General features: G+C 61.3%; 39 protein-coding genes and 2 riboswitches (2 of these 41 only partly in view). Of the genes, 21 read left to right on the top strand and 18 right to left on the bottom strand.

Features of this window, described 5'->3' with window-relative positions; all coding sequences use genetic code 11:
- Positions 1-996, top strand: partial view of a dermonecrotic toxin domain-containing protein gene (locus tag ACVHNU_RS12005; RefSeq protein WP_473019826.1) — the 3' end only. Its footprint begins 3834 nt before the window's first position; 996 of the gene's 4830 nt are visible here — the last part of the coding sequence; the start codon falls outside the window, past its left edge; it ends in the stop codon at positions 994-996.
- Between the two features lie 57 nt (positions 997-1053).
- Here ACVHNU_RS12005 and ACVHNU_RS12000 read toward each other — a convergent pair whose 3' ends face one another.
- Both ACVHNU_RS12000 and ACVHNU_RS11995 read right to left on the bottom strand, forming a co-directional pair.
- Positions 1054-1548: a DUF934 domain-containing protein gene (locus ACVHNU_RS12000; protein ID WP_003225515.1), complete on the bottom strand. Its 495-nt coding sequence runs from the start codon at positions 1546-1548 to the stop codon at positions 1054-1056.
- Positions 1532-3190: a nitrite/sulfite reductase gene (locus tag ACVHNU_RS11995; protein WP_003225514.1), complete on the bottom strand. Its 1659-nt coding sequence runs from the start codon at positions 3188-3190 to the stop codon at positions 1532-1534. The genes ACVHNU_RS12000 and ACVHNU_RS11995 overlap by 17 nt, the downstream gene beginning before the upstream one ends.
- 524 nt (positions 3191-3714) lie before the next feature.
- Here ACVHNU_RS11995 and ACVHNU_RS11990 point away from each other — a divergent pair.
- Positions 3715-4788 carry an ABC transporter substrate-binding protein gene (locus ACVHNU_RS11990; RefSeq protein ID WP_473019825.1) on the top strand — a complete coding sequence of 358 codons (1074 nt, stop codon included), beginning with the start codon at positions 3715-3717 and terminating at the stop codon, positions 4786-4788.
- A gap of 6 nt (positions 4789-4794) precedes the next feature.
- Here ACVHNU_RS11990 and ACVHNU_RS11985 read toward each other — a convergent pair whose 3' ends face one another.
- A complete protein-coding gene (locus tag ACVHNU_RS11985; RefSeq protein WP_003225504.1) occupies positions 4795-5013 on the bottom strand; it encodes a DUF2970 domain-containing protein in 219 nt (72 codons plus the stop codon).
- 165 nt (positions 5014-5178) lie between these two features.
- Here ACVHNU_RS11985 and ACVHNU_RS11980 point away from each other — a divergent pair, with 165 nt between their 5' ends.
- On the top strand, positions 5179-12234 hold the full coding sequence (locus ACVHNU_RS11980) for an NEL-type E3 ubiquitin ligase domain-containing protein (RefSeq protein WP_473019824.1): 7056 nt from the start codon (positions 5179-5181) through the stop codon (positions 12232-12234).
- Between the two features lie 48 nt (positions 12235-12282).
- Here ACVHNU_RS11980 and metH read toward each other — a convergent pair whose 3' ends face one another.
- Positions 12283-15993, bottom strand: coding sequence for a methionine synthase (metH, locus tag ACVHNU_RS11975; RefSeq protein ID WP_473019823.1), 3711 nt, complete (start codon positions 15991-15993; stop codon positions 12283-12285).
- Positions 15994-16148: 155 nt separating this feature from the next.
- Between metH and ACVHNU_RS11970 the strand changes: the two genes are divergently transcribed.
- The 3 genes from ACVHNU_RS11970 to nfuA all read left to right on the top strand — a co-directional run bounded on the left by ACVHNU_RS11970 (position 16149) and on the right by nfuA (position 20283).
- A complete protein-coding gene (locus ACVHNU_RS11970) occupies positions 16149-18431 on the top strand; it encodes a fatty acid cis/trans isomerase (protein WP_473019822.1) in 2283 nt (760 codons plus the stop codon).
- A gap of 184 nt (positions 18432-18615) precedes the next feature.
- Complete coding sequence (locus tag ACVHNU_RS11965) at positions 18616-19641, top strand: acyltransferase family protein (protein ID WP_473019821.1); 1026 nt, start codon at positions 18616-18618, stop codon at positions 19639-19641.
- Between the two features lie 57 nt (positions 19642-19698).
- Positions 19699-20283, top strand: coding sequence for a Fe-S biogenesis protein NfuA (gene nfuA / locus ACVHNU_RS11960; RefSeq protein ID WP_003225494.1), 585 nt, complete (start codon positions 19699-19701; stop codon positions 20281-20283).
- A gap of 188 nt (positions 20284-20471) precedes the next feature.
- Here the strand turns inward: nfuA and cobM are convergent, their stop codons facing one another.
- The 4 genes from cobM to ACVHNU_RS11940 all read right to left on the bottom strand — a co-directional run bounded on the left by cobM (position 20472) and on the right by ACVHNU_RS11940 (position 22617).
- Positions 20472-21218, bottom strand: a complete 747-nt coding sequence (gene cobM, locus ACVHNU_RS11955) for a precorrin-4 C(11)-methyltransferase (protein WP_473019820.1) — start codon at positions 21216-21218, stop codon at positions 20472-20474.
- Between the two features lie 81 nt (positions 21219-21299).
- Positions 21300-21713, bottom strand: coding sequence for a cobalamin biosynthesis protein (locus ACVHNU_RS11950; RefSeq protein ID WP_003225490.1), 414 nt, complete (start codon positions 21711-21713; stop codon positions 21300-21302).
- On the bottom strand, positions 21710-22408 hold the full coding sequence (locus tag ACVHNU_RS11945) for a CbtA family protein (RefSeq protein ID WP_003225489.1): 699 nt from the start codon (positions 22406-22408) through the stop codon (positions 21710-21712). Before ACVHNU_RS11945 ends, ACVHNU_RS11950 begins: the two co-directional genes overlap by 4 nt.
- 11 nt (positions 22409-22419) lie before the next feature.
- Entirely contained in the window at positions 22420-22617 is a 198-nt protein-coding gene (locus ACVHNU_RS11940) for a CbtB domain-containing protein (RefSeq protein WP_003225486.1), read from the bottom strand.
- Positions 22618-22739: 122 nt separating this feature from the next.
- A riboswitch (cobalamin riboswitch) is annotated at positions 22740-22960 on the bottom strand.
- 1051 nt (positions 22961-24011) lie between these two features.
- Positions 24012-24224: riboswitch (cobalamin riboswitch) on the top strand.
- 98 nt (positions 24225-24322) lie between these two features.
- On the opposite strand from ACVHNU_RS11940, the gene cobW reads away from it, so the two are divergent.
- From cobW to ACVHNU_RS11910, 6 genes are all read left to right on the top strand, one after another.
- Positions 24323-25393, top strand: a complete 1071-nt coding sequence (gene cobW, locus ACVHNU_RS11935) for a cobalamin biosynthesis protein CobW (RefSeq protein WP_473019819.1) — start codon at positions 24323-24325, stop codon at positions 25391-25393.
- 3 nt (positions 25394-25396) lie between these two features.
- Positions 25397-29245 (top strand): cobaltochelatase subunit CobN, encoded by a 3849-nt coding sequence (cobN, locus tag ACVHNU_RS11930; protein ID WP_473019818.1) that lies wholly within the window; start codon positions 25397-25399, stop codon positions 29243-29245.
- 143 nt (positions 29246-29388) lie between these two features.
- Entirely contained in the window at positions 29389-30387 is a 999-nt protein-coding gene (locus tag ACVHNU_RS11925; RefSeq protein ID WP_473019817.1) for a magnesium chelatase ATPase subunit I, read from the top strand.
- 104 nt (positions 30388-30491) lie between these two features.
- Positions 30492-31046 (top strand): vWA domain-containing protein, encoded by a 555-nt coding sequence (locus ACVHNU_RS11920; RefSeq protein WP_473019816.1) that lies wholly within the window; start codon positions 30492-30494, stop codon positions 31044-31046.
- A 171-nt stretch (positions 31047-31217) separates the two neighbouring features.
- Positions 31218-32864, top strand: coding sequence for a phospholipase D-like domain-containing protein (locus tag ACVHNU_RS11915; RefSeq protein WP_473019815.1), 1647 nt, complete (start codon positions 31218-31220; stop codon positions 32862-32864).
- 415 nt (positions 32865-33279) lie between these two features.
- Positions 33280-34839, top strand: a complete 1560-nt coding sequence (locus ACVHNU_RS11910; protein ID WP_473019814.1) for a TerC family protein — start codon at positions 33280-33282, stop codon at positions 34837-34839.
- Positions 34840-34942: 103 nt separating this feature from the next.
- Here the strand turns inward: ACVHNU_RS11910 and ACVHNU_RS11905 are convergent, their stop codons facing one another.
- From ACVHNU_RS11905 to ACVHNU_RS11875, 7 genes are all read right to left on the bottom strand, one after another.
- A complete protein-coding gene (locus tag ACVHNU_RS11905) occupies positions 34943-36019 on the bottom strand; it encodes a GGDEF domain-containing protein (protein WP_473019813.1) in 1077 nt (358 codons plus the stop codon).
- Positions 36003-36881 (bottom strand): DUF4434 family protein, encoded by an 879-nt coding sequence (locus ACVHNU_RS11900; protein WP_103485153.1) that lies wholly within the window; start codon positions 36879-36881, stop codon positions 36003-36005. The genes ACVHNU_RS11905 and ACVHNU_RS11900 overlap by 17 nt, the downstream gene beginning before the upstream one ends.
- Positions 36881-40042 (bottom strand): NfrA family protein, encoded by a 3162-nt coding sequence (locus ACVHNU_RS11895; protein ID WP_473019812.1) that lies wholly within the window; start codon positions 40040-40042, stop codon positions 36881-36883. The genes ACVHNU_RS11900 and ACVHNU_RS11895 overlap by 1 nt, the downstream gene beginning before the upstream one ends.
- Positions 40039-42213, bottom strand: coding sequence for a cyclic di-3',5'-guanylate-activated glycosyltransferase NfrB (gene nfrB / locus ACVHNU_RS11890; RefSeq protein WP_473019811.1), 2175 nt, complete (start codon positions 42211-42213; stop codon positions 40039-40041). The genes ACVHNU_RS11895 and nfrB overlap by 4 nt, the downstream gene beginning before the upstream one ends.
- Complete coding sequence (gene wecB, locus ACVHNU_RS11885) at positions 42210-43364, bottom strand: non-hydrolyzing UDP-N-acetylglucosamine 2-epimerase (RefSeq protein WP_045122482.1); 1155 nt, start codon at positions 43362-43364, stop codon at positions 42210-42212. The genes nfrB and wecB overlap by 4 nt, the downstream gene beginning before the upstream one ends.
- Positions 43365-43540: 176 nt before the next feature.
- Entirely contained in the window at positions 43541-43972 is a 432-nt protein-coding gene (locus ACVHNU_RS11880; RefSeq protein WP_473019810.1) for a thioredoxin family protein, read from the bottom strand.
- A gap of 98 nt (positions 43973-44070) precedes the next feature.
- A complete protein-coding gene (locus tag ACVHNU_RS11875) occupies positions 44071-44475 on the bottom strand; it encodes a hypothetical protein (protein ID WP_262143417.1) in 405 nt (134 codons plus the stop codon).
- A 394-nt stretch (positions 44476-44869) separates the two neighbouring features.
- On the opposite strand from ACVHNU_RS11875, the gene ACVHNU_RS11870 reads away from it, so the two are divergent.
- The 8 genes from ACVHNU_RS11870 (at position 44870) to kdgK (ending at position 51550) form a co-directional block, all read left to right on the top strand.
- On the top strand, positions 44870-45718 hold the full coding sequence (locus ACVHNU_RS11870) for a transporter substrate-binding domain-containing protein (protein WP_003225457.1): 849 nt from the start codon (positions 44870-44872) through the stop codon (positions 45716-45718).
- A gap of 50 nt (positions 45719-45768) precedes the next feature.
- Entirely contained in the window at positions 45769-46431 is a 663-nt protein-coding gene (locus ACVHNU_RS11865; RefSeq protein WP_003225455.1) for an amino acid ABC transporter permease, read from the top strand.
- A 9-nt stretch (positions 46432-46440) separates the two neighbouring features.
- Complete coding sequence (locus ACVHNU_RS11860; protein ID WP_083368959.1) at positions 46441-47103, top strand: amino acid ABC transporter permease; 663 nt, start codon at positions 46441-46443, stop codon at positions 47101-47103.
- Complete coding sequence (locus tag ACVHNU_RS11855) at positions 47100-47897, top strand: amino acid ABC transporter ATP-binding protein (protein ID WP_473019809.1); 798 nt, start codon at positions 47100-47102, stop codon at positions 47895-47897. Before ACVHNU_RS11860 ends, ACVHNU_RS11855 begins: the two co-directional genes overlap by 4 nt.
- A 30-nt stretch (positions 47898-47927) precedes the next feature.
- Positions 47928-48317 (top strand): RidA family protein, encoded by a 390-nt coding sequence (locus ACVHNU_RS11850; protein ID WP_003225452.1) that lies wholly within the window; start codon positions 47928-47930, stop codon positions 48315-48317.
- A gap of 144 nt (positions 48318-48461) precedes the next feature.
- Entirely contained in the window at positions 48462-49226 is a 765-nt protein-coding gene (locus tag ACVHNU_RS11845; protein ID WP_473019808.1) for an IclR family transcriptional regulator, read from the top strand.
- 43 nt (positions 49227-49269) lie between these two features.
- Complete coding sequence (locus tag ACVHNU_RS11840) at positions 49270-50484, top strand: amino acid deaminase (protein WP_473019807.1); 1215 nt, start codon at positions 49270-49272, stop codon at positions 50482-50484.
- 130 nt (positions 50485-50614) lie between these two features.
- A complete protein-coding gene (kdgK, locus tag ACVHNU_RS11835) occupies positions 50615-51550 on the top strand; it encodes a 2-dehydro-3-deoxygluconokinase (protein ID WP_262143758.1) in 936 nt (311 codons plus the stop codon).
- A gap of 123 nt (positions 51551-51673) precedes the next feature.
- Here the strand turns inward: kdgK and ACVHNU_RS11830 are convergent, their stop codons facing one another.
- The gene (locus ACVHNU_RS11830; protein ID WP_003225447.1) at positions 51674-51949 is read right to left on the bottom strand and encodes a peptidylprolyl isomerase; all 276 of its coding nucleotides are present in this window, start codon (positions 51947-51949) and stop codon (positions 51674-51676) included.
- Between the two features lie 39 nt (positions 51950-51988).
- Complete coding sequence (locus ACVHNU_RS11825) at positions 51989-54538, bottom strand: PAS domain-containing hybrid sensor histidine kinase/response regulator (protein WP_473019806.1); 2550 nt, start codon at positions 54536-54538, stop codon at positions 51989-51991.
- Between the two features lie 133 nt (positions 54539-54671).
- Here ACVHNU_RS11825 and ACVHNU_RS11820 point away from each other — a divergent pair, with 133 nt between their 5' ends.
- On the top strand, positions 54672-55784 hold the full coding sequence (locus tag ACVHNU_RS11820; protein WP_473019804.1) for a PilT/PilU family type 4a pilus ATPase: 1113 nt from the start codon (positions 54672-54674) through the stop codon (positions 55782-55784).
- Positions 55785-56089: 305 nt separating this feature from the next.
- On the opposite strand, the gene ACVHNU_RS11815 is transcribed toward ACVHNU_RS11820, so the two are convergent.
- Positions 56090-57671, bottom strand: the 3' portion of a protein-coding gene (locus ACVHNU_RS11815) for an acetoacetate--CoA ligase (protein ID WP_473019803.1). The gene runs 374 nt beyond the window's last position; the window shows 1582 of its 1956 coding nt (coding positions 375-1956); its start codon lies off the right edge, out of view — the gene reads right to left on this strand; the stop codon is at positions 56090-56092.

Here is a 57671-nt window from a genome sequence, read left to right as displayed (position 1 = left end):
CAGATTGCGACGTATCAGCAGGCGAACGGCGTCAGTTTCGGCGTGACGATTCCGACCTATCAGCGCTTGTCGCAACTGAGCGTGGCGTTTGATGGCCAGAGCGCGCGCTGGCTGGTGGGCAGCCCCGAGGCCGAAGCGGCACCGCGCCGCACCACTTGGGACGCGGTGCGGGCGGCGCCCGGCTCGCGGGATTTTTTCAATGTACTGGCGCACTTGGTTCATACGGCCGATTACACGCAGATTTACCCCTACTTCAGCCAGCGGGTGTGGAATGTGGTAGAGGCGGCAGCCGAGGATGCGCGCTTGCGTACGGAGTTGTTTCGTACCGCGCGGGCCGGGGCCATCAGTGTCGATGGCTATTCGGCGGTGTTCAGCGAGATGGAGGTTCAGGTCTTGTGTTTTCGGGCCAGGCTGGCGGCAGGACTGGGCGGCGCGCCGCTGGAGTGGCAACTGACGCATCTGCTCAGGGGGTTGTTTCGCCTGCAGGAGCTGGAGGAGCGAGTCCTGGCCGATATCAACAGTCGCCACCAACCGGGGGTTCACGAACAGGCGCTGGAGTACAGCCTGGCCTACCGCGTGGGGTTGGCCGAGCGCCTGAATCTGCCGGGCCAGCCACACATGCTGAGCCGTCCCTTGCAGGTCGAAGTGTCGCCGGCGGATCTGGATGAGGTGTATCAGGCCGTCATGCGCGTCGAGCGCACTCGTGCATTCTCCGACTGGTGCAGCGGCCAGCGGTTCTGGATCGAGTTTCTCGAATCCACCCAGGCGCAGTCCTTCGCTGTCGTCAGGGAGCGCAGTGCGCAGGCATTGGCGCAACTGGAGGGGCAGGCAGGGCTTTCCCGTGAAGCGGCGGCGGTGCAGATGAATGCAATCCACGACAACTTCCGCAACGAACGTCAGGCGTTGCTTCGTCGGCTCACCGAGGAGGCCCTGGCGCGCAACCCGGTCAATGAAGTTGCAGGGAGCCGCGATGTTGATGAAGAGGCGTCAGTCTGACTGAGCTTCGAAGGGCAGGGGAAGAACGCCTTGAGCAACGGCTCAAGGCGTTTTCGATCAGCGGCGACGGAACAGCGGCAGCGGTTCGTCAGTGGCGGCCTGGTAGGTCACCGAGAAGTCTTTCAGGCTTTCCAGTGCATCGTACGGGTCCTTGTCGGCGCGCAGGGCGAACGCATCGAAACCGCAACGGCGCATGTAGAACAGCTGATCGCGCAGCACATCGCCAATCGCCCGCAGTTCACCTTTGAAACCGTAGCGGTCACGCAGCAGGCGGGCGTTGGAGTAGTTGCGGCCGTCGGTGAAGGCCGGGAAGTTCAGGGCAATCACCTGGAACTGCGAGACGTCGGCACCGATTTCCTCGGCTTCTTCATCGGCATCCAGCCATACGCCCAGCCCGCCATCGCGGGCCTTGAGCGCGTGAGCATGATCACGCCACAGGGCCAGCGGCACGATCAGGTCGTCGCAGTTGGAGATACCGTCAAGGGTCGCGTCCTTGGGCAGCAAGTGCCAGGTTTCGTCGACCACCTCGTTGTTCTTAATGATTCGCTGCATAGACGCGTTCCTTGAAGAGGTCGATGCCAATACGCTGGTAGGTGTCGATGAAGCGCTCGTCTTCGGTGCGTTGTTCAACGTACACGTCGATCAGCTTCGAGATCACGTCCGGCATGTCGTCCTGGGCGAAGGACGGGCCGAGGATCTTGCCCAGGCTCGCGTCACGGCTGGCGCTGCCGCCGAGGGACACCTGGTAGAACTCTTCACCTTTCTTGTCCACCCCGAGGATGCCGATGTGGCCGACGTGGTGGTGACCGCAGGCGTTCATGCAACCGGAGATGTTCAGGTCTAGCTCACCGATGTCGAACAGGTAGTCCAGGTCGTCGAAACGGCGCTGGATCGATTCGGCGATCGGGATCGACTTGGCGTTGGCCAGGGAGCAGAAATCGCCGCCCGGGCAGCAGATGATGTCGGTCAGCAGACCGATGTTCGGCGTGGCGAAACCGCCTTCACGCAGCTCGCCCCACAGGGTGAACAATTGGCTCTGCTCGACGTCGGCCAGAATGATGTTCTGCTCGTGGGAAGTACGCAGTTGACCGAAGCTGTAGCGCTCGGCCAGATCGGCGACGGCGTCCAGTTGCTTGTCGGTGATGTCGCCCGGAGCAACGCCGGTCGGTTTCAGCGACAGGGTCACGGCCACATAGCCCGGCTTCTTGTGCGCCAGGGTGTTGCGCGAGCGCCAGCGGGCGAAGCCCGGGTGTTCCTTGTCGAGTTCGGCCAGTTGGGCAGTCTGATTGTCCAGAGCCTTGTAGTCCGGGTCGACGAAGTGCTTGGCAACGCGATGCAGTTCGGCTTCGGTCAGTGTGGTCTGACCACCGCGCAGATGTTCCATCTCGGCATCGACTTTCTGCGCGAACACTTCAGGGGTCAGCGCCTTGACGAGGATCTTGATCCGCGCCTTGTATTTGTTGTCGCGACGGCCATAGCGGTTGTACACACGCAGGATGGCGTCGAGGTAGCTCAACAGGTCCTGCCACGGCAGGAACTCGTTGATGAACGCGCCGACCACCGGGGTACGGCCCAGACCACCGCCGACCAGTACGCGGAAGCCCAGCTCGCCGGCGGCGTTGTGTACCGGCTCAAGACCGATGTCGTGGACTTCGATGGCCGCACGGTCAGCGGTCGAGCCGTTGACGGCGATCTTGAATTTGCGCGGCAGGTAGGCGAATTCCGGATGGAACGTGGTCCACTGACGGACGATCTCGCACCACGGACGCGGGTCGATCAGTTCGTCTGCAGCGACACCGGCGAACTGGTCGGTGGTGACGTTGCGCAGGCAGTTGCCGCTGGTCTGGATCGCGTGCATCTGCACGGTGGCAAGTTCGGCGAGGATGTCCGGGATGTCTTCCACCGCCGGCCAGTTGAACTGCACGTTCTGCCGGGTACTGATGTGGGCGTAGCCCTTGTCGTAGTCACGGGCAATCTTGGCCATCATGCGCACCTGACGCGAGGTCAGCTGGCCGTAAGGCACTGCCACGCGCAACATCGGCGCGAAACGCTGGATGTACAGGCCATTTTGCAGGCGCAGGGGGCGGAATTCTTCTTCGCTCAGCTCACCTGCCAGATAGCGTCGGGTCTGATCACGGAACTGCTTGACGCGGTCCTCGATGATCCGCTGATCGTACTCGTCGTATACGTACATATAAGTCCTGTTCTCAGGCTTTGGGCTACTCGGAAAACGCTGCGTTTTCGCTTGCTGGAGTCCGATGGTGCCTCTGCAATTACGCGCGCACGGCCGCGCACTCCCTAACGGAGCCGGGGCAATATACCCGTTTGCAGTTATGCGCAAAAGTGATGTTTGAGTATATGTAAAGAACCAAATCGCCTAACGAGAATGGTTGTTGATTAACCCACATTTGTCGCGGGGACAATCATCGTCTTAACTGTGATCGAGTCTTTCTGCAATCACCGATAAAACCGACAAGAGGCGATGCAATGAGCAATCCGACCAAGGCAAAAAAAAGCGATAGCAGTGTCGATGCGTGGGCCATTCTGTTCCTGATCATTCTCGTAGTAGGGACGGCGGTATTCTGGGTCAGTCATCAGTAAACGACCGATTCGGGCCTGCTTCCGACGATTGTCGGACAAAAAACGGGATCAGGCGTCAGTAGCCGCTGATTCGGGGGCTATAATGCGCGGCCATTTTTCCCCGGGCCCGAATCATTCATGTTGAAGTTTTTCCACCTCAGTCTCCTGCTGCTCGGTGCGGTTTTCGGACCCGCGGCCCGGGCTGAGTCGGTGCTGTTCCTCAATCCGGGTACCACCCAGGAAGCGTTCTGGGTCAGCTATTCGCAATTCATGCAGGCGGCGGCCCGGGACCTGGGCGTCGACTTGCAGATCCTCTATTCCCAGCGCCAGCCCGAACTCACCGTGGCTCAGGCGCGAGTCGCTCTGCAGGGGCCGAACCGGCCCGACTATCTGGTGTTCGTCAACGAACAGTACATTGCGCCCCAGATCCTGCGGCTGGCCGAAGGCAGCGGGGTCAAGCTGTTCATGGTCAACGCGGTGCTGACCGCCGATCAGCAGGCGCTGGTCGGGGAGCGGCCTGATCGCATCGGCAGCCTGGTGCCCAATGACGAGGAGGGCGGCTACCTGATGATGAAGGAGCTGATTCGCCTGCATCCGCCCGTGGCACGGGGTGAGTCGATCGAGGTGCTGGCATTCTCCGGCCTGAAGATCACCCCGTCGGCGCAATTGCGCGAACGGGGCATGCAGCGCGCCCTCGCCGAACATCCCCAGGTGCGGCTGCGGCAACTGGTCTACGGCGAGTGGACACAGCAGCGCGCCTACGAACAGGCACGGCAACTGGTCGGCCGTTATCCGAACGTATCGCTGGTGTGGTCGGCCAATGACGAAATGGCGTTCGGCGCAATGCGCGCGTTCGCCGAAGTGGGCAAGGTGGCGGGCAAGGATGTGCTGTACAGTGCGGTCAATACCTCGCCCGAGGCGTTGCGCGCAGTGGTCGATGGACGCTTGAGCGCGCTGGTGGGCGGACACTTCACCCTCGGTGGCTGGGCGCTGGTGGAGTTGCACGACTATGAGCAGGGCGTCGATCTGGATCTTCATGGCGGGCGTGACCGTCAATTGCCGCTGCTGCAACTGATCGACAAGCGTCAGGCTCGGCAAATACTGGCCATGGGCGCTTCGCCGGATTACGGTGTGAGTTTTCGCAAACTGTCAGCCAAGGGTCGCCCTGCGTCCTATCGCTACCCGTTCAACCTGCAGACCCTGATGCACTGAACCCTGTCACACCCCGGCAAAGTGCAGCACCAGCTTGACGATGGCAAACAGCGTCAAGGCAAACATCGCGGTAAACAGGATACCCAGCAGCACGAAATGGCTGGGTTTGCCATGAGTGAAGTCACGTGCCCGGTTTTTCCCGCTCTGCACGCCGAACGCCGCGGCCATGACGCTGTGCAGCATCTGCCAGAAGCTCGGTGGCTTGTTGTCGACTGGATCGTCCATAAATCCCCCGTCTCAAAGGCTGTTCCGACAGCATAGTCAATGCGCCGGTTTGTGCTGCGCCGGCGAAGTGTCCGGTAACAAACGGGTGTCAATGCGATAACTATGTACCGCACACCGACCACGGGGAAATGGTGTCCTGACGTCTCACTTTTCAGGAGAGACAGGATGTCCACTCAACTCCCGACGTTGCCCGTCGAAACACGCGCCTCGCGCAATCTGCCCGGTGCAAGTGCGCCGACTCGAACCGGCCCAAGCCTGCATGGTCCGTTGCTGGAACAGACGATTCCCGACTGGCTGGTCGACGCCACACCGGCCCGGCGTGCGGCCTTGAAACAAGCCCCCACGCGGATGCCGGCCTGGCATCAGGCGTTGTCCGCTGCACAGCAGCAGGGCTTGACCGAGCAGGTCACGGCCGGGTTTCGCGCCCAGACCCGACTGGACCAGACCATGGCGGGCCTGGAGGGCATCGAGGCTTTTGCCCAGGCGCTGCTGGTCAAGGCGCTCAAGGCGCAATTCAACGTCGAGGTCGACGTCAACAAGACATTGCTGTGCCTGCGGCGTCCGCTGGAACTCGGCGTGCTCGAAGTGGAAGTCTCCACTTTCGAGGTTCTCAAGCTGTCGCTGCTGCAGGCAGCGTTGCACAACTTCGAGGCCTGGGAGTGCGAGGAGGGGGCCTATCATCGCGCCTCGGGGTTCGTCGTCGAGACCGCGACTGCCGGCACGTTCCAGGTGGTCACTCCCGGCATCACGGTGCGTCAGTTTCTGGCGCTGTGCCGCTCGCTGGACATCGGAGCGTTGTACCAGACCCGGGTGAACAGCTTTTTCAACGATACGCCGGCACTGCGCGAACAGTTCATCGACAGCCAGAAAGGCGCCTTGCGCGCCGCAGCCGAACTGGCCCTGCTGAAAAAGGACATCGAAGCCGACGACTATCTCATGCTCCTGTCGGTTGTCGCCGGCGAAATGCGTCCGCAATTGCGCAACAAACCGGTGTGGTTCCGCGACCTGGGCCTGATGAAACGGCGGATGACCGGCTGCGTGGTGTTCAGCATCTGTGAGCGCTATCGCTACACCGATGATTTCATTGTCTACATCCCCCACGATCCGGAGCAGCCGCTCAAACGCTGCAACTTCACGCAGTTGAACGCAATGCTCAAACGCCGGTTCACGGCGAGGGATCCGGCGGCGCCGCCAGGCGATACAACCGCCTACCAGCGGTTCTTCAGCCAGTTCGTGGCGTATGCCGATCGCCCGTACTATTTCAGTCAGTTCACCCGACCGGCCGCGACCACACCAGTGGATCCGCTGCATTCGGTGTGGGTGAAAGTCGCGCAGTTGATCCCGCCGTTTTCTGTGGTCGCGCGGATCAAGGAACTGCCGCCCGAGCGTCAGGGTCAACGCGAGCCGCAGGAGGATCCTTACCTCAATCCGGTGGATGTCACGCACCAGGGCTCGGCAGGGCTCTGGGCGGAAAACACCGATTTGTGGGCTTACCTGTACGAACAGCATCGCGCTCGATTCATCGCCGATGCTCGGGCGCATGCGGTGCCGACCGCCGATGCGGATGCCAAGGCCCGTGCGCGAAAGCTCAACCATCTGCTGGAGCTGGGCATGTTCGCCCTGAACATGGTGTCGATGTTCGTGCCGGTGTTGGGCGAGGTGATGATGACGGTGATGGCCGGGCAACTGCTCTACGAATCGCTTGAAGGCGTGGTCGAGTGGTCCGAAGGTGATCGTCAGGCCGCCAAGGCGCACCTGGTCGATGTAGCGCAGAACCTCGCGCTGATCGGGGTCATGGGTGGCGTGGGCAAAGCCTTCGGCAAATTGAATGCAGTCAAGCCCGAGCCGCTGATCGAGGCGCTGGAACCGGTCGAATGTCCCGACGGCAAGACCCGTCTGTGGCAGCCCGACCTGACGCCCTATGAGAGCCCGGTCAGTCTGGACGCGGCAACCGGCCCCAATGCGCAGGGCCTGTATCGCCTGAACGGCGAAACCTGGATTCGCCGGGAGGGCAAGGTGTACCGCACGCAGTACGACGAAAGCCTGCAGAAGTGGCGCATTCTGCACCCGAGCGATCCGACCGCCTATCAACCGATCCTGCAGCACAACCGCCTCGGCGCGTGGCGACATACGCTGGAGCGCCCGCTGACCTGGGATCGACTGACGATGCTCAGGCGTCTCGGACACTCGACCGAGGCCTTTTCCGACCAGCAGTTGCTGGAGATTGCCGATGTCAGCGGCGTCAGCGACGACGCGCTGCGCCAGACGCACCTGGAGCACCAGCCTGCGCCGCTGGCACTGGCCGACACGTTGCGCCTGTACGCAGCCGATCAGGCCACGGGGCGGATCATCGATCAGGTTGAGCAAGGCTTGCCACTCGACGAACAGTATCTGCTGACGCTGCCATTGCTGAGCGAGATGCCGCGCTGGCCGAGCGGACGGGTGCTGGAAGTGTTCGACGGACCCGGGCTGAGCGGGGCACGCGTGCGGTATGGTGCGTCGCTGCTGCCGGGTGAACGTCTCAAGGCACCGATCCGCGTGTCGCGCGCCGATGTGCTTGAAGGGCAGTTACCCGCGAGGATCCTGGCGGCGCTGGACGAGCCGGAGATCCAGTGGATGCTCGGAAGGGAGCCCGCCCGCGTCGTCGAATCGCGCCCGGCCGAGTTGCGAAAACAGTTGGCCGAGCACATGAAAAGCCGCCAGCCGGCAATGTTCGAACAGCTGTATGCCGAGCCGCAACTGCAGGATCCGCGCATCGCCAGGCTACAAGCCGCGACCCCCGGCCTGGGCAGCTCTGCCGCGGTCCGGGTGTTGCTCAACGCCAACGCCGAAGAACTGGCCCGCCTGCAAACCGGCAAACGCGTGCCGTTGCGGCTGCTGGAGGAGTCACGCGAGTACGCGCGGCAGCGCCGCTTCGATCACGCGGTGGCGGGTTTGCACATGGAAAACATGGCCGCCGGCGAACGCCAGTGGCTGGCCCTGCGCGCGCTGCAAAGGCTGCGCGGCTGGCGCGATGATGTGCGACTGGAGGTGCGCGAGGGCAGTTTCCAGGGGCCGTTGCTCGACAGCATTGGCAGCGAAAGCGCCGGGCAGACCAAATACCTGGTCAAGCGCGGGTCGGTCTATCAGGCGTTCGACGAGCGCGGCGAACCCCTCAACAGCGTGCCGCGTCACGGCGACAATTTCTTCGCTTCGATCATGCATGCATTGCCTGATCAATCCCGCCAGTCACTGGGGTTTGCCGATGTCTCCGCCAGCCTCGACCTGCGTCGGGCGGTGATCGAGCATGTCATGCAGCACCGCAACGAACTGGTACGGCTGGCGGCCAAACGCCAAGGCGCAAGCAAAGTGTTCAAACCGCCGGTGCGCGTGCCTCGGCATGGGCCGGGCTATTACGCCAGCGGTCGCGGACTGGGCGTCAATCCGCTGCTGGTGAGCCGGGTGCAGGACCTCTATCCGGCGCTGACCGATCAACAGGCCGGCGCTTTTATCCTCAAACAGCTGTCGCTGGGCAAGAGCGATGCGCAGATTTATGAGCTGTTGCAACGGCGCACGCGTGAATGGACTGAGCTTGAGTCAACGCTTGACCAATGGGAGGGCACGGAAGCGTTGATGGATGCGCCGGCAATCATGGGCGGAAAGTCCAGTGTCGTGCGCAATCTCAAGCAGAGCTGGCGCAACGCGCCTCTGGCGGACATCCAGCCGGGGGCCGGGCGACTCGACCTGGCCTGCGACGAGCAATTGCCCGCATTAACCGCAGATTTCTCCCACGTCCGTGACTTGAGTATTCGCGGGCGGTGCATCACCGATGGCAATGCCGATGCGCTGCTCGCCACCTTCACGCAGGTCAGAAGTCTGCGCATCAATGCCACCAGCGAAACGTTCAGCAACGTACCGGCTGCCTTGAGCGCAATGCCTGAACTGCGAGAATTGACCCTCTACAGCGCGATGCCGTTCGCCGCCGACATGCCGGTGCGGTTGAGCCAGCTGACCCAGTTGCAGGCACTGACGGTGTGTGCGTCCAGCTATCAGGCGATTGCTTTTGACTTCAGCGCGCTGCGTAATTTGCGCCGATTGGAAATCAATACACACGGCTTGCTCGAGTGGCCCGCCGGCACCCTGCAGTTGCCCAATCTGGAGCGCCTGAATCTCAGCGACACGGGCATCAGCACGTTGCCAGCGGAGTTGCTTGAAGGGCACGAGAAACTCTGGTCGGGACTGTCCCTCGACTGGTCGAGGTTTTCCCGGGAAAACTTCAAGGTTGCGTACGAATACGTGAAAAGCCATCCCGAACACCTCATTGATCGAGAGGCGATGGTCAGGGATTACTGCAAAGGTGAACTGCGTCGTTTGGGCGAGGGTACGAGCACGTCGCCGGAGCAGGTGTTCAACCGTTTCTTTGAACGCTGGCCGGACGAACCGCAGCGTGTCAGCGCCATCGACGCCTTGAGCGAGCAATACGCAACGCTGGATCGCGGCCTCAATGACTGGCAACAGCAAGTGTTGGTATCGCAGGAATCACTCAAGGAAATCATCGGCCGTTCCAATGCGGCCCATGTCATCCGGACCAGTTGGCGCAAAGGCCTGTTCAAACGCTATGGCTCGACGGTTTCCGCCTCGACCCTGGATTTGTCGGGGCTGATGCTCAGCGATCTACCGCCGTTGCCTGCCGAGGCATTCAGCCATGTGCGCAGCTTGCTGTTGCAGGGCCAGCGTGTGGGCGCGGCGCAGATGCGCAGCTTCGTCAGCGCGTTCGACGAGCTCAAGACTCTCGACCTGAGTGACAACTCGCTGGAGGCGTTGCCATTGCAGCCAGAGCGGCTGGCCAGGCTGTCGCGGCTGGATTTCTCCGCAAACCGGTTGAGCGACACCTTGCAGGTGCAACAAACACTGGAGGCCTTGCCCGCCCTCGAATACCTGGACCTGCACGACAACCCACTGACCGACTTGAACGTCGGTCGGTTGGGGCGCCTGAAGGCCCTGAGTCTGCGCGACACGCGGATACAAAACTGGCCGACGGGCGCCGAGGATTTGCCGCAGTTATCCTGGGTCGATCTGCGCAACAGTCAGATCACCACGCTACCGCCGGCCCTGCTCGAAAGCCATGCGTTGATCCATGCCAATCTGACCGGTGCACCGTTGACGGCGCAAGCGTCCGAGGCGCTGCGGGCAGCGCAGCACCGCATCGAACTGGAAGTCGGTTTGCCGGAGGGCGCATTGGCGGCGTTTGCCAACGAGCCGGTGCCTGACGTCTTTCCCCCGGCCGAGGATGGTTTGTCGATCAGCCGCCATCTGCTGCCGCTGGCACAGGCGTCTGTCAGTGAAGGGCAGGCCTGGATGATCGAAAGCCTGCAACGGATACAACCGGCCCTGACCGATGAGCAGGCCTTGCAGGCCATCGAAGAGTTGCGCGGCAGCGGGCTTGCGGATACGCAGATCAGCGCACGCATCGCCGGCTGGAGCGAGACTTACGATACCCTGGTGCGCACCCTCAATGGCTGGCTCTACACCCGGAATTTCCGCGGAACCGACTGGTCCATCTCGTCGCAGACCCGCAACCTGGCGGCCTGGCGCATCCTCACCTGCTGGCGGGCACGATTGCCCGGCGCGCAGGCTCAGGCGGAGGTTGTGCTGCATCTCAACGGGCTGCAACTGGGCGATCTGCCCCGGCTGCCGCAGGACTTTGCCCACGTCGAGCGGCTGAACCTGACAGGTGTGATGCTCACGGCCGAGGGTTCCAACGATTTCCTTTCGGCGTTTAACCAAGTACGCAATCTGGTGCTCAATGGTAACGAGCTGACAACGTTGCCGGAACCGGTCCGGCACATGAGTGCGCTGGAATGGCTGGAGCTTTCCAGCAATGGGTTCGACGACGCGGGGCCGCTGTACGAGGCGTTGTCCGGCCTTGAACATCTGCGCTGGCTGGATGTGAGCTACAACAATTTCGAGGCGTTTGACGTCAGTTTCCTGCCTCGCCTGGAGAGCCTTGATCTTGCCAGCAACAACCTGACCGAATGGCCGGCCGGTACGCTCGACGCGCAATACCTGCGAAGGCTGGTACTGAGTCGTAACGACATCACCACGATTCCTGAGTCAGCGCTCGAGGGTGACCATGATGACCTGATCGGCGGCACCGACCTGACCGACAACTACAACCTCTCGCCACAGACGCTGGAGCAGATCCGGGCGTATCAGACGCGCACCGGCTACCAGCAGGTCCTGGGTTTTTCGGTTACGGAGCTGGAGGAAATGGTCGATGACGCCACCGGCGGGCTGAGCGAAACCACCGACAGTTTCGAGTCCGACGAGACCCTGCCGCCGGAACCGGCGGATGTCCAGCAGAAGGCCCCGTGGCTGGCCAATCTGGCACCCGAACAGATGGTCACTCGCGGCCAGTTGTGGGACCAGTTGGCGGCCGAGCCGGACAGCGCGGCGTTCTTTCATTTGCTCGAACGTCTGCAGGATACCCGCGAATTCAGGATCGCCAATGCCGATCTGACCCGGCGGGTGTGGACGGTCATGGAGGCCGCCGCCAGCAATACGCAACTGCGCGAGGTCATCTTCGCCGGTTCCACCACCCATGGCACCTGCGTTGACGGACGGATCCTCACCTTCAGCGGCCTGGAGAGCAAAGTGTTCACCTATAACGCCTTGCTCGATTTGCCGGCCGGTCGTCCGGGTATCAGGGGGCAGGCCTTGTTGGCGTTGTCACGCCAGCTGTTTCGCCTGGACAAAGTCGATGAGCTGGCGCGCAGCGCCGCGGCCAGCAGCGGTTTTGACGAAGCGGAGGTGCGCCTGGGCTATCGCATCGGGCTGACCGGGGGCTGGGACGACGGGCTGGAATTGCCGGGACAACCGAAAAACATGACGTTCGCGTCCGGCGTTACCCCGCAGCAACTGGTCAACGCCCGGGCCGAGATACTCAACGCGGAACGCTCCGAGCGGTTTCTGGAGGACCTGATTCAGCGCGACTACTGGCTCGACTACCTGCGCGAGCAGCAGCCTGAAGCATTCAGCAAGCTCGATGAAGCGCAATGGCAGGAGGAGGGCGAAGATGAAGGGCTAAGTGTCGACGATCCACTGTATCTGAGCAGGTTGTTCGACCAGGCGGCCGAGCGCAATGCCCGGCTTATCGAGTTATCGCGACAGGAGATCGAACACATCGAATCGTCTGCCTCCGCACCGAGGCCCGGCTCGTCCAGGTCGTTGTCAGGCGCGTAAAGCATGGTGACGGTCAATCCCCGGCACCCCCGGGGATTGACCGGCCGATCACTCGTCGTAACCGAGGTTAGGCGCCAGCCAGCGCTCGGTCACGCTCAGTTCCTGACCTTTGCGCGAGGTGTAGCTCTGCACTTGGTCCTTGTCGACCTTGCCCACGGCGAAATATTGCGCCTGCGGATGGGCGAAGTACCAACCGCTGACCGCGGCTGCCGGGAACATCGCGTAGTGTTCGGTGAGGAACACGCCGCTGCGCCCGGCACGCATTTCGCTGGCCTCGGGGTCGAGCAGGGTGAACAGCGTGGCCTTCTCGGTGTGATCCGGGCAGGCCGGATAACCCGGTGCCGGACGGATACCGGAGTACTGCTCTTTGATCAGCGCGTCGTTGTCCAGCACTTCGTCCTTGGCGTAACCCCAGTGCTCTTTGCGCACTTGCTGGTGCAGCCACTCGGCGCAGGCTTCGGCCAGGCGGTCGGCCAGTGCCTTGACCATGATCGAGTTGTAGTCGTCGCCAGCGTCCTGATAGGCCTTGGCGACTTCTTCGGCGCCGATGCCGGCGGTGGTGATGAAACCACCGACGTAGTCGGTCACTTCGCTGTCTTTCGGGGCGACGAAGTCGGCCAGCGAGAAGTTCGGCTTGCCGTCGGTCTTGATGATCTGCTGACGCAGGTGATGCAGGCGTGCCATTGGCTTGCCGTCATCGCCGTACAGTTCGATGTCGTCGTCATGCACCTGATTGGCCGGCCAGAAACCGAATACCGCACGGGCGCTGATCAGCTTCTCGTCGATCAGCTTGGTGAGCATTTCCCGCGCGTCCTTGTACAGCGCGGTGGCCGCTTCACCGACCACTTCGTCTTCGAGGATGCGCGGGAACTTGCCGGCCAGATCCCAGGAAATGAAGAACGGCGTCCAGTCGATGTACTCGGCCAGAACATTGAGGTCGATGTTGTCCAGCACCCGGGTGCCGGTGAAAGTCGGTTTGACCGGCGCGTAGTTGGCCCAGTCGAACTGCGGCTTCTTGGCAATCGCCGCCGCGTAGCTCAGGCGCTCGGTCCGGGCGCTGCGGTTGGCGGTGCGCTCACGCACATCGACGTATTCCAGACGGGTCTTCTCGACGAAACCGGCCTTGAGTTCCTTGGACAGCAACTGCGTCGCCACGCCGACCGCGCGCGAGGCGTCGGTGACGTAGACCACCGCATCGTTGCTGTACTTCGGCTCGATCTTCACCGCGGTGTGCGCCTTGGAGGTGGTCGCGCCACCGATCATCAGCGGCAGATGGAAATCCTGACGCTGCATTTCGCGGGCCACGTGGACCATCTCGTCCAGCGACGGGGTAATCAGACCGGACAGGCCGATGATGTCGCACTTTTCTTCCTTGGCGACCTGGAGGATCTTTTCCGCCGGGACCATCACGCCGAGGTCGACGATGTCATAGCCGTTACAGCCCAGTACCACGCCGACGATGTTCTTGCCGATGTCGTGCACGTCGCCTTTGACTGTGGCCATCAGGATCTTGCCCTTGGCTTCCGGCTTGTCGCCTTTTTCCAGTTCGATGAACGGAATCAGATGCGCTACGGCCTGTTTCATCACGCGTGCGGATTTCACCACCTGCGGCAGGAACATTTTGCCGGCGCCGAACAGGTCGCCGACGATGTTCATGCCGGACATCAGCGGGCCTTCGATCACTTCGATCGGGCGGGCGAACGACTGGCGCGACTCTTCGGTGTCTTCGACGATGTGCGTGGTGATGCCCTTGACCAGCGCGTGCTCCAGACGCTTGTTGACGTCCCAGCTGCGCCACTCTTCGGTCTCGGCTTCCTTGACGCTGCCGTCGCCCTTGTACTTGTCGGCGATGGCGAGGAGGGCGTCGGTGCCTTCCGGCGTGCGGTTGAGGATCACGTCTTCGACAGCGTCACGCAGCTCCTGCGGGATCTGATCGTAGATCTCCAGCTGACCGGCGTTGACGATACCCATGGTCAGGCCGGCGCGGATCGCGTACAGCAGGAACACCGAGTGAATCGCCTCGCGCACCGGGTTGTTGCCACGGAACGAGAACGACACGTTGGACACGCCGCCGGAACTCAGCGCATACGGCAGTTCGTCGCGGATGTAGGCACAGGCGTTGATGAAGTCCACAGCGTAGTTGTTGTGTTCTTCGATGCCGGTGGCCACGGCGAAGATGTTCGGGTCGAAGATGATGTCTTCCGGCGGGAAGCCGACTTCGTTGACCAGAATGTCGTAGGAGCGTTTGCAGATTTCTTTCTTGCGCGCTTCGGTGTCGGCCTGGCCGGCCTCGTCGAACGCCATCACCACCACCGCCGCGCCGTAGCGTTTGCACAGTTTGGCGTGATGGATGAACTGCTCGACGCCTTCTTTCATGCTGATCGAGTTGACGATGCCCTTGCCCTGAATGCACTTGAGGCCGGCTTCGATCACTTCCCACTTCGAGGAGTCGATCATGATCGGGACGCGCGAGATGTCCGGTTCACCGGCGATCAGATTGAGGAAGGTCACCATGGCCTTCTTCGAATCGAGCATGCCTTCGTCCATGTTGATGTCGATCACCTGCGCGCCGGCTTCGACCTGCTGCAGGGCGACTTCCAGGGCTTCGGTGTAGTTGTCTTCACGGATCAGACGGGCGAATTTGGCGGAACCAGTGATATTGGTGCGCTCGCCGACGTTGACGAACAGCGAGCTGCGATCGATGGTGAACGGCTCCAGGCCCGACAGGCGGCAGGCCTTGGGGATGTCCGGAATCTGCCGCGGTGCGTAACCCGCCACGGCCTTGGCGATGGCTTCGATGTGGCCCGGGGTGGTGCCGCAGCAACCGCCGACGATGTTGAGGAAACCGCTCTGGGCGAATTCTTCGATGACCTTGGCGGTGTCCACCGGCAACTCGTCGTACTCGCCGAATTCGTTCGGCAGACCGGCGTTCGGGTGCGCCGAAACGTGGGTGCTGGCTTTGTTCGACAGCTCTTCCAGGTATGGGCGTAGCTCACTGGCGCCGAGGGCGCAGTTGAGGCCGACCGAAATTGGCTTGGCGTGGGCCACGGAGTTCCAGAACGCTTCGGTGGTCTGGCCGGACAGGGTGCGGCCGGATGCATCGGTGATGGTCCCGGAAATCATGATCGGCAGTTCGATGTGCAGCTCTTCGAACACGCCTTGCACAGCGAAGATTGCGGCTTTGGCGTTGAGCGTGTCGAAGATGGTTTCGATCAGGATCAGGTCGACGCCGCCCTCGATCAGGCCCTTGGTGGCCTCGGTGTAGTTCTCCACTAGTTCATCAAAGGTGACGTTGCGGTAGCCGGGGTTGTTTACGTCAGGCGACAGCGAGCAGGTGCGGCTGGTAGGGCCGAGCACGCCGGCGACGAAGCGCGGCTTGTCCGGGTTCTCGGCGGTCTTGGCGTCGGCCACCTTGCGCGCCAGTCGTGCGCCTTCTACGTTTAATTCGTACGCCAGCTCTTCCATGCCGTAGTCGGCCATGGAAATGCGCGTGGCGTTGAAGGTGTTGGTTTCCAGAATGTCGGCGCCCGCATCCAGATAAGCCTTCTCGATGCCGCCGATCACGTCCGGACGGGTGATCACCAACAGGTCGTTGTTGCCCTTGACGTCACTCGGCCAGTCAGCGAAGCGTTTGCCGCGATAATCCTGTTCTTCGAGCTTGTAGCTCTGGATCATCGTGCCCATGCCGCCGTCGAGAATCAGGATGCGCTCTTTGAGGGCTTGCTTGAGAGCTTGAAGGCGGACGCTGCGATCGGACATTGGGACTACTCGAAAAGACCATGACGAAGGGCCGGGATCATAACAAACCTGTGTGGTTTTGGAGCGTGTGGTGGTTTTGCATGAATATCGCTCATGTTGGTACGGGCGTCATACTGTAGAATCGCGGCGTTTTTTTCACGATCGGGATCATGGGCATGTCGTACCGCGTCATCAGCATTTTCATGCTGTTTTTAAGCTGGGGCGCCGTTGCGCAAGAGCCCGCGATCTCTTATACCCGAGATATTCAGCCAATCTTCACCGAGAAGTGTGTGGCTTGCCATGCCTGCTACGACTCTGCCTGCCAGCTCAATCTGGGCAGCGGCGAAGGTGCAGGGCGGGGCGCGAGCAAGATGCCGGTCTACGATGGCGAGCGTACTCAAGCCGCGCCGACCACTCGATTGTTCTACGACGCCTTCGGCAAACGTGCCTGGCAGCAGAAAGGCTTCTATTCGGTACTTGATGCCCAAGGCAGTCAGGCCGCATTGATGGCGCGGATGCTGGAACTGGGTCACAAAACCCCGCTGACGCCCAACGCCAAACTGCCGGAAGACATCGTCCTCGGCCTGCAACGGGAAAACATGTGTGCGATGCCCGCCGAGTTTGCAGGCTATGCCGGCGCCCATCCGAAAGAAGGCATGCCGCTGGCGGTGACCGGCCTGACCGATCAGCAATACCAGACCCTGCAACGCTGGCTGGCATCCGGTGCGCCGATCGACGAGCAAGGTCTGGTGCCGAGCGCCAAAGAAGCGCTGCAAATCGTCCAGTGGGAAAACCTGCTCAACCAGCCGGGGGCGCGGGAAAGCCTGGTTGGGCGTTGGTTGTTCGAACACTGGTTCCTCGCGCACCTCTATTTCAAGAACGGTGAGCCTGGGCATTACTTCCAGTGGGTGCGTTCGCGCACGCCGAGCGGCCAGCCGATCGATCTGATCGCCACCCGTCGCCCGAATGACGACCCGGGCACTCAGGTTTACTACCGTTTGTGGCCGGTGCAAGGGGTGATCGTGCACAAGACCCACATCACCTATCCGCTGAGCGCGGCGAAGATGGCGCGGGTCAAGAGCCTGTTCTACAGCGGCAACTGGCAGGTCAGTGCGTTGCCGGGTTACGGCCCGCAGAGTCGGGCCAACCCGTTTGCCACCTTTGAGGCGATTCCGGCGCAGGCGCGCTACCAGTTCATGCTCGATAACGCCGAATACTTCGTACGCACCTTCATTCGTGGGCCGGTGTGCCGTGGGCAGATTGCGACGGACGTGATCCGCGACAACTTCTGGGCGCTGTTTCAGGCGCCGGAACACGACCTGTACATCACCGACCCGGTCTATCGCGGCCAGGCCACGCCGCTGCTGGCGATGCCAGGTCAGAACGATGACGTCGGCAGCGTCCTGAGTCTGTGGCACAACTACCGCGACAAACGAAACAAGTACGAAGCGCTGCGTCGCGACAGCTACGCCGATTTACCGGCGCCGAGCTGGTCGACGCTGTGGGCCGGCAACGACAACGCGCTGCTGAGCATTTTCCGTCACTTCGACAGTGCCTCGGTGACCAAAGGCCTGATCGGCGAAGTGCCACAGACGATGTGGCTGTTCGACTATCCGCTGCTGGAGCGCACCTATTACCAGTTGGCGGTCAACTTCGATGTGTTCGGCAACGTTTCCCATCAGGCGCAGACCCGCCTGTATTTCGACCTGATCCGCAACGGCGCCGAACAGAACTTCCTGCGCCTGATGCCGGCCGATTCCCGCGAAGACTACCTCGACGATTGGTATCAGAGCAGCGGCCAGTTCAAGATGTGGCTCGACTACGAAGCCATCGATGACGACAAGCCGACCGCGCTGAAACTCGATCCGAAGGACCCGAAATACGACTTCGCCATGCAGTTGCTGGCGCGTTACGGCGATCTGAATGCGCGGCCCGATCCGATCAACCGCTGTGACGGCGCCTACTGCTCGCGGCCGAATATCGACCCGGCCCTGCAAAATGCCGAGCAGGCGCTGAGTCGCCTGACGTCACGTCCGGCCGCCGGTTTGAAGGTCATCGACCAGTTGCCGGAAGCGACCATGCTGCGCATCGAAACCCGCAGCGGGAAACGCGAGATGTACAGCCTGCTGCGCAATCGCGCGCACAGTAACGTGGCGTTCCTGCTGGGGGAATCGCTGCGCTATCAACCGGGGCTGGACACCTTGACCCTCTATCCGGGCGTGCTCAGCAGCTATCCGAACTTCATCTTCAACATTCCGGCCGAGCAAGTACCGGAGTTTGTCGATGCCATGGAAACCGCCAAGGATGCTGAGCGCTTCGAGAAAATCGTCGAACGCTGGGGGATTCGTCGCAGTCATCCGCAATTCTGGTTCTATTTCCACGACCTGAGCCAATACCTCCACGAAACCGATCCGGTGGAAGAGGGCGTGCTGGACATGAACCGCTACGAGAATCTTTGATCGTTTGGGGCTGGTCTGCTGTCCCAACTCTAAGCAACACCGCACATTCCCTGTAGGAGTGAGCTTGCTCGCGATGGCGTGAGTCCATTCAGAATGGTTGTCGCCTGACATGCCGTCATCGCGAGCAGTCTCACTCCTACAAGGGATCGGCGGTGGTTTTGAGAGTTGTGGACAGGAGCCGATCATGTTGATTTCAGTGCAGGCCCTGCGGGCGCTTGCCGCGTGGACCGTGGTCTGCCACCACTTCATGCAGATTTTCTTCGATTTCAAGGCGCGCGGCCCGGTCGGACAGTTCTTCATCGACAAAGGCGCAGTCGGCGTCGATATCTTTTTCGTCATCAGCGGGCTGGTGATCTTCCTGTCTACCGAAAGCAAAGCGTTGCCCCCGGCGCGGTTTCTGCTCTATCGGCTGTTTCGCATTGTCCCGGCGTATTGGCTGTACACGCTGCTGATGGCGTTGCTGGTGGTGTTCGCCCGGCCGATGTTGCCGGATCAGACGGTGGATTGGGCGCATTTCCTCGCGTCGTTGTTATTCATCCCTGCGCAAAACCCCGGCGGCTACGGGATTTATCCGACGCTGAATGTCGGCTGGACGCTCAACTACGAAATGTTCTTTTATGTGTTGTTTGCATGCGCGCTGGTGTTCCGCTGGCAGTTGCGCTTGCTGGTGGTCGCCGCGTTGCTGTTTTCGGCGTGCCAGGCGTTCGGCTGGCTCAATGAGTTCTACCGTTCGGACATCGTTTACGAGTTTTTGCTGGGGATCGGCATTGGCGTGCTGTATCGCCGGGGCTGGATCGGCGCGGGGCTGTGGCTGCCGCTGGTGGCGATTGGTGCTGCGATGATGGCGATCTATCACCTGGCGCCAGCGCCAAGGCTGTTGAACTGGGGCGTGCCGAGCGCGGTGCTGGTGATGTCCTGTATCGCACTGGAACGCTACGTCGAGCGCAGCCGGGTGATGAAATGGCTCGGTGACTGTTCCTATTCGGTGTACCTGATGCACGTACTGGTGCTGTCGGCGGGTGGTTTTATTGCGCGGCGCTACGGGATCAACCCGTATCTGATGTTCGTTGTCTGTGCTCTGGCCATCGGTGTGGGCTCGTGGCTGAGTTACGAATGGGTGGAAAAACGCAGCTATCAGTGGCTTAAAGCGCGGATTGATCGCGAACCTGTCGGTCAATCAGCTGCCGAGCTTTCCCGACAAAAATACTAGGACTTTGTGCCGCGCGATGATTGGCGTAAACTGCGCCCAAGCCTGCGAGGAGTTTCCATGACCGCTATTACCATTACCGACGCCGCCCACGATTACCTGGCCGATCTGCTCTCCAAGCAGAACACCCCGGGCATCGGCATCCGCGTCTTCATCACCCAGCCTGGCACCCAGTACGCCGAAACCTGCATTGCCTACTGCAAGCCGGGCGAAGAAAAACCTGAAGATACCGCGCTGGGGCTGAAAAGCTTCACCGCTTACATCGACTCGTTCAGCGAAGCGTTCCTCGACGATGCCGTCGTCGATTACGCCACCGACCGCATGGGCGGCCAGCTGACCATCAAGGCGCCAAACGCCAAAGTACCGATGGTCAACGCCGACAGCCCGGTCAACGAGCGCATCAACTACTACCTGCAAACCGAAATCAACCCGGGGCTGGCCAGCCACGGCGGTCAGGTCAGCCTGATCGATGTGGTTGAGGACGGCATCGCCGTGCTGCAGTTCGGCGGCGGCTGCCAAGGCTGCGGCCAGGCCGACGTGACCCTGAAGGAAGGCATCGAACGCACCTTGCTCGAGCGTATCCCAGAGCTCAAAGGTGTTCGCGACGTGACCGACCACACGCAGAAAGAAAACGCCTACTACTGAGTAAGGTGTTCACTGCGAACATGAAAAACGGCGCTGTGGCGAGGGAGCTTGTCGGATCGCCGCACCGTCCCGCTTGACTGCGAAGCAGTCACAAATCGGACAATGCATTTACCCGTGATGAATGGGTTGTCCGGTTTTGGGATCGCTCCGCGATCCGGCGGGAGCAAGCTCCCTCGCCACAATTGCTTTCAGGGCCTGTACAGGTGCGCATGCCCCGCGCGATAAAGCGACGATTCGCCAAACACCTCACTCCCCAACACCCGTCCAACCAGAATCAACGCCGTACGCCGAAACCCCTTGGCCGCAACCTTCGCGGCAATATCCTCCAGCGTCCCTAGCACCCAATCCTGATCCGGCCATGTCGCCCGGTGAATCACCGCAATCGGGCAATCCGCGCCGTAATGTGGCTGCAGTTCGCCAATGATCTTCTGCAGATGATTGACCCCCAGGTGAATCGCCATGGTCGCGCCATGCTGCGCCAGACTGCTCAGTTCCTCACCCGCCGGCATCGCAGTTTTATCGGCGTAACGAGTCAGAATCACGCTCTGCGAAACGTCCGGCAGCGTCAGTTCCGCGCCCAGCAACGCTGCGCAAGCAGCCGTAGCCGTCACGCCGGGAATGATCTCGAACGGAATCTGCAATTCGCGCAGATAACGAATCTGCTCGCCAATCGCGCCATACAGGCTTGGATCACCCGAATGCACCCGCGCCACATCCTGGCCCTTGGCATGGGCAGTTTTGATCAAATCAATGATCTGCTCCAGATGCAATTCGGCGCTGTTGATCACGGTTTCGGCCTGATGCCCCTCCAGCACGGCGGCCGGGACCAGCGAGCCTGCGTAGATGATCACCGGGCAACTGCGGATCAGCCGCTGGCCTTTGACGGTGATCAATTCCGGGTCGCCGGGGCCGGCGCCGATGAAGTAGACGGTCATGAAGAAGTCCTGTGAAAAACGGGGCAGGGCAACGCTTCAGATGAAGATTGCTCATGATCAAACAGGGGGATTATCGGGATTTTACGCAGCGCCGGCCAATGCCAGTGTCGCCTGAGCGTATTTCTGCCGGGAAATCAGGAGTTTTGCCGGAGCCTGGATCAACTGCTCGGCGAGGGCCAGCGCGGCACTTTCCGCGACGCCATAGCAACCGGTGCGCTCGTAGGCGATCTGTGAATGATGGCTTAGCCGCTGCTGGTAACTGGCCAATTCGTCGCTGCTGAAATACAACAGCGGCAAGGCCAGTTGCGCGGCCAATTCCTGCAAACCGGGCTCATCGCGCTTCAAATCGATGCTGGCCAATGCCTTGACCGCTTCGAGTTCGATGCGATGTGCCTGTAATGCCTGATCGAGTAACGCGCGCAGCGTACTGGCCGGGCAGCCGCGCTGGCAGCCCAGGCCGACCACGAAGGTCGGCGCTGCGCGGTCATCGGTCATGCGTGGTATTGACCAGCGCTTTTGCGGCGGAACAACCAGGCGCTGATCAGGCCCAGGGCCAGCCAGAACGCCACGTTGGTCAACTGTGAAGCGATTTTGAACTGGGCTTCCAGTGCTTCCGGGGCGAGCATCGAGTGCACTTCCGGTTGCGGTGCGCCAATCACGTGCGGCACGGCAAGAATCGCCACGCCCAGCAGTTTCATCAGCCAGTGACGGCTGAACACGATCAAGGCCAGGCCGACAGCGGTGGAGGCGGCGGTGCCGATCCACCACGTTTGCCGCGAAGCCAGATCGGCCGCCGCGGTGCCCGGCAGTTCAGGCGGCAGGCCCAGAGTCGGCGCGAGGACGAAGGTCGCGTAACCGGCCAGGCCCCAGAGCAAGCCCTGCGAGGTTTTGGTCGGTGCGCGCAGGGTGTATAGACCCGCGAGCATCAGGGCGAAACCGACCGCCACCACCAGATTGCCGCCGGTGGTCGAGACCACGCGCTGCCAGCCGTTTTCCGGCTCCCAGGCTTCGGCGTCGTGAGTGTGTGCGGCTGTGCCGGCGGCGTGTTCGTGAACGGCCACCGGTTCGGATTTCTCGAAGGTTTCGGCCTGCAGAATCAGTGGCGAGACCCAGAAGCTTTGCAGCAGGGTCAGCAGCAGGGCGGCCAGCAGACCGGTGAAGCCTGCGGTTTGCGCAATACGCTTGATCATGTCGGCAGGTCTCAGTGGCACGGGAACGCAGCGCTGTGGCGGGTATCGTGAGCGGCGTTGTGCACCGCTTCGATGTGCGAGAAGCCGGCGAAGTACACGAGGCTGGCGCCGAGGATCGAAGCGAAAATGGCGGCGGTCAGGCGTTGGCTCAACGTGGCGGTGCTGGAGATTTTGTCGGTGTTGCTGCCGGTGCTGCTGATGATTGACATGGCGCTTCCCTCTGGAGTGTCAGCGGGTTGATAGAGCGCATGAAAACCCCTGCGAGTCGGGCACGCAGAGGTTCGAACAGCGCCCGCCCACCGCGGGTTTGTTATGTTCAGCGACGCAAAATGCGCACTGTGTGTTGCGGGCCGGTCTCCGGGCTCACGAGGGGTTGGCGTCAGGCCGACCTGCAAGCGTCACCTTCCCATGCCGTACGGCACAGTGGATTCGACGCTTCGCTCGCTTACCGTTGCGGGGGCAGCACCGGACTGACATGGCTTTGAGTAAAGCACATGATTCACCGGTTTCCCGTTTCACCCTGTGAAGGGCACCCGTAACAAGTTGTGTAGGAGAGCATGGGTTGGGGATTTGAGTCAATTGAGTGGGGTGGGTATATCCGTTTCTGCGGTAACGGCCACTTAGGGTTCCGCCCTTACGGCGGGTCACTTTTGGCAAACGCCCCAAAAGTAACCAAAAGGTCTATGCCCTGACGTTCGGCCCTCGCTTAGGCTCGGGTTCCTTCGCTCCGGGATTCATCCGGGGGGCAGCGCCTACGGTTTGCTTCGCTGCACCTCCTCTCGCTGTGTTTGGCTGCGCCAAACGGTCGCTGCGCTCCCACCCCCGGATAAACCCCTCCACTCAGCCTGCCGACGGGCCCTGAGATCAAAAGCTTTACTCGAGCTAACGCTCATTGTGTTGAGTGGGGCGGCTTCGCCGCATGGGGGGTACGCTCTCTGAATTGTAGGAGCCAGCCTGCTGGCGATGGCGGCCTGACAGCCGACCAATTTCTTGCGGATGCACCCGGCCCAACTGTGGGAGCGGGCTTGCTCGCGAAGGCGGCCTACCAGCCGACCAATTTCTAACTGAATGCATCCAATGCCATGCAGGAACTGCCGAAGGCTGTGATCTTTTGATCTGCTTTGGCTTTGGCTTTGGCTTTGGCTTTGGCTTTGGCTTTGGCTTTGGCTTTGGCTTTGGCTTTGGCTTTTGATCTTCAGCCCCTTCGGCAGGCCGAGCGAAGGTGTCCATCCGGGGGATAGGCGCGCAGCGCCATGCGGCGAAGCCGCATCCATCGAGAGGAGGTGCAGCGAAGCAAACCGGAGGCGATGCCCCCGGATGGACACCGTAGCGAGGCAACACTGAGCCTCAGCGAAGTGCCGTACGCCGGGGCAAAGCCTTTTGGGTTACCTTTTCGGCGTTTGGAAAAGGTGACTCGCTGTAAGAGCGAAACCGCCAGCGGCGACACCCGCAGAAACGGATATGCCCCCAATCCAAAAAAACCATACCCCTTAACCCGAAGTCTGGCAAAAGTGACCCGCCGCAACGGCGAAACCGTAATCAGCAACCCCCGCAGCAACGGATATGCCCCCAATCCAAACATTGACCCATCCTCAAGCCATGCGTAGCCTTGCGCTTTCGAGGTTCTTCGGCCCACGCCGAAGCTAAGAAGGGAACGCGGTCAAAGCCGCGGCTGCCCCCGCAACTGTGAACGGTGAAGTTCGTTGCCACGCCACTGCCAGCTCAATCCACAGAGCCAGCGGGAAGGCGCAGCGAATGCCGGGCCCAAGGCCTGAACACCGTCAGCCAGGAGACCTGCCTCGTGACAGATTTCTCACTACAACCGGGCGGGGTGATCCGGTGGCGAATTCTTCCGCGCGCACGTTCGCAGCGGATCTCGTCCCGTATGCCCGCCACCTTGCCAAAGGGCATCCGATGAAAACATTGGCCAAACTCCCCGTCACCATCGTCACCGGTTTTCTCGGCTCGGGCAAAACCACCTTGCTGCGGCACATGCTCGACAACGCTCAGGGCCGTCGCATCGCCGTGATCGTCAACGAGTTCGGCGAACTGGGCATCGACGGTGAAATCCTCAAGCAATGCACCATCGGCTGCACCGAAGAAGAAGCCACCGGCCGCGTCTATGAACTGGCCAACGGCTGCCTGTGCTGCACGGTCCAGGAAGAGTTCTTCCCGGTGATGCGTGAGCTGGTCGCCCGTCGCGGTGATCTCGACCACATCCTGATCGAAACGTCCGGTCTGGCCCTGCCAAAACCGCTGGTGCAAGCTTTCCAGTGGCCGGAAATTCGCAGCGCCTGCACGGTTGACGCGGTGATCACCGTGGTCGACAGCCCGGCCGTGGCCGCCGGCACCTTCGCCGCGTTCCCGGATCAGGTCGATGCCCAGCGCAAACTCGATCCGAACCTCGATCACGAATCGCCACTTCATGAGTTGTTCGCCGACCAACTGGCCAGCGCCGACCTGGTGATCCTCAACAAGGCCGACCAGACCAGCGCGGAAGATCTGGCTCGCGTTCGCGCTGAAGTCGCCGAAGAACTGCCGCCCGCGGTAAAAATCATCGAAGCCAGCAACGGTCGCCTGCCGCTGGACGTGCTGATCGGCCTCGGCGCCGGCTCTGAAGAACACATCGACAGCCGCCACAGCCATCACGACCACCACCACGACGGTGATGACGATCACGATGACCACGATCACGACGCCTTCGATTCGATCTCGATCGAACTGCCGCAAGCCGACGAAAGCCTGCTGCTCGACGCGCTAACGCAACTGGTGGTCAAGCACGGCATCCTGCGCGTGAAGGGCTTCGCGGCGATTCCGAACAAGCCGATGCGCCTGTTGATTCAAGGCGTAGGCACGCGTTTCGACAAGCACTTCGACCGCCAGTGGTGTGCTGACGAAGCGCGCGTCACCCGTCTGGTGCTGATTGGTCAGGAACTCGACGCTGCGCAACTCGAAGCGCAACTGCGCGCCGCGCTCAGCGTTTAAGCCATGCACCTGCTCAGGACCCAGCCCGGCGGTTTCGTGTCGGATGACAACATTGCCGACCTTGGACAAACCCCCGCCGAGCTGGTGATCCTGTGCAGCGGCGATTCCAGCCTGGCGCTGCTCGCCGAAGCGGCGCAGCAACTGCCTGAGGATTACCCGAGTCTGCGCCTGGCCAATCCGATGCAGGTGCAGAATCACGCCTCGGTCGATCTGTATGTCGATGAGGTGTTGCGTCACGCCAAGGTCATTCTGATTTCGCTGCACGGCGGCATCGCCTATTGGCGTTACGGCGTCGAGCGTCTGGTGGAATTGTCCGAGCGCGGCGTGCAGGTGATTCTGGTGCCCGGTGATGATCGTCCCGACCCGGAACTCAGCGACCTGAGCACCGTGCCCGCCGAAGATCGCGACCGCCTCTGGCAGTTCCTGCGTCAGGGCGGCATGGGCAATGCGCTGGATTTCTTTCGTTGTCTGGCCAACCGCTGGCTGGCGCGGGATTACGCCTGGGGCGAGCCGCAAGCGCTGCCGCGTACGGCGATTTACCACCCACAGAAAAACACCGCCGCACTGAGCGACTGGCAAGCCGAATGGCTGCCCGGTCAACCGGTCGCGGCGGTTTTGTTTTATCGATCGCATTTGCAAGCGGCGAACACCGCGTTCATTGACGTGTTCTGCCAGCGCTTGCAGGCAGCGGGGCTCAATCCGTTGCCGATCGCGGTTGCCAGCCTGAAAGAACCCGGCTGCCTGTCGGTGGTCGAGGACTGGCTGGATGAGGTCGAGGCGGCGGTGATTCTCAACACCACCGGCTTCGCGCAATCCAGCCCGGAAGCCCCGCACCTGCGGCCGTTCCGGCGCAATATTCCGGTGATTCAGGCGATCTGCGCTCAGGACAACGAACCGGGCTGGCGCGACAGCGAGCAGGGCCTCGGGCCACGGGATCTGACGATGCACATCGCCTTGCCGGAACTTGATGGACGCATCATCAGCCGGCCGATCAGCTTCAAGGATCTGGCCTGGCGCAGTGAGCGCAGCCAGTCCGACGTGGTCTGCTACCGGGCGCAACCCGAACGTATGGATTTCGTCGCCGAACTGGCCCGGCGCTGGAGCGATCTGGCGCGGCTGCCGAACGCGGAAAAACGCATCGCGCTGATCCTCGCCAACTACCCGACCCGCGATGGTCGGATCGGCAATGGCGTCGGTCTCGACACACCAGCGGCAGCGTTGAATATCCTGCGGGCGTTGCAGGCGGAAGGTTTTCCGCTGGCGGCTGAGTTGCCGGACAGCGGCACCGCGTTGATCCAGCAATTGCTCGGCGGCGTCAGCAACGATCTCGACAGCATCGACCTGCGTCCGTGCCAGCAAAGCCTGGCGATGGACGCCTATCTGGCGATGTTCAACGCGCTGCCGGAAGCCAATCGCGCGGCAGTGCTGGAACGCTGGGGCGCGCCGCAAAATGACCCGATGTGTCGCGACGGACGGATGATGATCGCCGGTCTGCGTTTTGGCCTGACCTTCGTCGGCATTCAACCGGCGCGCGGTTATCAGGTCGATCCGAGCGCGGTGTATCACGACCCGGATCTGGTGCCACCGCACGGCTATCTGGCGTTCTATTTCTGGCTGCGCAACACCTACGGTGCCCACGCGGTGATTCACGTCGGCAAGCACGGCAACCTCGAATGGCTGCCGGGCAAGGGCGTGGGGCTTTCGGAGAATTGCTGGCCGGACGCATTGCTCGGGCCGCTGCCGAACATCTATCCGTTTATCGTCAATGACCCGGGCGAGGGCGCCCAGGCCAAACGGCGTACGCAAGCGGTGATCATCGACCACCTGATGCCGCCGCTGACCCGCGCCGAAACCTACGGCCCGTTGCGCAATCTGGAGCTGCTGGCCGACGAATATTACGAGGCGCAACTGCTCGATCCGCGTCGCGCCCGCGAGCTGCAGCGCGACATTCTGCAACTGGTGCGCGAAACGCAGATCGACCGCGAACTGCAACTCGACGCCGGTCTGGACAGCGACGCCGATGCAGCGATCTGGCTGCCGCGTCTGGACACTTATTTGTGTGACCTGAAGGAATCGCAGATTCGCGATGGCCTGCACATTTTCGGCGAGTCGCCGACCGGACGTTTGCGCATCGATACGTTGCTGGCCTTGCTGCGCATTCCGCGTGGCGACGGCAAGGGCGCGCAGTCGAGTTTGCTGCGGGCGTTGGCCAAGGCGTTTGAATTGGACTTTGATCCGCTGGATTGTGCGCTTGCCGATTCCTGGAACGGCCCACGTCCGATAGCGCTGCAAAACGTCAGCGACGAAGTCTGGCGCAGCGCCGGCGACACCCGCGAACGGCTTGAACTGTTCGCCACCCAACTGATTTCCCAAACACTACAAATCCCCTGTGGGAGCGAGCTTGCTCGCGAAAGCGGTGGGTCAGGTATATCAATGACGACTGACACGACGCTTTCGCGAGCAAGCTCGCTCCCACAAGGGGCGTGTTGGGCTGAAGTGAGGGCAATCATTGATAACCTGCGCGAAGTCGTCGCCCCACGCCTCGACGCCTGCGGTCCCGCTGAAATGCGTGGTCTGCTCGACGCCCTCGGCGGTCGCTTTGTCCCCGCCGGCCCAAGTGGCGCACCCAGCCGTGGCCGTCTCGACGTGTTGCCCACCGGGCGCAACTTCTACTCGGTGGACGTGCGCAACCTGCCGACCACCACCGCGTGGCGCATCGGTTTCCAGTCCGCCACGTTGATCCTTGAGCGCCACTTGCAGGATCACGGCGATCACCTGCGTCAGCTCGGTCTGTCGGTGTGGGGCACTGCGACCATGCGTACCGGCGGTGACGACATCGCTCAGGCCATGGCGCTGATGGGCGTGCGTCCGGTGTGGGCCACCGGCAGTCAGCGCGTCGATGACTTCGAGATTCTGCCGCTGAGCCTGCTCGACCGGCCACGGGTCGATGTCACACTGCGGGTCTCGGGCTTCTTCCGCGATGCCTTTGCCAACCTGATTCGCCTGTTCGACGCGGCCGTGCAAGCGGTGGCGGCGCTGGACGAACCGGATGACCTCAATCCGCTGGCGGCGAAAGTGCGCGCCGAGCGTGAAGCGCTGCTGCAGTCCGGGCTGGATGCCGATGCGGCGCGGCGCCAGGCCGGCTGGCGGATCTTCGGCGCCAAGCCCGGGGCTTACGGCGCCGGTGTGCAAGGCGCGATCGACGGGCGCCTGTGGCAGACCCGCGAGGATCTGGCCGAGGTCTACCTGAACTGGGGCGCCTACGCTTACGGCGGTGCTGACGAAGGCACCGCCGCCCGCGAGCAGTTCGTCCAGCGTCTGAGCCAGGTGCAGGCGGTGCTACAGAACCAGGACAATCGCGAGCATGACCTGCTCGACTCCAACGACTATTACCAGTTTCAGGGCGGCATGCTCGCGGCGGTGGAAACCCTGCGCGGGGAAGCGGCGGCCAGTTATCACGGCGATCACAGCCAGCCGGATCTGCCGAAAATCCGCACCCTGAAAGAAGAACTGAACCGGGTGATCCGCTCGCGGGCGGCCAATCCAAAATGGATCGACGGGGTCAAACGCCACGGTTATAAAGGCGTGTTCGAGTTGGCGGCGACGGTCGATAACCTGTTCGCCTTCGATGCCACCACGCAGCTGATTGACGATCATCAGTACGCGTTGCTGGCCGACGCTTATTTGCTCGATCCGGCGACCCGGGATTTTGTTCGCGAACACAATCCGCATGCGCTGCGCGACATGACCGAGCGCATGCTGGAAGCGCAGCAGCGCGGGATGTGGCAGGAACCCGGGGCCTACAAAGAGGCCCTGGAAAACCTGCTGCTGGATATAGAAGAAGACACCTGACACACCACAATACCTTGTAGGAGTGAGCCTGCTCGCGATAGCGGTGTATCAGCAAACCTATTTGTCGCTGACACACCGCTATCGCGAGCAGGCTCACTCCTACATTGAAATGCATTCACTCCGACCATGACCGAGTATTGAAGATGTCCGACACCCCGCATTTCCCGCTCTCCGCCGTGGTCGGCGCCGATGACCTGAAACTCGCGCTGTACCTCACCGCCATCGACCCAAAAATCGGTGGCGTGCTGATCGAAGGCCCGCGCGGCATGGCCAAATCGACCCTGGCCCGTGGCCTCGCCGATCTGCTGGCGAGCGGGCAGTTCGTCACGCTGCCGCTGGGCGCTACCGAAGAGCGTCTGGTCGGCACCCTCGATCTCGACGCGGCGCTGAGCGCAGGCCGTGCGCAGTTTTCTCCCGGTGTATTGGCCAAGGCTGACGGCGGTGTGCTCTACGTCGATGAAGTGAATTTGCTGCCCGACCATCTGGTGGATCTGCTGCTTGATGTGGCGGCCAGCGGCACCAACCTGATCGAACGCGACGGCATCTCCCATCGGCATTCGGCGCGGTTCGTCTTGATCGGCACGATGAACCCGGAAGAGGGCGAATTGCGGCCTCAACTTCTTGATCGTTTCGGCCTGAACGTCGCCCTCAGCGGCCACACCGCGCCGACCGAACGCGGGCAGATTATCCGCCGCCGACTGGATTTCGACAGCGATCCACAGGCGTTCTGCGCGCAGTGGGAAGCACAGCAGCAAGCGCTGCGCGAACGCTGCGAACAGGCGCGCATCGCCTTGGCGAGCATTCCGCTGGACGACGATGCGTTGGCGAGCATCACCGAGCGTTGCTTTGCGGCCGGCGTCGATGGCTTGCGTGCCGATCTGGTCTGGCTGCGCGCCGCCCGTGCTCACGCGGCGTGGCGCGGTGCTGCAGCAATTGCCGAGCAAGACATCGACGCGGTGGCGGAATTTGCCCTGCGTCATCGCCGTCGTGAATCGTCTTCGTCCAGCCCGCAGCCTCCCGCGCAGAACTCATCCAATCCCCAAGCCGAACCAAGCGACGGCCAGGGGCAGTGGGGCGACATGCCCGCCCCGGCACTGGCCACCGGTGCCCGCCGCGAAGTGCCGAGCTGGCCAAAAAAGTAACCGGCATTCGTCCCCGATCCGACGCGGGGGCGAATGCCAGACCCCGCGCCGGACGCCTCGATCACGGACGCCAGGGCAAGCGCCACCCCGCGCGCAGTGGCCTGGTGAACTGGCCGGGGACGCTGCTCAACGGCCGCCCGCAAACCCGTGACGACTTGCAGTTCCAGTTGCGCACTCGTTCTCCCCATGAGTTGTGGCTGGTGATCGTCGATGCGTCGGCTTCGACGCGTCGGCATCAGGCATTAAGTGATGCCAAAGGCCTGCTCGCACAATTGTTCGATGACGCTTATCGGCAACGGGCACGACTGGCACTGTTGACCGCCAGCGGTACCACGCCGAAATGGCAGGTTCAGGGTTTGAAGGCGTCGAGTGGCTTGCGCACCTGGCTGGAGGCGTTGGGCGCTGGCGGCGGCACACCATTGGTGGCGGCGTTGGCGCAGGCGCAGCAGTGGCTGGTGCAGCGGCAAAAGCGTTTTCCGGCCGAGCAGCAGCGCTTGCTGGTGGTCACGGATGGGCGTTTGAAAGCCTTGCCGTCGATGCCGGCGCTGGAGTGTCCGGGATTGTTGATCGACATTGAGCGCGGGCCCATCCGATTGGCACGGGCGCGGGAATTAGCGGCGGCGCTGAATGCGGATTATCGGCACATTGATGATCTGTGATGCCTGAGCGGCCTCTTCGCGAGCAAGCCCGCTCCCACAAGGAATGTGAACGCTGCTTGACCTGTGGGAGCGGGCTTGCTCGCGAAGAGGTCACCTCGGTTCAAACGGATTTCATCAAAACTTGCAGCGCTGCTCTATGCTCCACCCCAGCCCAATCACAAGGAGTGAATCATGCGGGTACTGGTCGCCAATCCTCAGGACGATTTTCGCGTCAAAGCCTATGCCGGCACCAACGGCGTGTTGCTCGCCATGGATCTGGCCGAGCCCCGACGCAAAGGCCTGCTCGGCTTCGCCATCGAGAAGCAGCAGGGTGCCAAGCCGTGGTTGTTTCTGTTCAACAGCCTGACGTTTCCCGGCAAGGCTCACACTTTCCCCCAGTATCACGCCACACCCAGCGATAAGGCCCCTTTGCAGAAATTCCGCTGGGCCGATTACGCGGTGGATCCGGGGACAACGATGCACTATCGCGTGCATCTGGCCTACGGCACGGCGGATGCACCGCAACTGGGCGAGTCGCTGGAGCTGAGCATCACCAGTGACGATGGTCATCCGGCCAACCAAAGCGTGATCTTCAACCGCGCCGTGGCCGCCAGTCAGGCCTTCCAGCGCAAGTTTCCCGAGCTCGACGCGCAGATCAGCGCCAACAAGAACCTGCCCATCGAAGCCTGGCCCGATGCGGCACGACTGTGGCTGGAGAACGGCCTGCTGGAGCGTTTGCTCGGGTACATCGAGCGCGCTGTCGACGCCAATTGGGCGCTGGATATCGCGATCTACGAGTATCAGTTGCAGGCGATCATCGATGCGGTGAACGCGGCGTTCGCCCGCGGGGTTCAAGTGCGTGTGCTGTACCACGCTCGACCTGATGATTCCGATACCGCCCTGAACGAAGCGAACCTGGCGAAGTTGCCGGCGGCAAACAAGCGCGCTCGCGTCACTCATGAGATCTTCCACGATAAATTTATTGTCCTCAGCCGGGTCGATGGCAGCGGGCAGCGCCAACCGCAGGCGGTGCTGTGCGGCAGTACCAATTTCACTGCCAATGGCGTGTATCGCCAGGCCAACGTGGTGCATACGCTCGACGACGTGACGATCGCCACGCGTTATTTGCAAACCTTCGAAGAAGTCTGGGCCAACCCCACCGATGTCGGCGCGACGCGTACCTGGATTACTCAACATAACCCGATGGACCCAACGCAGCCGCTGTTTGCCGGGTTCTCGCCACGCAGCGGTGGTGGCGATTTGCGTGAGTTCGTCGAGATCATCGAGGCGGCCAAAAAGGACGTGTTGTTCGTCACGGCTTTTACCCTGCCGGACATGATTCTCAACGCGCTACTCGGCAAACCGCATGACGACATCCTGCGTTACGGTCTGCAAAACACCGCGAGCAGCATCACCGGGTTTCATGCCGACCGCACAGCCGAATTCGCCGCCACGGCATTACTCAATACCGGGCTGGAAGGCTGGCTCAAGGAAAGCATGAAAGGCCAGAAGGGAAACCTGCTGGTGCACACCAAAGCCGTAGTCACCGACTTCACCACCGATGCGCCGACGATCATCAGCGGCAGTCACAACCTCAGTACATCAGCCAGTAACGGCAATGACGAGAACTTCCTGATCATTCGTGGCGACACCGATCTGGCTGACCGCTATGGCCTGGAGTTGCTGCGTTTCTATGAGCATTACCGCTTTCGCTATTTCGCGAAAAAACTCGAGCTCAAGCAGGTGAGTCCGTTGGCGGTGGATGACAGCTGGACCAACGATTATTACGTGGAAGGGGATTTGCGGCAGTTGTCGCGGTTGCGTTTTGCCGGGCGATGATGTGGCGTGTTTGATGACCCCTTCGCGAGCAAGCCCGCTCCCACATTGGCCCCTCTTTGAACTCAGAACTTGCGTCCGACGAATAACCCCTGTGGGAGCGGGCTTGCTCGCGAAAGGGCCAACAGGAAAAACACATTTCTTGTGCTCTTACAGATTTTGAAATGATTTGCCGCTGTAGAAAATGTGCCCTGAGCCTGTACGCTCCAAGGCCATTTTTCATTCAGGATTTGCATGAACACCCTCTCGGAGCCTCCCAGTCGTACTTTCTCCTCGCGCCATGGCGCGGTCTTGACGCACTCGCAGCATCCGGTTTTCCGACTCCCGACTATCGTTGACAACGCGGCATCAGAGCCTTCGCGTTGCACTTTGCCGTGCCCGGCAGCCTGAATTCACTGACGAGAGATCAAGACATTTTATGGAATGGTTAGCGGATCCCACGGCCTGGTTAGGCTTGTTGACTTTGATCGTGCTGGAACTGGTGCTGGGTATCGACAACCTGGTGTTCATCGCAATCCTGGCGGACAAACTGCCGCCGCATCAGCGCGATCGCGCGCGGATCATCGGCCTGTCGCTGGCGCTGATCATGCGCCTGGGCCTGTTGGCGAGTATTTCCTGGCTGGTCACCCTCACGCAGCCGTTGTTCGAGGTGTTCGGCAAGAGCTTCTCCGGCCGTGACCTGATCATGCTGTTCGGTGGTGTGTTCCTGCTGTTCAAGGCGACGATGGAGCTGCACGAACGACTCGAAGGCCACGTCGGCCAGCGCTCGAGCAACGCCGCTTACGCGCTGTTCTGGCCAATCGTCGCGCAGATCGTGGTGCTCGACGCGGTGTTCTCGCTGGACGCGGTCATCACCGCCGTCGGCATGGTGGATGAACTGGCGGTGATGATGATCGCGGTGATCATCTCCATCGGTCTGATGATCGTCGCCAGCAAGCCGTTGACCCGCTTCGTCAACGCGCACCCGACGGTGATCATGCTGTGTCTGGGCTTCCTGATGATGATCGGTTTTGCCCTGACGGCCGAAGGCCTGGGCTTCCACATCCCGAAAGGCTATCTGTACGCGGCGATTGGTTTCTCGATCCTGATCGAGGTGTTCAACCAGATTGCCCGGGCGCGGCGCAAACGTTCGATGCAAGGCCTGCGCCCCATACGTGAGCGTACGGCCCATGCGGTGATGCGTCTGCTGGGCGGGCGCAAGCTGGAGGCGGAGGAGGTCGGCGAGGAAATCTCTGACCTGCTGGATGACGGCGAAGCACCGAGTGCGGAGCTGTTCGACCGCCGCGAGCGGGTGATGATCAGTGGCGTGCTGCAACTGGCCGAGCGTCCGATTCGGAACTTGATGACCGTGCGCGCCGACGTCGACACCATCGATCTGGCCGACGACGCCGAGACGATTCGCACAAAATTGATGCACTCGTCGTATTCACGTCTGCCGCTGATTCGCAACGGCGCGGTGGATGAGCCCTTGGGCTTCGTGCACAAGAAGGAACTGCTCAAGGAATACCTGGCCGGTGCCGAGCCGAACCTGGAGCACTTGGCGCGCAAGACCATCAACCTGCTCGACAGCTATTCGATCCTCAATGCGCTGGAGCAGATGCGTGCGGCGTCGACTCACATCGCCTTCGTGGTCAACGAGTTCGGTGACTTCGTCGGCGTGTTGACCATGACCGATATCCTCGAATCGATTGCCGGCGAACTGCCCGATGCCAGCGAAATCGAAGGTCCGGATGTGATCGAAGAGCAGGGCGGGTTCATCGTCAACGGTGCGTTGAACCTGACTCGTGTTCGCCAACGTACCGGGTTTGGTGCGCAGCCAACAGAGGATTACCAAACGCTGGCCGGGTTGGTGATGAGCCTGCTGGACCGCTTGCCGATGATTGGCGATCGATTGCAGTGCGAGGGCTGGCAGATGACCGTGATGGCGGTGGAGGAGCGGCGGGTGACGCGGGTGTTGCTGGTGCGTGAAATCGAGTAATCCTTGGGCGCTCCTTTCGCGAGCAGGCTCGCTCCCACTCTGGAACACATTCCACAGTGGGAGCGAGCCTGCTCGCGAATGCAATCTGTCCTGCGCCATAAAATCACTGATGAAAAGTAAAGCGATCCTTGCCCGAATGCTTTGACTCATACAACGCTTCATCCGCCTTGATCAGTGCCTGATTCAAGGTGTCGCCATCTTCCACCCGGGCCACACCCATGCTGATCGTGACCGGGTGCTGTGTCGGTTGTTCGCGAACCACCCGGCACAACTCGCCAGCCAGCGTCTCGACATCCTCGCGCCGCAAACCCGCCAGATAAATTGCAAACTCCTCGCCACCCAGACGGGCGAAATCGTGCTGCGCCATCACCGTTTTGATATCGGCTGCCACGCGCTTCAGCACTTCATCACCAATGTCGTGACCGTACACATCATTCACTTTCTTGAAGTTGTCGATGTCGATCATCGCCAGGTAATGATCATGCTGGCGGGGAACTGTTTTCAGGTGGTTTTGCGCGACGGTCATGAACGATCGGCGATTGGGGATATCGGTTAGCGTGTCGTTGTAGGCCTGATCCAGCAGCAGCCTGGACATGATGTAGTTGTAGAGCTTGGCCTCACGCAGTTTGAGGAAGGTGTAGATGCTCAACGAGCAGAGAAACACGCTGTAGCAGGCGGTCATCACGCCCCTGAGTTCAATCAGGGTGGTGGGGGTATTGATGAACGGGTTGAGTACCAGCCAGATGATGGCTTGCGTCGCGAAAAATGCCCAGCGACTCAGTGGCAGCACCGATACGCTGTAGAGCATGCTCGCCGCGGCGAGTACCAGCCATGAGCTGTGAACCGCGAGCGGGACGCCGGTGATGATCAGCCGCACGCCCACGGTCAGGCCCAGTACGAACAGCAGCGTGATCACGTCGAAATGGCGAGCCTTGCGGGTGAACCCCATGACGACGGTCAACGTTGAAAAAAAAGTGATGAAGGCCATCGAGCGCCAGGTGAATCCCTGTTCGCCGAGGAAGCTGACCACCAGATCGAACACCAGCCAGATGGCGAAACTCGCGACGTAGATCAGCAGACTGAACGTGTGCAGTCGTTCGAATTCATGCTGGATGAACTCGGCCCGCAACTCGGCGGGCGCGGTTTTCTTCAGTACCTGCTCTTCAACGAGTCTGTACATTGCTGCCTTGCTGTTTGCGCTGGTTGTCGAGGATCACCCGAGCCCAAGGGCGGTAACGCAGGGAAAACACAGCGCTGACGTGACAGCCGGTGGATGCCGCATCGGGCAGCGCAGGTTCGGCACGAAACGGCTGGCCCTCGGCACTGACCTGACGGAATGCCTCGCGCACAATACCCACGGAGCAGGGCAGAGCGCTGGCATAGCCATTGCGCACCAGCGGTGACAATTTGCCTGTGCCTGCACCATCCTGCCACCACACCTGAATATCGGCGCCACTCAGCTCGCCCAGCCATTGCCCATTGACCGTCGGTGCGAGTTTGCCGGCGCTGAACGCACTGATGTGCAGCGGTGCGTCGAGCTTGCCGGCGAAAGCCTTGAGCTGTCGTTGCAACGTGGCTCGGCGATCGGCCGCCAGGAAGTGGAAGTCATCCAGTTCCATCGGCAAATACCAGCCACTGACAGGCAATTTCCAGTCCTTGCGCAGTGTTTGCTGTTGCGCCAGTGACTGACCCAACTGTGCCTGCCAGTAGGTGGCGAGCCCGGCGGTATCCAGTTCGTCGATACGCTGGTAGTAGGCCGGATCCATCTTCAGCCCGAGCACCAGTTGCAAACCCTGTTCTCGAGCCAGTTTCAGGCTGTTGGCGAGCCAGCCACTGGCGCCGCCAAAGTCCGAATCGCCATAAGCGGTCCACTGCACGATCACTGTGCTGATGCCTTGGCGGGCGGTGTCTCGCCAGATTTGTTGCCACTGCGCCTGACTGAGGCTGGCATCGACATTCAGCGGTTGATAAAACACGCGCTCGTCAGCACGCACGACCACTGCGCCCAGCATCAGGCAGAAAAACAGCATCCAGCGCGCCATCAGAAATTCCACTCCACGCCCAGCAGCACACCGTTGCCGCCGTCATACAGATTGCCGCCCAGCGATTGCTGGTACTCGGTGCGCACTGTCAGTTTCGAACGGTAAGCGTTGTAGCGGTCATCGTCATACCACCATTGCCAGCGCAGACCGACACCGGTGCGCAGGTCCTGACGCCAGTCGTTGCTCGGGTCCTGACTGGCAAATTCGAGGAAGCCATACGGCATGATCGTTTGCGCGGCGTTGGACGGCAGCTTCCACGCATGACCCTGCTGGAAACGCGACAACCACTGGTGATCGCCAGCCTTGGTCCACCATGCGGCATCAAGATAGAGAAAGCGCTCATCCCAGTCGCTTTCATCGACACGCCAATCGTTGCGGTACTGGCCCTGATCGAGGAACGAGGCTGTGGCGCGCAGCAGGTAATCGGTAGTGGTGTGGCCGTCCTGACGATGATCGTCGAGCTGATCCGAGAATTTATGCGGGTTGATCATCTGCCCGAGGCTCAGGCCATGGTTGTCCTGGTCATCGAACTGGCTCTGCTTGTAGATTTCGGCATAGAGGTTGATGTTCTGCGTGCCCCACGGTTTGTAGCGCAGGCCGACACCCGCTGCGGCGGACTCGGCGTAGCTGGAGCGACTCTGACCACCGAGCAAAACCCGCCCGTAGACCGACAGCGTGCTTCCCGCGCGGCTGGGTTCTTCACCCAGTGCGTGGTCCCACATCGCCACTTGCACGTTCTGTGAACTGGCGCTGCGGCGTGAGCCCTTGGTGTTGTCGTCACGCAGGAAATCGTTGGTCGAAACACCGGCAGGCGACCAGGTGCTGGCGAGGGTGAAACTGTCACGCCGTGAGAGCGTTTCGTGGGCGCGACGCTGGCGATAGCGCCGGGCTTCCATGCTGCCATCTTCATCGTCGGCGGCTACCGGGTTTTGTTCCAGATCGATTATTCGGCGCAATTCCTTGCGCGCCGAGGCGCTGTCCTCGACTTCGTCATAGCGCCAGGCCAAAGTTTCGCCGAGACGATAATCCTCGGGGAAATCCCGGGTCGCCTGCTGCAGGTACGGAATCGCCCGGGCGCGTTCTTCGCGAGTCGGCGCGCCGGACAGGCGCATGCCGTAATCGGCGCGGTAACGCGGGTTGTTCGGATCGCGACGCACCGCTTCCGTCAGCCAGGCATTGCTTTGCGGCATGTCGCCAGCCTTTTGTGCAGTGACGGAAGCGGCATAGAAATGCCCGGCATCCGGCGCTTGCTGCAAGGCCTGACGTTGGCGCTGCAACGCCTGGGCGTGGTCGCCACGGGCATCGGCAATCGCTGCGCCGAGTGCCCATTCATTGGCGCCGCGGGTTGTGCTTTGCTGCCAGTAACCCTCGGCAGTCTGGCTATCACCGGCATTCAGCGCACTGCGGCTGGCGGTCAAACGTGCGTTGTCGCTGAGTTCGGCGGCGGGAATGCTGCGCCAGATCGCCAAGGCACCAGCGGAGTCACCTGCGGCCTCCAGCGCATAGGCCAGTGGCAGACGGCTGCCGCGGTCGCCGAGTTTTTCTGCCTGTTGGTAATAAACCACCGCTTCACCGGGGCGGTCCGGCATTGCACAGCGGCCGAGCGCACGATAATCGCCGGCGGCCTGCGGGTGGCTGCCAATTGCTTGCTGCACGGCATCGCACTGACCGTTTTCCGCCAGTTGCGCAAGCAGTTGACCACGGCTGGCGCCGTCGATCTGGCTGATCAGCGATGCCATCCGTCGCTGTTGTGCGGGCGTGGTGTCTTTGGATGACGCATAGATTCCGGCCAGACGCTGCAGGGCGGTGCCCGGCAGACGACCACCGAAGCGGTCATAGGCGTTTTCCAGCAGCTCCTGCGCGTGGGCACGATCACCGCTGCTGAGAGCGAGGAAACTGGCCTGATTCAGCGAAGCCGGATCGCCGGTCTGACGGTAGTGGTATTCCCACAGCGTTTGTTCTTCGGTACGGCGACCCATGGACTGGGCCAGTTGCGCGCGACGCTTGACCACCGCTGGAGTCTGCTCCTGCCCCGCAAGCCAGACCATTACTTTGCTGCTCTGCCCCTGTTCCTGCCAGACATCGAGCAGTTGTGCCTGTCGCCGGTTTTCCCATGGCTGCGGCAAGGTCGTGCTTTGCAACAGATCGGTGGCTTGCAGGCGCTGGGCGAGCACCAGCCATGCTTGGGGATCATCGGTTGGCTGGCAACGCCGCAGCTGCGTCAGCGCTGCTTCAGGATCGTGACGCGACAGCCAGTCGACGGTTTCCAGGCAGGGGCGCTGCAGGTCGTTGCTCAGGCGCTGGACTGTAGGCACATCGTCGGTCTGCCGGGCCAGTTCCCAAAGCCGCTGGCGTTGTGTCGGATCCGCCAAATCCGCAGCGGGCAATGACTGCAACCAGCGCTGAGCCTGTTGATCGTGGCCCATGGCAATGGCGCGATCGACCATCGCCAGACGTACCTTGCGCGCGGCGTCAGGGCTTGGTGCCTGTTGCAGCAGTTGCTGCAACGGTTTTTCGTCCAGACGCTGCACGTAAGCGTTGGCCAGACGTTGCCAGCCTTCGGCATCCAGTTGTTTGCGTGCCGCGAGGGGGGCCAACTGATCGATGGTGCCACTCCAGTCACGTAGTTGTTCGGACCAGTTGGCGCGGGCCAGGCGCAGGATGTTGTCATCGCCCCTGGGCGCCAGTTGCGCCAGCCAGTCGTGGGCCTTGGCCGCGCCGCCGAATTTGGCCAGGCTCAAACTGTAGGCCTGCCACAGACGCACACGGTCGTTTAGATCGCTGGTCGCCATCCATTGCTCGACCTGGGTGCTGCTCGGCGGATCCTGTTCGATCCAGGTCAGGCGCAGGTCGAGAGTGGCTGCGCTGTCGCGTTCCGGCAACGCTTCGACGGCGTCCTTGTAACGGCGTTGTTTGGCCAGGGCGTCCACCAGCAGCGCCCGAGCTTCATCATTTTTTGGAACCTTCTCCAGCAGGTGGCGCATCAGGCGTTCGACTTCTTTCCAGTTGCCTTTCTTCGCTTCCCGATAGCTGCGGTCCATGTAGGGATAGCTGCGAAACTGTTCGAAATCGCTCAGCGGCGCGGCTTGCAGCGGGTAGGCGCTGCTCAGGCCGAGCAGCAGGCTGCCCATCAATAAAGTGTGACGATGTACTGGTTTCATGCGACCTCCCGGACGATGCGGTAAGCCGCTTGTTGCTCACTGGCCTGATCGGCCAGGGCTTGCTGGAGAACTTCCTGAGTGATCATGCCGCGGGAAATCAGGTGTTCACCGAGGGACATGTTTTCCGCATCGAAATCGATCAGCGCTTGATTGAACAGGGTCGGCGGAACCATGCCGCGCACCTGCAGCAGGTTGCCGAGCAGTACCTGATGGCGACTGACGCGTTCCAGCAGATCTTCATCGTCCTGATGGCGCTCAAGCACTTGCAGCATATGACGCACTTCCTCACTTTGCCGGGGGCTGGCGTACCAGTAACGAATTCCCAGCGTCACGCGGCCCTGCGGTGCCAGTCGGCAGCGCACCGGGCGTTTCAATTGACGGCTGATCGCACCGAGCGATACCTGACTGACCGGGCCTTCGGAGGCCAGCACCAGAGTGTCGCCTTCCTCGGCGACCGGCAGTACGCCGTAGTGCGAAGCGACCCTGCGTGGCACGGCGTCGATCAGGCGCTGGTCGAGCTTGAAGGGATTGAGCGGTGCCCATTCCAGTTCCAGCTGCTCGGCGAGTTCCTGTACCAGTTGGGTGCTGTTGATGTACTCACGCAACAGCAGCTCGCGACCCAGACGCCGACGCACCGGGCTGGTGATCGCCGCTTCCAGTTGTTCCTCCGTGAGCAGGCCTTTTTCCACCAGACGATGACCCAGCGGCGTGCGTTGCGCCTTGGTCAATGCCGGGAATTCGTGGGTGGTCTTGTCCCACGCCACGCGTCGCGAGTCGCCCATCGCCATGACCTGACGCAGGGCCCGCACGTTGGCGAAGAAGTTGACGAAGTTGCTCCACATCATTCGTGGCGCCGAGAGCAGGCCTTCGACCAGCCCGTAATAGCGGGTGACGAACCAGCCACGCTGGAACAGGCGATTGAGCAGCATGAAGCCGTTGAGCCAAAGCAATGCCGAGAGCAGCGAACTGTCGGAGAGAATCGATGGATAACGCCACGATTCGGGGGAAATCACGGTGATCAGCCACATCGCGATCAGGACCACGAACAGCAGGTTGACCAGAAAACTCAACATATAGGCGATCAGGCCGCGACGGTCTCGCCACAGGAAGTAGTTGAGCAGGCCCTTGCGGCTCCAGCCGAGGTTCTTGGTGCCCTGGAACACGATGCCGACGATCCAGCGCGACTTTTGCCGGATCGCGTGTTGCAGATCGCGGGGAAAGTGCTCGCGCACGCAGATCACCTGGGAGAATTCGCGGTTCATGCCGAACACCCACGGTTGCTCAAGTGCCAGCTTCGGATCGCTGACCGAGTAACGGGCAAAAATGCACTTCATGCCTTTCTGCTTGAGGCGGAAGCCGATGTCGTAATCCTCGGTGAGACTCTGTACATCGAACGCGATACCGTCACCGTCTTCGAGCAGGGCGCTGATGGCTTTTCGACTGAAGCAAGTGCCGACCCCGGCGCTGGGTACCTGACCGGTCAGGGCTTCACGGACGATGACGTCCTTGCCGTGGTTCTCGGCGAATTCGTCGACATAGTGTCCGGCGGTAAAACCTTTCCACTCAGGCGCGTAGGGGTAGACCGGAATCTGGATCAGATCCTTGTTTGGCAGCAGGTAGTTGAAGAGGCGCAATTCCATCGGCGAAATCACGTCTTCGGCGTCATGCAGGATGAACCCGGCGAACTGGATTTTTGCCTCGCTTTCAAAACGCAGGATCGCGTCGATGATGTTGTTCAGGCAATCGGCCTTGCTGGTCGGGCCGGGGCGGGCGCAGACCACTTTGTGCACGTTGGGATAGTGCTGGCAGACCGCGTCGACGTCGGCCTGGGTTTCGGCGTCGTTGGGGTAGGTGCCGACGAAAATCTGATAGTTTTCGTAATCGATGGTCGAGGCGGCCAGGCGCGCCATTTCGCCGACGACACCGACTTCGTTCCACGCCGGCACCATGATTGCCAGCGGTTTTTCGGGGATGGTGTAGAGACGTTGTTCGTCTGCCCGCTCGAATTTTTCGTAGATCCGCCAGCGCCGGATCAGCTTGCGAAACCAGTAGACAAGGTCGATGAACAGGTCATCCAGACCAAGGATGAACATCAACAGGGCGAGGGCGATCGCCACATATTTAAGACCAAACAGCACATACGCAAAGAAGTCGACCCAACCCAGACTCATACGTCGCTACCCACCGCCGAGCGAGCACTCAACCAGGCATGAAGGCGAGTGGCAATGAGTTCGCTGGCGTGGCCGTCGCCGTACGGGAAGTGCACGCGGCTCATGCGGGTGTAGGTGTCCTGGTCGTCCAGCAACTGGCTGGCCTCTTTGACGATGCGGGACTTGTCGGTCCCCACCAGCAGCATGGTGCCGCTTTCCAGCACGGATGGCCGTTCGGTCACATCGCGCAGCACCAGTAGCGGTTTGCCGATGGCCGGGGCTTCCTCCTGCACGCCGCCGGAATCGGTGAGGATGAAATGCGCACGGCCCATCAGCCACACGAAGTTCGGGTAGTCCTGCGGGGCGATCAGATAGATGTTGGGTTTGTCCGAGAGCGTGCCGTACACCACTTCCTGCACCAGCGGGTTGAGGTGCACCGGGTAAACGAACTGAACGTCGGGATAACGCTCGGCCAGTTCTGCCAATGCCTGGCAGATATTGCGGAAACCATCGCCGATGTTTTCCCGGCGATGGCTGGTGATCAGGATCATCCGGCGCTGATCATCGAGGACAGCCAACGGCGAGTCGGCGGCTGGATGCCAGTTGGTTTGCTGCTGGTGATCGCGCATCCACAGCAAGGCATCGATCACGGTATTGCCGGTGATTTCGATGTTGTCCTCGGGCACACCTTCGCGAAGCAGGTTGGCGGCGGTCTTGGAGGTGGGCGGGAAATGCAGGTCGGCAATCACGCCGGTCAAGCGTCGATTCGCCTCTTCAGGCCATGGTGCGCGCAGGTTGCCGGTGCGTAAGCCTGCTTCGACGTGGCCGATGGGTAGCTGACGATTGAACGCAGCGAGGGCGGCGATGAAGCTGGTGGTGGTGTCGCCGTGTACCAGCACGATGTCCGGCTTGACGCGTTCGTAGGCTTGATCGAGTTGTCCGAGCAGGTTCTGCGAGAGACCGTTGATGGTCTGACCCTGGGTCATCACCTGCAGGTCTTCGTCGAGCGTCAGTTCAAAGGCGTCGAGCACCTGGGCGAGCATCTCGCGGTGCTGGCCGGTGGAGCAGATGTTCAGTTGGATGTCGGGCCACTGGCGCAGAACCCTGGCCAGGGGGGCCATTTTGATGGCCTCCGGACGAGTACCGAAAACCATCATGACTTTGAAAGACATTGATCCCTCCTGGGACATGGCAACGCCGGGCTAAATCACCTGACGCCTGTGTTCGCTTGCCGAGAAATAAAAGAAAAGCAGCCGGAATGGAGCTTGTCCAATCCGGCCCGAGGCTTGTCTGTTACCGATAATTTGGAACGAAAGTGCCATCGGTTGATGGCTCTTAGGTGGCACTTTCAGGAAAAGTTCCATCGATGTGCGCGGGGGACGGTGCAGAGCGTGCGCAAGGTGCGCCGCAGCCAGGCCAGATCATGCCGGGGTGGGCGGATGACAGCTGGCGCTTTGGTTTTGCCGACGTGCCGGGCGAAATCTTCACTTAATGTTTCTTCAGTGCCGATGCCCTTGAGCTTCTTCATGAGTTTGCCGTTCTTGTAGAACAGCACGGTCGGCGTGCCGGTGACCAGCGGATGGCGCGGCGCTTCGCTGGTATTGAGCATGTAAATGTTCGCCCGAAGCCGATACGGCTCGGCCACCTCACGAAACACCGGCCCGGCCCATTCGCAGGCAGGACAGTATTCGTTGGCGAAGTACAGGATCACCGGACGCCAGGTTTTCAGGGCTTTGCGGTAGACAGGCGACAAAGCGGAGAGGGGTACATTCAGGCTCACGATTAGCTCCTTTTCTCGCTTCATCGACGACGCGATCGAGAGATTGAAAAAGCGAGTCATCATTGGCGATGACCCGCTCATCAACTTGAAACGTTGTGTCAGCTCAATTTGGAAAGCGTTACATCACCGAAATACGAGCCAGGCTTGCCGTTTTCTCCATCGTTGGCTTCCAGTTTGACTACGAACTTGATAGTCGCGTTATTGGCCTTAAACTTCTTGGAAAGAACTTCCCAGCTTTGCCCGCCCCCGACATTAAGTGAAACTGGCTCACCCGTCGGGTGAGCCTGCACCGTGATACGACCCGCTGCCCCCGGGTTGGTCTTCATCCGCGCGGATAACATGAATGTCCCACCATCACCGTCTGGCGTGGGCACCTCCTGACTGATAAATGCAGGAGAAGCAATAACGCAATCGCCGTTTTCATAATGAACTTTGTCCGCCTCGGACGCGCTCCAATGAGCACCTTGCTGGGAAAAGTCACCGTTTTTAATCAAATTAGCCATTTCACTCATCCTTGTTCGGTTATTGATGTTTCTGCTGAGCAGAGACTTCAGTAGGCCTCCGGGATCCGTTGGAAACAACTGTCAACTCTGACAGGTCGAGGTTGAAATCCGACAAACGGCAATTCGAAAAAAGAGACCTTGCGAAAGCTCTCCGTGCATCGAATACGCACATCGCTGCACTTGAATGTGACGTTACTACCCACACGATCGCTGAATTGTCCAAAAGCGGCGCCTCTGCGTGCCAGATGTCTCGTTAGCTAACCAGCTGAATAACTTGAAGTTCCACATACGGGCGATTTCGTCCGCGAGCTGTGGCACACTTTCTGCTGTTTATTCCGTAGTAACAAACCGTGTTCCGGTATAGCGGAATAAACATCATCCTGGAGTGCTTGCCATGCATCGCCGTCCTTCGTTGTTCAAAGCGTGTGTTTTTGTTCTTGCGGCTTCGTCCGCTGTCATGGGCATGGCCCAGGCAGCCGACAGCAAGCTCGACAGTGTTCTGGCCCGTGGCAAGTTGATTGTCGGCACCGGCAGCACCAATGCGCCGTGGCACTTTCAAGGTGCGGACGGCAAGTTGCAGGGCTTTGATATCGACATCGCCAGGATGGTGGCCAAGGGCTTGTTCAATGATCCGAACAAGGTCGAGTTTGTGGTGCAGTCGTCCGATGCGCGAATTCCCAATCTGCTGACCGACAAGGTCGACATGAGCTGCCAGTTCATCACCGTTACCGCGAGCCGCGCGCAGCAAGTGGCATTCACCCTGCCGTACTACCGCGAAGGTGTCGGTCTGCTGCTGCCGGCCAACAGCAAATACAAGGAAATCGAAGACCTGCAGGCTGCCGGTGATAGCGTTACCGTGGCTGTGCTGCAAAACGTCTATGCCGAAGAACTGGTGCATCAGGCACTGCCCAAGGCCAAGGTTGATCAGTACGACAGTGTCGACCTGATGTATCAGGCGGTGAACTCCGGTCGCGCCGATGCGGCAGCCACCGACCAGTCTTCGGTCAAATACCTGATGGTGCAGAACCCGGGCCGCTACCGCAGCCCGACCTACGCGTGGAGCCCGCAGACCTACGCTTGCGCCGTCAAACGTGGCGATCAGGACTGGCTGAATTTCGTTAACACCGTGCTGCACGAAGCCATGACCGGCGTCGAGTTCCCGACTTACGCAGCATCCTTCAAGCAATGGTTCGGTGTGGATCTGCCGTCGCCGGCCATCGGTTTCCCAGTCGAATTCAAATGACCCCGTGAGAGCGGGGCGCCTCAATCGCCCCGCTCAAGGTACTGCTGACCATGAACTATCAGTTGAACTTTGCCGCCGTGTGGCGCGATTTCGACACCTTGCTGGCGGGGCTCGGTCTGGGCCTTGAACTGGCGCTGGTGTCGATCGCCATCGGCTGCGTGATCGGCCTGCTGATGGCGTTTGCCTTGCTGTCGAAGCATCGCGCCTTGCGGGTGCTGGCCTCGGTGTACGTCACGGTGGTGCGTAACACGCCGATTCTGGTGTTGATTCTGTTGATCTACTTTGCCTTGCCGAGCCTGGGGATCCGCCTGGACAAGATCCCGTCGTTCATCATCACCTTGTCGCTGTATGCGGGCGCCTATCTGACCGAAGTGTTCCGTGGCGGCTTGCTGAGCATCCCCAAAGGCCAGCGCGAGGCGGGGCTGGCAATCGGTCTCGGTGAATGGCAGGTCAAGGCCTACGTCACGGTGCCGGTCATGCTGCGCAACGTGTTGCCGGCGCTCTCGAACAACTTTATCTCGCTGTTCAAGGACACCTCGCTGGCCGCCGCGATTGCGGTGCCGGAGCTGACCTATTACGCGCGCAAGATCAACGTCGAGAGCTACCGGGTGATCGAAACCTGGCTGGTGACCACGGCGTTGTATGTCGCGGCCTGTTACCTCATTGCCATGCTGCTGCGCTACCTCGAGCAGCGTCTGGCGATTCGCCGATAGGAGGCTGCGATGTACGAATCTCCCAGTTGGTTGCATGAATTATGGGTGGCACGCGAGACGTTGCTGCAAGGGTTCCTGACCAGTGTGCAGGTGTCGGCGCTGGCGATTCTGTTCGGCACGCTGCTCGGAGTTGTCACCGGTCTGGTGCTGACCTACGGCAAGTTCTGGATGCGCGCGCCGTTCCGCTTTTACGTCGACCTGATTCGCGGCACGCCGGTGTTTGTGCTGGTGCTGGCCTGCTTCTATATGGCGCCAGCGCTGGGCTGGCAGATCAGCGCGTTTCAGGCGGGTGCGTTGGGCCTGACGCTGTTTTGCGGCTCGCACGTTGCCGAGATTGTGCGCGGCGCCTTGCAGGCCTTGCCACGCGGGCAGATGGAAGCGAGCAAGGCGATCGGCCTGACGTTTTATCAGTCCCTCGGTTACGTGCTGTTGCCCCAGGCGTTGCGGCAGATCCTGCCGACCTGGGTCAACTCGTCCACCGAAATCGTCAAGGCCTCGACCCTGCTCTCGGTGATCGGCGTCGCCGAATTGTTGCTCAGCACCCAACAGATCATCGCCAGGACCTTCATGACTCTGGAGTTCTACCTGTTCGCCGGTTTTCTGTTCTTCGTCATCAACTACGGCATCGAATTACTCGGCCGGCACATTGAAAAGCGGGTGGCCCTGCCATGACTCAAGCTCAAGTTTCCAAGGTTCAGAACGGTCAGCCGCTGCTGGACATCCGTGGCCTGCACAAGCAGTACGGTGCGGTCGAAGTGCTCAAGGGTGTCGATCTGAGCATGCAGCGCGGCAACGTCGTAACGCTGATCGGCTCCAGCGGTTCGGGCAAGACCACGTTGCTGCGCTGCGTGAACATGCTCGAAGAGTTCCAGGGCGGGCAGATCCTGCTCGACGGCGAGTCCATCGGCTATGACGAGGTCGGTGGCAAACGCGTGCGTCACGCGGAAAAAGTCATCGCCCGCCATCGCGCGATGACCGGCATGGCCTTCCAGCAATTCAACCTGTTCCCGCACCTGACCGCGTTGCAGAACGTCACCCTCGGTCTGCTCAAGGTCAAGAAAATGCACAAGGACCAAGCCGTGGTGCTGGCCGAAAAATGGCTGGAGCGGGTCGGCCTGCTGGAACGGCGCAATCACTTTCCCGGACAGTTGTCCGGCGGTCAGCAACAGCGCGTGGCGATTGCCCGGGCGATTGCGATGAACCCCAGCCTGATGCTGTTCGACGAAGTCACCTCGGCCCTCGATCCGGAGCTGGTCGGTGAAGTGTTGAACGTGATCAAGGGCCTGGCCGAAGACGGCATGACCATGTTGCTGGTGACCCACGAAATGCGTTTCGCCTTCGAGGTCTCGGACAAGATCGTTTTCATGAATCAGGGGCGGATCGAAGAGCAGGGGCCTCCCAAGGAACTGTTCGAACGCCCGCAATCGCCGCGTCTGGCCGAGTTTCTCAAGAGCACGCGGTTCTAATTTTTTGTTTTGTCATCAGGAGAAGTACCCATGAGCATTACTCGATACGGCACCGGCAGCACCGCCGCTGGCGGTCAGCCACGTCCCTTCGCGCGCGCCGTAGAGGCGGATGGCTGGCTGCACGTGTCCGGCCAGGTGCCGGCGGTGGATGGCGAGATCATCGTTGGCGGCATCGTCGAGCAGACCCACCAGACCATGAAGAACCTGATCGCGATTCTCGAAGAGGCTGGTTATGGCCTGGAGGATGTGGTGCGTGCCGGCGTATGGCTGGACGATCCGCGGGATTTCAGCAGTTTCAACAAGGTCTTCGGCGAGTACTTCAAACCTGAACACGCCCCGGCGCGGGCCTGTGTGCAGGCGAGCATGATGGTCGATTGCAAGGTCGAGATCGATTGCATCGCGTACAAGAAGAAACCCTGAACCGAGGTGCCCCTATCGCGAGCAGGCTCACTCCTACAGAAGGACGCGCTTCCACTGTAGGAGTGAGCCTGCTCGCGATGGCGATCTAACCGTCGACGCTGCACTCTCGGTACACTCCCGGCACTTTCATTGGGAACTGAAGACATGACCGAAGACACCACCAAACGCCGGGCCCGTGGTCTGGACCGGGCGTTCGATATCCTCGATTTCCTCAAGGAGATCGGCCAGCCGTTGCGTCCGAACGACATCGCCAACGGTATCGGCAGCCCGAAATCCACGGTCTACGAACTGGTGGCGTCACTGCTGGAACGACGGATTCTGGAGCCGGTGGGCAAGGACGGTCACGTCTATCTGGGGCGCCAGTTGTACTTCCTCGGGCAGGCGCACCTGCGCCATTTCGACCTCAGTCGCGAAGCCGATCACGCCTTGCAGGAGATCGTCAGCCAGACCCGGGAAACCGCGCAGATGTGCCTGCTCAACGGGCGCAAATACACCGTGGCACTGATGAAGGAAGGCGAGCGGCATTTCCGCATTTCTTCCGACATTGGCGAAAATGCACCAATCCCGTGGACGGCTTCAGGACGCCTGTTGCTCGCGCATCTGAGCGACCAGCAAATCATCGACCTGATCGACGAAGACGATTACATCCTGCCCGACGGCGAACGCCTGCCGCTGGAGCGCTTTCTGGCGGAGATCCGCCAGGCCGGCATCGACGGCTTCTTCTCCTTCGACAGCGTTGCCGACACCTTTACCCATTGCTTTGCCGCTCCGGTCAAAGACCCGAGCGGCGTGGCCATCTGCACCCTGTGCATCGTCGCCCCACGGGCCGATGCGAAGAACAATTACGACGACTATCGCCGGGTGCTGATCGAGAGCGCGAACAGCCTCGCCCGGCGCATCAACGAATAACCGCGGCTGCCTGCGGCCGCGACTGAATGCGAGGAGTTTGACCATGACGACTGCCATCAATACCGCTGTGGAAAAGGGCGACGCTGCGATTGGCGCGCACCTTGTGCGTGACGTCAGCCTGCCGGCGCTGGTGCTGCACCGCGAGGCGCTGGAGCACAACATTCGCTGGATGCAGAAGTTCGTCAGCGACAGTGGCGCCGAACTCGCGCCCCACGGCAAGACCAGCATGACCCCGGCGCTGTTCCAGCGTCAGCTCGATGCCGGTGCGTGGGGCATCACCCTCGCCAGCGCCACCCAGACCCGCGCCGCTTACGCCCACGGTGTACGCCGGGTGCTGATGGCCAACCAACTGGTCGGCACGCCGAACATGGCATTGATTGCCGATCTGCTGGCCGATGCCGATTTCGATTTCTACTGCATGGTCGATCACCCGGACAACGTCGCCGATCTCGGCGCCTACTTCGCCTCGCGTGGAGTGAAGTTGAACGTGATGATCGAATACGGCGTGGTCGGTGGCCGTTGCGGTTGCCGCAGCGAGCAGGAAGTCATCGCGCTGGCTCAGGCGATCAACGCGCAACCGGCGCTGGCCCTGACCGGAATCGAAGGTTACGAAGGGGTGATCCACGGCGATCACGCGGTCAGCGGCATTCGCGAATTCGCCGCCTCGCTGGTGCGTCTGGCGGTGCAGTTGCAGGACAGCGGCGCGTTTGCCATCGCCAAGCCGATCATCACCGCCTCGGGTTCGGCGTGGTACGACCTGATTGCCGAGTCGTTCGAAACGCAGAACGCCGGCGGGCGCTTCCTGAGTGTGTTGCGTCCGGGCAGTTATGTGGCGCATGACCATGGCATCTATAAGGACGCGCAATGCTGCGTGCTGGATCGTCGCAGCGATCTGCACGAAGGGCTGCGTCCGGCGCTGGAGGTCTGGGCGCATGTACAGTCGATGCCGGAGCCGGGTTTTGCGGTGATCGCCCTCGGCAAGCGCGACGTGGCGTTCGATGCGGGCCTGCCGGTGCCGTTGCTGCGTTACAAGGCCGGTGTGTTGCCGGCGGTGGGCGACGATGTCGGCGCGTGCAAGGTGACGGCGGTGATGGACCAGCATGCGTTCATGAGCGTGGCAGCGGGGGTTGAGTTGCGGGTGGGCGACATCATTTCCTTCGGCACCTCGCACCCGTGTCTGACGTTCGACAAGTGGCGGGTGGGGTTGCTGGTGGATGAGCAGTTGGCGGTGGTCGAGAGCATGGAGACTTGTTTCTAAGGCTTGAGACCGAGTCGCGCCCATCGCGAGCAGGCTCACTCCTACAGGGGAACGCATTCCAATTGTAGGAGTGAGCCTGCTCGCGATGAGGGCCGCCCAAACACCGATGATTATCCCGAGACGCTACCCAATGACCAGCCTCAGCCCCCTGGGCCCGAATACCCCGCGCATCGCCCTGATCGGCGAGTGCATGATCGAACTCCAGCACCGTGCCGACGGCAGCCTGCAGCAAAGCTTCGGCGGCGATACCTTGAACACGGCGGTGTACCTGTCCCGCGCGCTCGGCGATAAAGCCCAGGTCGACTACGTCACCGCGCTCGGCGACGACAGCTTCAGCGATGCCATGTGCCAGAGCTGGACCGATGAAGGCATTGGTCTGGATCTCGTGCAGCGTCTGCCCGGTCGGTTGCCGGGCCTGTACTGCATCCAGACCGATGCCAATGGTGAACGGCGTTTCCTCTACTGGCGCAATGAGGCGGCGGTGCGCGACTGCTTCACCACTCCAGCGGCCGAGCCGATTCTGGCGACGCTGGCGGACTACGACGTGCTGTATTTCAGTGGCATCACCCTCGCGGTGTTAGGCGCGAAGGGCCGCGAACGCTTGATCCAGACCCTGATCGAAGCCCGGCAGCGCGATGCGCGGATCGTCTTCGACAACAACTATCGACCGCGGCTGTGGTCTTCACAGGAAGAGGCGCGGGCGGCCTATCGCAGCGTGTTGCCGCATGTCGATCTGGCGTTGCTGACCGTCGATGACGAACAGGCGCTGTTCCATTTTGCCGATTGCGACGCGGTGTTCGAGGCGTACGCGCAGATCGGCACGCCGGAAGTGGTGCTCAAGCGTGGTGCCGAGGCGTGCCTGATTCGTTGTGAGGGCGAGGCGTTCGAAGTGCCGGCGCAGAAGGTCGCCAAAGTTGTGGATACCACGGCGGCAGGGGATTCGTTCAGTGCGGCGTATCTGGCGAGGCGCTTGCTGGGAGGCAGTCCGGTCGAGGCGGCGGAGGCGGGGCATTGGCTGGCGAGTCGGGTGATTCAGGTGCCGGGGGCGTTGATTCCGAAAGAATGAGTGTTCTTGTGGCGAGGGAGCTTGCTCCCGCTCGACTGCGCAGCAGGCGCAAGCCTTATTGGGGCGGCTCCGCCACCCAGCGGGAGCAAGCTCCCTCGCCACAAACGCCCGAAAGCAAAGCCTTCAGTCGCGGAAAAACACCTGCACCAGGTGATAGCCGAACTTGCTCTTGATCGGCCCATGCACCGTGCGCAGCGGCTTTTTGAAGATCACCGCATCAATCGCGCCAACCATCTGCCCCGGCCGCACTTCACCCAGATCACCGCCGCGCTTGCCGGACGGGCAGGTCGAATATTTCTTCGCCAGCACATCGAACGCTTCGCCCTTGGCGATACGCTGTTTGAGCTGTTCGGCCTCTTCGGCGGTTTTCACCAGAATGTGGCGGGCTTGGGCTTTCATCGTGCGATACCTGTAACGGGGTGACGGCGGGGCGCGGGATTATGCCTCAAGTGACGGCGTTTGGTTGATCATCTCGCGGATCTTGTTCGCCAGCACTTCAATCGAAAACGGCTTGGCCACCATGTCCATGCCATCCTCGAGAAAGCCCTGACGCTCGGCGGCTTTCTGCGCATAACCGGTCATGAACAGCACTTTCAGGCCCGGGCGATGCTGGCGAGCGATTTCCGCCAGTTGCCTGCCATTCATTCCCGGCAGGCCGACGTCGGTCACCAGCAGATCCACCCGCAGCTCCGATTCCAGCAGCGGCAGGGCGGCGCTGGCGTCAGCGGCTTCGTGGGCGAGGTAGCCCAGCTCCTTGAGCAGATCGAGCACCAGCATGCGCACCGCCGGGTCATCTTCAACCACCACCACGGTTTCGCCACAGGTGGCGGTTGGCGCAGCGCTGGTTGGCTCCACCAGCGGATGTTCGGGCTCCAGCAGGTTCAGGCGCGGCAGGTACAAGCGCACGCAGGTGCCGTGATCCGGCAGGCTGTCGAGGCTGACATGGCCGCCCGATTGCTGAGCGAAACCATAAATCATCGACAGTCCCAGCCCGGTGCCCTGGCCGATCGGTTTGGTGGTGAAGAACGGATCGAACGCCTTGGCCCGTACCGACGGGGTCATGCCGGTGCCGTTGTCGCTGACCGCCAGCATCAGGTAGTCGCCGGCCTTGACCGGTTCGAGGGTGGTGATGTCGTTGCCGTCGAGGTAGACGTTGGCGGTTTCGATCAGCAGCTCGCCGCCATCGGGCATGGCGTCGCGGGCGTTGATCACCAGGTTGAGCAAAGCATTTTCCAGTTGACTGACGTCGGTACTGATCGGCCACACATCGTCGGCCAGCCGCAGCGTGAGTTCGATCGGGTCGCCTTTGGTGCGGCGGATCAAATCTTCCAGCGAATGAATCAGTTCATTGACGTTGAGGGTTTTGCGGTCCAGCGACTGCCGGCGCGAGAACGCCAGCAGGCGATGGGTCAGCGCCGCCGCACGGTTGGCCGACGACACCGCCGCCTCGGTGAAACGCCCGATTTCATGCGCGCGGCCGTCGGCGATGTAGCGTTGCATCAGATCGAGGCTGCCGATGATTCCGGTGAGCATGTTGTTGAAGTCGTGGGCGATACCGCCGGTGAGCTGACCGACCGCTTCCATTTTCTGCGCATGGCGCAATGCATCTTCGGCGCGCTCGCGTTCGAACATCTCGTTTTGCAGGCGCTGATTGGCCTGGGCCAGTTGTTCGGTGCGGGCGCTGACCCGTTCCTCGAGGGTTTCATTGAGATTGCGCAGCGCTTCTTCGGTCTTCTTCCGTTCGCTTTCGTCGATCACAAAAATGTAGAAACCGTTGACCGCGCCATCGGCACCGTGGCGCGGCAGGTAGTTCATCAGCGCGTGACGGCTGCTGCCGTCACGGTGCGGGGTGTAGAGGCTGAACGAACATGGTCGCCCAGCCAGCGCCTCGGCAATGTATGGCGCGCGCAGAAAGTAGGCCTCTTCGCCGATCACCTCGCGAATGGTGCGCCCATACAGTTCCTGCGGCGTGAGGCCGTACCAGTCCAGGTAGGCGGCGTTGTTCAGACGGAAGCGTTCTTCGTGGTCGACATAACTGATGAGGATCGGCATCGCGTTGATGATCAGCTGCAATTCCGTCTGGCTCTGACGCAGCGCCTGCTCGGTGTGCTTGCGTTCGGTCAGGTCCAGTGCGGCACCGAGGAAACGCACCGGTCGTCCATGGTGATCCTTGTAACAGCGGCCGCGGGCAAACACCCAGCGCAGTTCGCCGTCGGCTTTCAGCAGGCGATATTCCTCGGCGTACTCGGTGCCGTGGGTGATGCAATGCTTGATGCTGCGGGCGATCAAGGCGCGGTCTTCGGGATGCACGCCTTGCAGGTAGTCGCTGATCGGCAGCTGGCTGGCCTGCGCCGGATCGATGCCGTGCAACTGGGCGAAATGCGCGTCGGCGATGAAGCGGTCTTCGCCGATGTCCCAGTCCCAGGTGCCGACCGCATCGGTGGCCGCCAAGGCCAGTTGCAGGCGCTCTTCAGTGTCGCGCTGGGCCTTGAGGCTTTCTTCGGAACGGCGTTGCAGTTCGAGGGCGATGCGCCGGCGTTCGTTGGTCTCGATGGCCGTTACCAGAATCCCCGCCACTTGCGCATTTTCATCGCGGATCGGACTGTAGGTCAGGTCCAGCCAGAAGTCGGACTCTATGCCTTCGCGTTGCAGGGTAAATCGGCGTTCGCTGTAGGTGCGCACCTGGCCTTGTAGGACGGCTCGATAAATCGGGTCGGTAAAGTCCTGAAGTTCTGGCCATATCAGGTGTGCAGGCTGTCCGAAAGCGTGCGGATGCTTACTGCCGGCGAGCATCGCAAAGCCATTGTTGTAGATCTGCGTGAGCTGCGGCCCCCACAACAGCAGCATCGGCATCGGCGAGTGAATCACGATGTCCACCGCGGTGCGCAGGCTTTGCGGCCAGGTGCCAGAAGCGCCCAACGGAGTGCGGCTCCAGTCGGTACGGGCGATCAGGGCTTGGGCGTCATCGGGGGAGGGTGCTGCGTTCATCACATCTATCCTGAGCGTCGGTCAGTGCGTTGGCATCTACTATTCTTGCACTTGCGGTAGACGCTGTATGACCCGTCACGTCACGACAGCGGGTCATTTCTGTTCATTGAAAGCTTCGCGGGTGCTTTTTGCCATGGAAATCGATGCACTGTTGCTCCGTCTGTCGAGCCAGCACGGCTCTGACCTGTTCCTGTCCACGGGAGCGCCACCCAGTGCGCGCATCGATGGCGTGCTGACGCCGTTCAGCGAGCGGCCGTTCAAGCCCGGTGAGGTCGAGGCCATCGCCAACTCCTTGATGGACGCCGAGCAGCGGCGCGAGTTCGATCGGGATCTGGAAATGAACCTGGCGATTTCCCGCACCGGTATCGGGCGTTTTCGGGTGAACATCTTCAAGCAACGCAATGACGTGTCGATCGTGATCCGCAACGTCAAACTCGATATCCCGCGCTTCGAAGACCTCAAACTACCGCCGGTGCTGCTGGAAACGGTGATGCTCAAACAAGGGCTGATCCTGTTCGTCGGTGCCACCGACTCCGGCAAATCCACGTCGCTGGCCGCGCTGATCGATCACCGCAACCGCCACAGCAGCGGGCACATCATCACCATTGAAGACCCGGTGGAGTATATCCATCGACACCAGCGCTCGATCATCAATCAACGCGAAGTCGGCGTCGATACCCGCAGTTTCCATGCAGCGCTGAAAAACACTCTGCGTCAGGCCCCGGACGTGGTGCTGATCGGCGAAATCCGAGACCGCGAGACCATGGAACATGCGCTGACATTCGCCGACACCGGGCACCTGGTGCTGTCGACGTTACATGCGCACAACGCCAATCAGGCGCTGGACCGTATCGTCAATCTGTTCCCCGAAGAGCGCCGACCGCAGTTGCTGCACGCGCTGGGCAACAATCTCAAGGCGTTTGTCTCGCAACGGCTGGTGCGCACTTTGGACGGCCAGCGCCGGGCGGCGGTCGAAGTGATGCTCGGCACGCCCACCATCGCCGACCTGATCCGTCGCAACGAGTTGGGCGAACTCAAAGGCATCATGGAAAAGTCAGGCGAGGTCGGCATGCAGACCTTCGACGCGGCGCTTTACGGGCTGGTGGTGGAGGGCGTGATCAGCGAAGACGAAGCGCTCAAGCATGCGGATTCGCAGAACAACCTGCGCCTGCGCCTGAAACTGCATGCCGAGGCGGGTCCGGCACCCGCGCCCACTACATCAGGCGATTGGGGCCTGATGGATTAACACCCCACCCCTGTGGGAGCGGGCTTGCTCGCGAAAGCGGTGGGTCAGTCACATTGTTATCGACTGACAGATTGCCTTCGCGAGCAAGCCCGCTCCCACAAGGGGATGAGGGATCAGTCCGACAGCTCCGGGCGATTGCGCGGCCGCTGCCGGCGCCCATTACGTCAGGCGATTGGGGCCTGATGGATTAACACCCCCACCCCTGTGGGAGCGGGCTTGCTCGCGAAAGCGGTGGGTCAGTCACATTGTTATCGACTGACAGATTGCCTTCGCGAGCAAGCCCGCTCCCACAAGGGGATGGCGTGCTAATCCGACAGCTCCGGGCGATTGCGGAACTGCTCCAAGGCCTCGGGATTGGCCAGCGCATCGGTATTTTTCACCGGCTCACCGTGCACCACATTGCGCACCGCGAGTTCCACCACCTTGCCGCTGATGGTGCGCGGAATATCGGTCACCGCGACGATCTTCGCCGGCACATGGCGCGGTGTGGTGTTGGCGCGGATCACCTGGCGGATCTGCTGTTGCAGTTCGTCATCCAGCGCAACACCGTCCTGCAGGCGCACAAACAGCACCACCCGCACATCGTCCTGCCATTGCTGCCCGATCGCCACGCTGTCCAGCACCTGCGGGACTTTCTCGACCTGACGATAGATTTCCGCCGTGCCGATGCGCACGCCGCCGGGGTTGAGCACCGCGTCGGAGCGGCCATGGATCAGCATCCCGCCGTGCGGCAGTTGCTCGGCGTAATCACCTTGGGCCCAGACGCCCGGGAACAAGCTGAAATAGGATTTGCGCAGTTTTTCGCCGTCAGGGTCGTGCCACAGGCCGATGGGCATGGCCGGGAAGTGCCGGGTGCAGACCAGCTCGCCTTTTTCGCCGATCACGGCAACGCCGGCGTCGTTCCACACCTCAACCGCCATGCCCAGGCTCTTGCCCATGATTTCGCCTCGGCGTACCGCCGACAGCGGGTTGCCGTTGACGAAGCACGACACCACATCGGTGCCGCCCGACATCGACGCCAGGCACACATCGCGCTTGACGTCGCGGTAGACGAAGTCATAACTCTGCGGCGACAGCGCGGAACCGGTACAGAGCAAGGTCTTCAGGCTACTCAGATCATGGCTGTACGCAGGCTTCAAGCCGCTGCTTTCCAGTGTTGCGAGAAATTTCGGGCTGGTGCCGAACACGCTGATGCGCTCGTCGTCGATCAGGTCGAGCAAGCGCTCATGGCCCGGGTGAAACGGCGAGCCGTCATACAGCACCACCGCGCTGCCGACCGCGAGCGCCGAGACCAGCCAGTTCCACATCATCCAGCCGCAAGTGGTGTAGTAGAACAACCGATCACCGGGGCCGAGATCGACGTGCAGTCCGTGCTCCTTGGCATGCTGCAGCAGCACGCCGCCGGTGCTGTGCACGATGCATTTCGGTACGCCGGTGGTGCCACTGGAATACAGCACGTACAACGGATGATTGAACGGTACCGGGACAAAACGCGGTTCGCCGCCGGGTTGGTAAAAATCGTCCCACAACGTCACGTTGGCGTGGCTGTGGTATTCCTCGGCACGGGCCTGTTCGCGGGCATAGGGCACGATGATCAACTGCTGCAGCGACGGCAGTTGCGCGAGGATTTCGTTGACCTTGGTGGTCTGGTCGATGTCTTTGCCGGCGTAACGGTAGCCGGCGCAGGTGATCAACACCTTGGGTTCGATCTGGCCGAAACGGTCGATCACGCCGTGGGTGCCGAAGTCCGGCGACGAGCACGACCAGATCGCGCCGAGGCTGGTGGTCGCGAGCATCGCCACCAGGGTTTGCCAGGTGTTGGGCATGCACGCGGCCACCCGATCACCGAGGCCGATTCCGCAGGCCATCAGGCTGGCCTGAAAACCG

This window comes from Pseudomonas sp. Ors-4-3C, assembly GCF_055755035.1.
Note: the sequence above shows the minus strand (reverse complement) of the source record. Positions and strands in the feature narration are given on the sequence as shown.

Excerpts from the sequence above, each read along its gene's own strand:
- ACVHNU_RS12000 (WP_003225515.1), bottom strand. The coding sequence starts at position 1,548 with ATGCAGCGAATCATTAAGAACAACGAGGTGGTCGACGAAACCTGGCAC.
- ACVHNU_RS11995 (WP_003225514.1), bottom strand. The coding sequence starts at position 3,190 with ATGTACGTATACGACGAGTACGATCAGCGGATCATCGAGGACCGCGTC.
- ACVHNU_RS11990 (WP_473019825.1), top strand. The coding sequence starts at position 3,715 with ATGTTGAAGTTTTTCCACCTCAGTCTCCTGCTGCTCGGTGCGGTTTTC.
- ACVHNU_RS11985 (WP_003225504.1), bottom strand. The coding sequence starts at position 5,013 with ATGGACGATCCAGTCGACAACAAGCCACCGAGCTTCTGGCAGATGCTG.
- ACVHNU_RS11980 (WP_473019824.1), top strand. The coding sequence starts at position 5,179 with ATGTCCACTCAACTCCCGACGTTGCCCGTCGAAACACGCGCCTCGCGC.
- metH (WP_473019823.1), bottom strand. The coding sequence starts at position 15,993 with ATGTCCGATCGCAGCGTCCGCCTTCAAGCTCTCAAGCAAGCCCTCAAA.
- ACVHNU_RS11970 (WP_473019822.1), top strand. The coding sequence starts at position 16,149 with ATGTCGTACCGCGTCATCAGCATTTTCATGCTGTTTTTAAGCTGGGGC.
- ACVHNU_RS11965 (WP_473019821.1), top strand. The coding sequence starts at position 18,616 with ATGTTGATTTCAGTGCAGGCCCTGCGGGCGCTTGCCGCGTGGACCGTG.
- nfuA (WP_003225494.1), top strand. The coding sequence starts at position 19,699 with ATGACCGCTATTACCATTACCGACGCCGCCCACGATTACCTGGCCGAT.
- cobM (WP_473019820.1), bottom strand. The coding sequence starts at position 21,218 with ATGACCGTCTACTTCATCGGCGCCGGCCCCGGCGACCCGGAATTGATC.
- ACVHNU_RS11950 (WP_003225490.1), bottom strand. The coding sequence starts at position 21,713 with ATGACCGATGACCGCGCAGCGCCGACCTTCGTGGTCGGCCTGGGCTGC.
- ACVHNU_RS11945 (WP_003225489.1), bottom strand. The coding sequence starts at position 22,408 with ATGATCAAGCGTATTGCGCAAACCGCAGGCTTCACCGGTCTGCTGGCC.
- ACVHNU_RS11940 (WP_003225486.1), bottom strand. The coding sequence starts at position 22,617 with ATGTCAATCATCAGCAGCACCGGCAGCAACACCGACAAAATCTCCAGC.
- cobW (WP_473019819.1), top strand. The coding sequence starts at position 24,323 with ATGAAAACATTGGCCAAACTCCCCGTCACCATCGTCACCGGTTTTCTC.
- cobN (WP_473019818.1), top strand. The coding sequence starts at position 25,397 with ATGCACCTGCTCAGGACCCAGCCCGGCGGTTTCGTGTCGGATGACAAC.
- ACVHNU_RS11925 (WP_473019817.1), top strand. The coding sequence starts at position 29,389 with ATGTCCGACACCCCGCATTTCCCGCTCTCCGCCGTGGTCGGCGCCGAT.
- ACVHNU_RS11915 (WP_473019815.1), top strand. The coding sequence starts at position 31,218 with ATGCGGGTACTGGTCGCCAATCCTCAGGACGATTTTCGCGTCAAAGCC.
- ACVHNU_RS11910 (WP_473019814.1), top strand. The coding sequence starts at position 33,280 with ATGGAATGGTTAGCGGATCCCACGGCCTGGTTAGGCTTGTTGACTTTG.
- ACVHNU_RS11905 (WP_473019813.1), bottom strand. The coding sequence starts at position 36,019 with ATGTACAGACTCGTTGAAGAGCAGGTACTGAAGAAAACCGCGCCCGCC.
- ACVHNU_RS11900 (WP_103485153.1), bottom strand. The coding sequence starts at position 36,881 with ATGGCGCGCTGGATGCTGTTTTTCTGCCTGATGCTGGGCGCAGTGGTC.
- ACVHNU_RS11895 (WP_473019812.1), bottom strand. The coding sequence starts at position 40,042 with ATGAAACCAGTACATCGTCACACTTTATTGATGGGCAGCCTGCTGCTC.
- nfrB (WP_473019811.1), bottom strand. The coding sequence starts at position 42,213 with ATGAGTCTGGGTTGGGTCGACTTCTTTGCGTATGTGCTGTTTGGTCTT.
- wecB (WP_045122482.1), bottom strand. The coding sequence starts at position 43,364 with ATGTCTTTCAAAGTCATGATGGTTTTCGGTACTCGTCCGGAGGCCATC.
- ACVHNU_RS11875 (WP_262143417.1), bottom strand. The coding sequence starts at position 44,475 with ATGGCTAATTTGATTAAAAACGGTGACTTTTCCCAGCAAGGTGCTCAT.
- ACVHNU_RS11870 (WP_003225457.1), top strand. The coding sequence starts at position 44,870 with ATGCATCGCCGTCCTTCGTTGTTCAAAGCGTGTGTTTTTGTTCTTGCG.
- ACVHNU_RS11865 (WP_003225455.1), top strand. The coding sequence starts at position 45,769 with ATGAACTATCAGTTGAACTTTGCCGCCGTGTGGCGCGATTTCGACACC.
- ACVHNU_RS11860 (WP_083368959.1), top strand. The coding sequence starts at position 46,441 with ATGTACGAATCTCCCAGTTGGTTGCATGAATTATGGGTGGCACGCGAG.
- ACVHNU_RS11855 (WP_473019809.1), top strand. The coding sequence starts at position 47,100 with ATGACTCAAGCTCAAGTTTCCAAGGTTCAGAACGGTCAGCCGCTGCTG.
- ACVHNU_RS11850 (WP_003225452.1), top strand. The coding sequence starts at position 47,928 with ATGAGCATTACTCGATACGGCACCGGCAGCACCGCCGCTGGCGGTCAG.
- ACVHNU_RS11845 (WP_473019808.1), top strand. The coding sequence starts at position 48,462 with ATGACCGAAGACACCACCAAACGCCGGGCCCGTGGTCTGGACCGGGCG.
- ACVHNU_RS11840 (WP_473019807.1), top strand. The coding sequence starts at position 49,270 with ATGACGACTGCCATCAATACCGCTGTGGAAAAGGGCGACGCTGCGATT.
- kdgK (WP_262143758.1), top strand. The coding sequence starts at position 50,615 with ATGACCAGCCTCAGCCCCCTGGGCCCGAATACCCCGCGCATCGCCCTG.
- ACVHNU_RS11830 (WP_003225447.1), bottom strand. The coding sequence starts at position 51,949 with ATGAAAGCCCAAGCCCGCCACATTCTGGTGAAAACCGCCGAAGAGGCC.
- ACVHNU_RS11825 (WP_473019806.1), bottom strand. The coding sequence starts at position 54,538 with ATGAACGCAGCACCCTCCCCCGATGACGCCCAAGCCCTGATCGCCCGT.
- ACVHNU_RS11820 (WP_473019804.1), top strand. The coding sequence starts at position 54,672 with ATGGAAATCGATGCACTGTTGCTCCGTCTGTCGAGCCAGCACGGCTCT.